This window comes from Halotolerantifilum yawarlongkerapense (genome assembly GCF_054506745.1).
Genome location: NZ_CP199719.1, coordinates 173,015 through 230,685 on the forward strand (window position 1 = coordinate 173,015; position 57,671 = coordinate 230,685).

General features: G+C 52.9%; 57 protein-coding genes and 1 riboswitch (2 of these 58 running past the window's edge). Of the genes, 33 read left to right on the forward strand and 24 right to left on the reverse strand.

Annotation, left to right across the window (positions count from 1 at the left end):
* The 28 genes from nusA to ACULM0_RS01015 all read left to right on the forward strand — a co-directional run.
* Positions 1-919: the 3' portion of a transcription termination factor NusA gene (gene nusA, locus ACULM0_RS00880; RefSeq protein WP_463678572.1), read on the forward strand. It extends 200 nt beyond the left edge of the window; the window shows 919 of its 1,119 coding nt (coding positions 201-1,119); its start codon lies beyond the left edge, outside the window; its stop codon occupies positions 917-919.
* Positions 906-1,187: an RNase P modulator RnpM gene (gene rnpM / locus ACULM0_RS00885; RefSeq protein ID WP_463678573.1), complete on the forward strand. Its 282-nt coding sequence runs from the start codon at positions 906-908 to the stop codon at positions 1,185-1,187. Before nusA ends, rnpM begins: the two co-directional genes overlap by 14 nt.
* Entirely contained in the window at positions 1,165-1,503 is a 339-nt protein-coding gene (locus ACULM0_RS00890) for a L7Ae/L30e/S12e/Gadd45 family ribosomal protein (RefSeq protein ID WP_463678574.1), read from the forward strand. Before rnpM ends, ACULM0_RS00890 begins: the two co-directional genes overlap by 23 nt.
* On the forward strand, positions 1,491-3,650 hold the full coding sequence (infB, locus tag ACULM0_RS00895) for a translation initiation factor IF-2 (RefSeq protein WP_463678575.1): 2,160 nt from the start codon (positions 1,491-1,493) through the stop codon (positions 3,648-3,650). Before ACULM0_RS00890 ends, infB begins: the two co-directional genes overlap by 13 nt.
* A 17-nt stretch (positions 3,651-3,667) precedes the next feature.
* Positions 3,668-4,060, forward strand: coding sequence for a 30S ribosome-binding factor RbfA (gene rbfA, locus ACULM0_RS00900; protein WP_463678576.1), 393 nt, complete (start codon positions 3,668-3,670; stop codon positions 4,058-4,060).
* On the forward strand, positions 4,032-4,979 hold the full coding sequence (locus tag ACULM0_RS00905) for a DHH family phosphoesterase (protein ID WP_463679835.1): 948 nt from the start codon (positions 4,032-4,034) through the stop codon (positions 4,977-4,979). The genes rbfA and ACULM0_RS00905 overlap by 29 nt, the downstream gene beginning before the upstream one ends.
* Positions 4,976-5,854, forward strand: coding sequence for a tRNA pseudouridine(55) synthase TruB (gene truB, locus ACULM0_RS00910; protein ID WP_463678577.1), 879 nt, complete (start codon positions 4,976-4,978; stop codon positions 5,852-5,854). Before ACULM0_RS00905 ends, truB begins: the two co-directional genes overlap by 4 nt.
* Positions 5,855-5,859: 5 nt before the next feature.
* On the forward strand, positions 5,860-6,819 hold the full coding sequence (locus ACULM0_RS00915) for a bifunctional riboflavin kinase/FAD synthetase (RefSeq protein ID WP_463678578.1): 960 nt from the start codon (positions 5,860-5,862) through the stop codon (positions 6,817-6,819).
* An 87-nt stretch (positions 6,820-6,906) separates the two neighbouring features.
* Complete coding sequence (rpsO, locus tag ACULM0_RS00920) at positions 6,907-7,170, forward strand: 30S ribosomal protein S15 (RefSeq protein WP_463679836.1); 264 nt, start codon at positions 6,907-6,909, stop codon at positions 7,168-7,170.
* A 253-nt stretch (positions 7,171-7,423) separates the two neighbouring features.
* A complete protein-coding gene (pnp, locus tag ACULM0_RS00925) occupies positions 7,424-9,547 on the forward strand; it encodes a polyribonucleotide nucleotidyltransferase (RefSeq protein WP_463678579.1) in 2,124 nt (707 codons plus the stop codon).
* 48 nt (positions 9,548-9,595) lie between these two features.
* Positions 9,596-10,873, forward strand: a complete 1,278-nt coding sequence (locus tag ACULM0_RS00930) for a M16 family metallopeptidase (RefSeq protein WP_463678580.1) — start codon at positions 9,596-9,598, stop codon at positions 10,871-10,873.
* Complete coding sequence (dut, locus tag ACULM0_RS00935; RefSeq protein WP_463678581.1) at positions 10,870-11,322, forward strand: dUTP diphosphatase; 453 nt, start codon at positions 10,870-10,872, stop codon at positions 11,320-11,322. The genes ACULM0_RS00930 and dut overlap by 4 nt, the downstream gene beginning before the upstream one ends.
* Positions 11,322-12,536 carry an aspartate kinase gene (locus ACULM0_RS00940; RefSeq protein ID WP_463678582.1) on the forward strand — a complete coding sequence of 405 codons (1,215 nt, stop codon included), beginning with the start codon at positions 11,322-11,324 and terminating at the stop codon, positions 12,534-12,536. Before dut ends, ACULM0_RS00940 begins: the two co-directional genes overlap by 1 nt.
* A complete protein-coding gene (locus ACULM0_RS00945) occupies positions 12,505-14,844 on the forward strand; it encodes a DNA translocase FtsK (RefSeq protein ID WP_463678583.1) in 2,340 nt (779 codons plus the stop codon). Before ACULM0_RS00940 ends, ACULM0_RS00945 begins: the two co-directional genes overlap by 32 nt.
* Before the next feature lie 3 nt (positions 14,845-14,847).
* On the forward strand, positions 14,848-16,182 hold the full coding sequence (gene rimO, locus ACULM0_RS00950) for a 30S ribosomal protein S12 methylthiotransferase RimO (protein WP_463678584.1): 1,335 nt from the start codon (positions 14,848-14,850) through the stop codon (positions 16,180-16,182).
* Complete coding sequence (pgsA, locus tag ACULM0_RS00955) at positions 16,166-16,687, forward strand: CDP-diacylglycerol--glycerol-3-phosphate 3-phosphatidyltransferase (RefSeq protein WP_463678585.1); 522 nt, start codon at positions 16,166-16,168, stop codon at positions 16,685-16,687. Before rimO ends, pgsA begins: the two co-directional genes overlap by 17 nt.
* Positions 16,651-17,940, forward strand: a complete 1,290-nt coding sequence (locus ACULM0_RS00960; RefSeq protein ID WP_463678586.1) for a competence/damage-inducible protein A — start codon at positions 16,651-16,653, stop codon at positions 17,938-17,940. Before pgsA ends, ACULM0_RS00960 begins: the two co-directional genes overlap by 37 nt.
* 74 nt (positions 17,941-18,014) lie before the next feature.
* Positions 18,015-19,040 (forward strand): recombinase RecA, encoded by a 1,026-nt coding sequence (recA, locus tag ACULM0_RS00965; RefSeq protein WP_463678587.1) that lies wholly within the window; start codon positions 18,015-18,017, stop codon positions 19,038-19,040.
* A 125-nt stretch (positions 19,041-19,165) separates the two neighbouring features.
* Positions 19,166-20,716 carry a ribonuclease Y gene (gene rny / locus ACULM0_RS00970; protein ID WP_463678588.1) on the forward strand — a complete coding sequence of 517 codons (1,551 nt, stop codon included), beginning with the start codon at positions 19,166-19,168 and terminating at the stop codon, positions 20,714-20,716.
* Between the two features lie 122 nt (positions 20,717-20,838).
* Positions 20,839-21,099: a stage V sporulation protein S gene (locus tag ACULM0_RS00975; RefSeq protein ID WP_463678589.1), complete on the forward strand. Its 261-nt coding sequence runs from the start codon at positions 20,839-20,841 to the stop codon at positions 21,097-21,099.
* A 25-nt stretch (positions 21,100-21,124) separates the two neighbouring features.
* A complete protein-coding gene (locus ACULM0_RS00980; protein WP_463678590.1) occupies positions 21,125-21,385 on the forward strand; it encodes a stage V sporulation protein S in 261 nt (86 codons plus the stop codon).
* An 81-nt stretch (positions 21,386-21,466) separates the two neighbouring features.
* A complete protein-coding gene (locus tag ACULM0_RS00985) occupies positions 21,467-22,132 on the forward strand; it encodes a methyltransferase (protein ID WP_463678591.1) in 666 nt (221 codons plus the stop codon).
* A gap of 80 nt (positions 22,133-22,212) precedes the next feature.
* A complete protein-coding gene (locus tag ACULM0_RS00990; RefSeq protein ID WP_463678592.1) occupies positions 22,213-22,542 on the forward strand; it encodes a hypothetical protein in 330 nt (109 codons plus the stop codon).
* A gap of 8 nt (positions 22,543-22,550) precedes the next feature.
* Positions 22,551-22,745 carry a helix-turn-helix transcriptional regulator gene (locus ACULM0_RS00995; protein WP_463678593.1) on the forward strand — a complete coding sequence of 65 codons (195 nt, stop codon included), beginning with the start codon at positions 22,551-22,553 and terminating at the stop codon, positions 22,743-22,745.
* Between the two features lie 68 nt (positions 22,746-22,813).
* A riboswitch (cyclic di-GMP riboswitch) is annotated at positions 22,814-22,890 on the forward strand.
* Between the two features lie 76 nt (positions 22,891-22,966).
* Entirely contained in the window at positions 22,967-23,266 is a 300-nt protein-coding gene (locus ACULM0_RS01000; protein WP_463678594.1) for a hypothetical protein, read from the forward strand.
* 111 nt (positions 23,267-23,377) lie between these two features.
* Positions 23,378-25,198 (forward strand): BCCT family transporter, encoded by a 1,821-nt coding sequence (locus ACULM0_RS01005; protein ID WP_463678595.1) that lies wholly within the window; start codon positions 23,378-23,380, stop codon positions 25,196-25,198.
* A gap of 164 nt (positions 25,199-25,362) precedes the next feature.
* Positions 25,363-26,790 (forward strand): adenylosuccinate lyase, encoded by a 1,428-nt coding sequence (gene purB / locus ACULM0_RS01010; protein WP_463678596.1) that lies wholly within the window; start codon positions 25,363-25,365, stop codon positions 26,788-26,790.
* 118 nt (positions 26,791-26,908) lie between these two features.
* Positions 26,909-28,006 (forward strand): tyrosine-type recombinase/integrase, encoded by a 1,098-nt coding sequence (locus ACULM0_RS01015; RefSeq protein ID WP_463678597.1) that lies wholly within the window; start codon positions 26,909-26,911, stop codon positions 28,004-28,006.
* 160 nt (positions 28,007-28,166) lie between these two features.
* Here ACULM0_RS01015 and yneA read toward each other — a convergent pair whose 3' ends face one another.
* Complete coding sequence (yneA, locus tag ACULM0_RS01020) at positions 28,167-28,475, reverse strand: cell division suppressor protein YneA (protein WP_463678598.1); 309 nt, start codon at positions 28,473-28,475, stop codon at positions 28,167-28,169.
* A 142-nt stretch (positions 28,476-28,617) separates the two neighbouring features.
* Between yneA and lexA the strand changes: the two genes are divergently transcribed.
* Together lexA and gdhA are read left to right on the forward strand one after the other, a co-directional pair.
* The gene (lexA, locus tag ACULM0_RS01025; protein ID WP_463678599.1) at positions 28,618-29,238 is read left to right on the forward strand and encodes a transcriptional repressor LexA; all 621 of its coding nucleotides are present in this window, start codon (positions 28,618-28,620) and stop codon (positions 29,236-29,238) included.
* Between the two features lie 1,027 nt (positions 29,239-30,265).
* A complete protein-coding gene (gdhA, locus tag ACULM0_RS01030; RefSeq protein ID WP_463678600.1) occupies positions 30,266-31,603 on the forward strand; it encodes an NADP-specific glutamate dehydrogenase in 1,338 nt (445 codons plus the stop codon).
* Between the two features lie 69 nt (positions 31,604-31,672).
* Here the strand turns inward: gdhA and ACULM0_RS01035 are convergent, their stop codons facing one another.
* From ACULM0_RS01035 to ACULM0_RS01050, 4 genes are all read right to left on the reverse strand, one after another.
* Positions 31,673-32,278: a GerMN domain-containing protein gene (locus ACULM0_RS01035; protein WP_463678601.1), complete on the reverse strand. Its 606-nt coding sequence runs from the start codon at positions 32,276-32,278 to the stop codon at positions 31,673-31,675.
* Between the two features lie 82 nt (positions 32,279-32,360).
* Positions 32,361-32,936, reverse strand: coding sequence for a protein-L-isoaspartate(D-aspartate) O-methyltransferase (locus ACULM0_RS01040; protein WP_463678602.1), 576 nt, complete (start codon positions 32,934-32,936; stop codon positions 32,361-32,363).
* A gap of 36 nt (positions 32,937-32,972) precedes the next feature.
* Entirely contained in the window at positions 32,973-33,854 is an 882-nt protein-coding gene (locus tag ACULM0_RS01045; protein ID WP_463678603.1) for a DUF4392 domain-containing protein, read from the reverse strand.
* The gene (locus tag ACULM0_RS01050) at positions 33,835-34,629 is read right to left on the reverse strand and encodes a putative hydro-lyase (RefSeq protein WP_463678604.1); all 795 of its coding nucleotides are present in this window, start codon (positions 34,627-34,629) and stop codon (positions 33,835-33,837) included. Before ACULM0_RS01050 ends, ACULM0_RS01045 begins: the two co-directional genes overlap by 20 nt.
* Positions 34,630-34,891: 262 nt before the next feature.
* Here ACULM0_RS01050 and ACULM0_RS01055 point away from each other — a divergent pair, with 262 nt between their 5' ends.
* The 3 genes from ACULM0_RS01055 (at position 34,892) to ACULM0_RS01065 (ending at position 38,328) form a co-directional block, all read left to right on the forward strand.
* On the forward strand, positions 34,892-35,851 hold the full coding sequence (locus ACULM0_RS01055; RefSeq protein ID WP_463678605.1) for a TAXI family TRAP transporter solute-binding subunit: 960 nt from the start codon (positions 34,892-34,894) through the stop codon (positions 35,849-35,851).
* Between the two features lie 133 nt (positions 35,852-35,984).
* The gene (locus tag ACULM0_RS01060) at positions 35,985-36,374 is read left to right on the forward strand and encodes a DUF1850 domain-containing protein (RefSeq protein ID WP_463678606.1); all 390 of its coding nucleotides are present in this window, start codon (positions 35,985-35,987) and stop codon (positions 36,372-36,374) included.
* Positions 36,358-38,328, forward strand: a complete 1,971-nt coding sequence (locus ACULM0_RS01065) for a TRAP transporter permease (protein WP_463678607.1) — start codon at positions 36,358-36,360, stop codon at positions 38,326-38,328. The genes ACULM0_RS01060 and ACULM0_RS01065 overlap by 17 nt, the downstream gene beginning before the upstream one ends.
* Positions 38,329-38,394: 66 nt before the next feature.
* Here the strand turns inward: ACULM0_RS01065 and ACULM0_RS01070 are convergent, their stop codons facing one another.
* The 19 genes from ACULM0_RS01070 to ACULM0_RS01160 all read right to left on the reverse strand — a co-directional run.
* Positions 38,395-39,822 carry a PP2C family protein-serine/threonine phosphatase gene (locus ACULM0_RS01070; RefSeq protein ID WP_463678608.1) on the reverse strand — a complete coding sequence of 476 codons (1,428 nt, stop codon included), beginning with the start codon at positions 39,820-39,822 and terminating at the stop codon, positions 38,395-38,397.
* A gap of 95 nt (positions 39,823-39,917) precedes the next feature.
* Complete coding sequence (locus tag ACULM0_RS01075) at positions 39,918-40,229, reverse strand: STAS domain-containing protein (RefSeq protein WP_463678609.1); 312 nt, start codon at positions 40,227-40,229, stop codon at positions 39,918-39,920.
* Between the two features lie 11 nt (positions 40,230-40,240).
* Positions 40,241-41,938: a methyl-accepting chemotaxis protein gene (locus ACULM0_RS01080; RefSeq protein ID WP_463678610.1), complete on the reverse strand. Its 1,698-nt coding sequence runs from the start codon at positions 41,936-41,938 to the stop codon at positions 40,241-40,243.
* A gap of 11 nt (positions 41,939-41,949) precedes the next feature.
* Positions 41,950-42,357, reverse strand: coding sequence for an ATP-binding protein (locus ACULM0_RS01085; protein ID WP_463678611.1), 408 nt, complete (start codon positions 42,355-42,357; stop codon positions 41,950-41,952).
* Between the two features lie 80 nt (positions 42,358-42,437).
* On the reverse strand, positions 42,438-43,328 hold the full coding sequence (locus ACULM0_RS01090; RefSeq protein WP_463678612.1) for a DMT family transporter: 891 nt from the start codon (positions 43,326-43,328) through the stop codon (positions 42,438-42,440).
* Between the two features lie 47 nt (positions 43,329-43,375).
* Positions 43,376-43,579 (reverse strand): hypothetical protein, encoded by a 204-nt coding sequence (locus tag ACULM0_RS01095; protein WP_463678613.1) that lies wholly within the window; start codon positions 43,577-43,579, stop codon positions 43,376-43,378.
* Between the two features lie 25 nt (positions 43,580-43,604).
* Complete coding sequence (locus tag ACULM0_RS01100) at positions 43,605-44,183, reverse strand: NUDIX hydrolase (protein WP_463678614.1); 579 nt, start codon at positions 44,181-44,183, stop codon at positions 43,605-43,607.
* Between the two features lie 59 nt (positions 44,184-44,242).
* Positions 44,243-45,739: a hypothetical protein gene (locus ACULM0_RS01105; RefSeq protein WP_463678615.1), complete on the reverse strand. Its 1,497-nt coding sequence runs from the start codon at positions 45,737-45,739 to the stop codon at positions 44,243-44,245.
* Positions 45,720-46,661: a PstS family phosphate ABC transporter substrate-binding protein gene (locus ACULM0_RS01110; RefSeq protein WP_463678616.1), complete on the reverse strand. Its 942-nt coding sequence runs from the start codon at positions 46,659-46,661 to the stop codon at positions 45,720-45,722. Before ACULM0_RS01110 ends, ACULM0_RS01105 begins: the two co-directional genes overlap by 20 nt.
* A gap of 96 nt (positions 46,662-46,757) precedes the next feature.
* Positions 46,758-46,961 carry a hypothetical protein gene (locus ACULM0_RS01115; protein WP_463678617.1) on the reverse strand — a complete coding sequence of 68 codons (204 nt, stop codon included), beginning with the start codon at positions 46,959-46,961 and terminating at the stop codon, positions 46,758-46,760.
* A 290-nt stretch (positions 46,962-47,251) separates the two neighbouring features.
* Positions 47,252-48,223, reverse strand: a complete 972-nt coding sequence (locus ACULM0_RS01120; RefSeq protein ID WP_463678618.1) for an IS91 family transposase — start codon at positions 48,221-48,223, stop codon at positions 47,252-47,254.
* 135 nt (positions 48,224-48,358) lie between these two features.
* Positions 48,359-50,236: a molecular chaperone HtpG gene (gene htpG / locus ACULM0_RS01125; protein ID WP_463678619.1), complete on the reverse strand. Its 1,878-nt coding sequence runs from the start codon at positions 50,234-50,236 to the stop codon at positions 48,359-48,361.
* 122 nt (positions 50,237-50,358) lie between these two features.
* Complete coding sequence (locus tag ACULM0_RS01130) at positions 50,359-51,519, reverse strand: CHAD domain-containing protein (RefSeq protein WP_463678620.1); 1,161 nt, start codon at positions 51,517-51,519, stop codon at positions 50,359-50,361.
* Between the two features lie 155 nt (positions 51,520-51,674).
* Positions 51,675-53,162 carry an alanine/glycine:cation symporter family protein gene (locus ACULM0_RS01135; RefSeq protein WP_463678621.1) on the reverse strand — a complete coding sequence of 496 codons (1,488 nt, stop codon included), beginning with the start codon at positions 53,160-53,162 and terminating at the stop codon, positions 51,675-51,677.
* 119 nt (positions 53,163-53,281) lie between these two features.
* A complete protein-coding gene (locus ACULM0_RS01140) occupies positions 53,282-54,052 on the reverse strand; it encodes a dimethylarginine dimethylaminohydrolase family protein (protein WP_463678622.1) in 771 nt (256 codons plus the stop codon).
* A gap of 28 nt (positions 54,053-54,080) precedes the next feature.
* The gene (locus tag ACULM0_RS01145; RefSeq protein WP_463678623.1) at positions 54,081-55,760 is read right to left on the reverse strand and encodes a M20/M25/M40 family metallo-hydrolase; all 1,680 of its coding nucleotides are present in this window, start codon (positions 55,758-55,760) and stop codon (positions 54,081-54,083) included.
* 15 nt (positions 55,761-55,775) lie between these two features.
* Positions 55,776-56,648, reverse strand: coding sequence for a dimethylarginine dimethylaminohydrolase family protein (locus ACULM0_RS01150; protein WP_463678624.1), 873 nt, complete (start codon positions 56,646-56,648; stop codon positions 55,776-55,778).
* Between the two features lie 168 nt (positions 56,649-56,816).
* Positions 56,817-57,467: a GntR family transcriptional regulator gene (locus tag ACULM0_RS01155; protein WP_463678625.1), complete on the reverse strand. Its 651-nt coding sequence runs from the start codon at positions 57,465-57,467 to the stop codon at positions 56,817-56,819.
* A 196-nt stretch (positions 57,468-57,663) separates the two neighbouring features.
* A protein-coding gene (locus ACULM0_RS01160) for a family 10 glycosylhydrolase (protein WP_463678626.1) crosses the window boundary here: on the reverse strand, positions 57,664-57,671 show its 3' end. Its footprint extends 2,869 nt past the window's final position; the window shows 8 of its 2,877 coding nt (coding positions 2,870-2,877); the start codon falls outside the window, past its right edge — the gene reads right to left on this strand; it ends in the stop codon at positions 57,664-57,666.

Consider the following 57,671-nt stretch of genomic DNA (forward strand, 5'->3'; position numbering starts at 1 on the left):
GGTCTACGATCCTCAAGAAGAGATTACCGTGGAAGATGCGAAGAAGATCGATCCGAACTTCGAACTCGGCGATGTGGTCGAAGAAGAGGTTACACCGAAGAATTTCGGACGTATCGCCGCCCAAACAGCGAAGCAACTTTTGGTGCAGCGCATCAAAGAGGCCGAGCGTCAGATCATCTACGATGCCTACAAGGACCGCGAAACGGATATCGTCAACGGTTCCGTACAGCGTTTCTCCAAGGGCATCGTTTTCGTGAACCTGGGCCGTACCGAGGGTGTGCTCCTGCCGCATGAACAGCTGAAAAACGAGAGTTACGATCAGGGCAAACGCCTCAAGTGTTACATCATAGAGGTCTCTGAGTCTACGAAGGGGCCCCAGATTCTACTTTCGCGCACACACCCGGGCCTCGTGAAACGTCTCTTCGAGCTCGAGGTACCTGAGATTCACGATGGCGAGGTCGAGATCCGCTCGATCAGTCGTGAGGCCGGTAGCCGGACCAAGATCGCAGTTTTTGCCCCGGACCGGCACATCGATGCCGTGGGGGCCTGCGTTGGCCAGCGTGGATCTCGCGTACAAGCCGTGGTAGACGATCTCAACGGTGAGAAGATCGACATCATCGAGTGGCACGAAGACCCGAGGGTCTTCATCTCCAACGCGTTGAGCCCATCAGAGGTCATCGAGGTCATCCTGGATGAACCGAACAAGGGCGCGCTCGTGGTGGTCCCCGATTACCAGTTATCCCTGGCCATCGGCAAAGAAGGACAGAACGCCCGCCTGGCAGCCAAGCTGACGGGGTGGAAGGTAGACATCAAATCCGAAAGCCAGTATGCTGATTTGTACGAACAAGAAGCGCTGGCGCGTGAAGCGGCTGCGGCCGCAGCAGTGACGGAGGATGAGGAGACCAGTGAAGAAGCGTAAGATACCCATGAGAAAATGCACGGGATGCGGTGAGATGAAGCCCAAGAAGGAGCTCATCCGAATCGTGAAAAGTCCCGAGGGGACTTTTTCCGTCGATCTGACGGGTCGCGCCAACGGGCGCGGGGCCTATCTGTGTCCTGATCTCGCGTGTTTCGACCTTCTGAAGAAGAACAAGGGACTCAACCGGTCCTACAAGGAAAATGTACCAGAGTCGGTTTACGATGAATTGAGAAAGGTCCTAGAGAATGCACTCGAAGACCGGTCGTGACTTTTTAAACCTGCTCGGGTTTTGTATGAAAGCAGGCAAATTACTAACGGGTGCCGATGGCGTCATGCGCGGGATGAAAGGTGGAAAGGTCCATCTGGTCCTCCTCGCATCTGACACGGCGGTGCACACCGATAAAAAGGTGCGCGCTCTCGCCAGAGCCCTCGACGTTCCCCTTATCGCTACCTTCTCTCGCGAGGAGATGTCCCAGGCTATCGGTCGTACGAATCGAACGGTGCTCGGGGTCACGGATGAGGGTTTCGCCGGGCGGTTTTCGGCCCTGGAGAAACAGCTGGAGGTGGAGCAATGTCAAAAATGAGAGTCTATAGATTGGCTAAAGAACTGGGCATGTCGTCCAAACGATTGATCGAACAATTACACGCCGAGGGGATCGTCGTGTCGAACCACATGGCCACTCTCGACGACGATGAAGCCGATAAGATCCGTTCGATTATCAAGAACGGTGGTGTCGAGGCCGATGACGACGAACCCAAGACCAAGAAGAAACCGGCCCCTAAAAAGGTGAAGAAGGCCGCTCCCAAGGCTTCGGATGACGAAGACGAGGAAGAGAACACCACGGAGAAGAAAAAGAGCGATAAGAAGAAGTCCAGTGCGGGCAGACTACAGAAGAAAGAACGCGGTAAAGTGAACCGCCGCAAGGTCCGCGAAGAGAAGCACAAGCAACAGGAAATGAGAAAAATCGAAGTGGAGCAGGGGCGTCTCGAAGTTTCAGAGGCGTTGACCGTGGGCGATTTCGCCGAGAAAATCGGGAAATCACCCAACGAACTGATCCGCAAACTCATGAACCTGGGGATCATGGCGACGATCAACCAGGACTTGGATTTCGATACCATGGAAGTCCTGGCCTCCGACTACGAGGTTGAACTGATCCGTGAAGTGCCGGAGGAAGTGGATCTGCTGGCGGCCATGGACTACAAAGACGAGCCGGAAGAGCTGAAGAAAAGAGCACCCATCGTGACGGTCATGGGTCACGTTGACCACGGAAAAACATCGCTGCTCGATGCGATTCGCGAGACTAAGATCACCGATACAGAGGCCGGCGGTATCACCCAGCACATCGGTGCCTCCGAGATCTTCCTGCGCGGCGAGAAGATCGTCTTCCTGGATACACCGGGACACGAAGCCTTCACATCGCTCCGCGCACGGGGTGCTAAGGTCACAGACGTGGCTATCCTGGTGGTCGCTGCCGACGATGGCGTGATGCCGCAGACAGTGGAAGCTATCGACCACGCCAAGGCTGCCGGCGTACCGATCATCGTTGCGATCAACAAAATCGATAAAGCCAATGCGAATCCGGACCGCGTGAAACAAGAGCTTTCCGAGCACAACGTGCTCGTTGAGGAGTGGGGCGGCGATACGATTTCCGTTCCTTGTTCCGCGCTCAAGCGCGAGGGGATCGATGAAATCTTGGATATGGTACTTCTCGTAGCCGAGATGCAGGAACTCAAGGCCAATCCCGACCGCCCAGGGATCGGGACGGTTATCGAGAGCCGCGTGGAAAAGGGCCGCGGTACCGTGGCCACACTGCTCATTGAGAAGGGAACTGTGCACGCAGGCGATACGATCTTTGCAGGCGTAGCCTCAGGTCGCGTCCGCGCGATGTACAACCATCTCGGAAAAGAAATCCAGGTAGCCGGCCCCGCTACGCCCGTGGAGATCATCGGACTCTCCGATCTTCCCCAGGCTGGCGATCGCTTCTACATCACAGAAGACGATAAGACGGCTAGAGAACTCGCAGAGACCTTTGCAGCCAAGCGCCGCGAAGAAAATCTCCACGAGACGAACAAAATCACCCTCGAGGACCTCTTCAGCAAGATGAAGGAGGGCAAGGTGAAGGATCTGAACATCATCATCAAGGCCGACGTACACGGTTCTGTGGAAGCGCTCAAGCTCTCCCTCCTCCGCCTGTCGAACGATGAGATCAAGATCAACATCCTGCACGCCAACGTGGGAACGGTCACAGAATCCGATATCTCCCTGGCCGCAGCATCCAACGCTATCATTATCGGCTTCAACGTCAGCCCGAACGCTGTGGTACGACGATTGGCCGATGAAGAGGGTGTCGACCTGAGAACCTACCGCATCATCTACAATGCCATCCAAGACGTGGAACAGGCGATGACCGGTATGCTCGACCCCGAGTTCAAAGAAGTGATCCAAGGTCAAATCGAAGTGCGCGCGACCTTCAAGGTTCCCAACGCAGGGACCATTGCCGGTGGTTACGTCCAGAACGGTAAGGTGACACGCAACTCGAAGATCCGCCTGGTGCGCGACGGCATCATCATTTTCGAAGGGGAGATCGATTCTCTCAAGCGCTTCAAAGATGACGTCAAAGAAGTGAACCAGGGATACGAATGTGGTATCGGGATCGCAGGATTCAACGATCTGAAAGAGGGCGACATCATCGAGGCATACGACTTCGAAGAAATCAAGAGAACGCTTTAGAAAGAGAGGCGATCGACATGGCCCGATCGAGAGAAAAACGCATATCAGAAGAAATCAAGAAAATCGTCAGTAGCATGATCATGAACGGACTGAAGGATCCCCGCGTATCACGTCTGGCCAGCATCACCGATGTTGAGACCACGCGTGATTTGCGCTACACGACCATCTACGTGAGCGTATACGGCAAAGATGACAGCCTCGAGGAAACCCTCGCGGGTCTCAATAGCGCCAAGGGATACATCCGCAAGAAAATCGGCGACGAGCTCAAGATGCACCATACACCCGAGCCCGTTTTCAAAGCGGATAACGCTATCAAGCACGGCATGCATATCAACGAGATGATCAATAAACTCCATGAAGAAGAGGGCGACGGTGAGACTCATGACACCGACGAAGACGACGAGATTTAGCGGTTTTCAAACCGTTTGTCTCTTGCCTCACAGGATGCCCGATGGCGATGCCATCGGGTCTTCCATCGCCCTGAAGGAGTTACTTGTCAAACTGGGTAAAGAGGTGGATCTTTTCGTGGAAGAACCACTGCCGGGTCACCTGGGCTTTCTCTCCACCCATGTGACGGTTTACGAGGCGCCCCTTGCAAAACCCCACTACGATCTCGTGGTGGCTCTCGATAGCTCCACGCGCGACCGCGTGTCCGATCGGCTCGACCGCTTGGTATACGATCGTCTCTTGGCGATCGACCATCACGTCACCCATGTGCCCTTCGCCGACGAAACGCTACTCGTCGACGCAGCCAGCACCGGTGAGATCGTCCACTCCCTTTTCGCAGAGGAGGGGGCGATTCCCGAGGGCTTGGCCGCAGAGGCGCTCTACGTGGCCATGAGCACGGACACCGGGAGCTTTCGCTACAGCAACACCACCGCTGAAACCCATCGATTGGTGGCAGCCCTTTACGATCATGGGCTCGATCCCACCGAAATCAATGCCCACCTCTACGAGTCCGAATCCCTGGGGAAGGTACAGTTGAGAAGCCGTGTGCTCGCCAGGATGGAGCTTTTTCACGGTGGCCAAGTATCTGCCGCCAGGGTGACCCAGGCGGACATCGCAGCATGGGGGATCACTGATCCCGACTACGATGGGATCGTCGAGGCCCTTCGGGCCATCGAGGGGGTCGAGGTTGCCTTCTTCCTCCGGGAAAATGCACCGGGGCAATTCAAGGCCAGCCTACGTTCGAAGTTCCGCGTGGACCTGACGGCTATCGCCCTCGCCTACGGTGGCGGGGGACATGCTCGCGCCGCGGGCTTCGGTCGACCGGATGACGGCGAGACGCTCTACCGAGAGGTGATCGCTACGGTGGGTGATTTGCTTTGAACGGTTATATCAACATCGACAAACCCCAGGGGATGACCTCCTTTGCCGTTGTTCACCGCGTGCGAAAGCTCCTCGGCGTCAAACGCGTGGGACATGCCGGTACGCTCGATCCCAACGCGACAGGTGTTCTGCCTGTGCTCGTGGGCAAGGGGACCAAGGCCATGGCCTATCTCGACGATGAGATGAAAACCTACCGCGCTGAAATGGTCTTTGGAAAGGCCTACGACACGGAGGATATCTGGGGTAAAGTGGTCGACCGCGCACCCTATACCTTTGATCCGGAAGCCATCGAAAGGGTCTTGAAAGCATCGGTGGGCGAAATCTGGCAGGTGCCCCCCATGTACTCTGCCCTTAAGAAAAACGGGCAGAAGCTCGTGGACTTGGCTCGCCAGGGGATCGAGGTGGAACGAGAACCCCGTCGTCGTGAGATTTATGCCATCGAAGAGATTCGCTTCGATGAGCGGGCCGAAAGCGTGACCTTCGATGTCACCTGTTCCCGCGGCACCTATATCCGCACGCTTTGTGCCGATATGGGGCGCCAACTGGGGACCTTAGCGGCCATGAGCAGCCTACGCAGGCTCCAGAGTCACGTCTGCCGTCTAGAGGACGCCTGGCGGCTGGCGCCTATCGAGGAAGCCATCTGCTCGGGTGAGCAAAACTTTCTCCGTCCTCTAGAGGAGCTCTTTTCTCATCTCGATGCGATCGAGACGCCTGAGGCGCTGGACAAGCCGCTCACAAACGGTGTCAAGATCGATCTGACGCCCTACGCAAAAACGACCAAGCAGCTCTACCGCCTCTACAGCGGCCGCCGGTTTCTGGGACTCGCGGCACCGAAAAAGGACGGTATCTATATCGAGAAACTGATGATCGGGTGATCTGAGTGGAACTATACAGAGAACTGAAAGCATACCAATCCAATGCGCCTAGTGCCGTGGCGCTGGGAACCTTCGATGGTCTGCACATCGGGCATATCGAGGTGATCAGCGAGCTCAACTACTGGGCGCGCAAAAAGAACCTCAAGAGTCTGGTCTATACCTTCGAGAACCACCCTATGAGCTTGACGGCCCCGGAACGGGAGCCCGACAAGCTGATGACGGTGCCCCAGAAGATCGATGCCTTCAAGAAGGAGCATATCGACGGTCTCTTGCTGTTGCCCTTCGACAACTACCAGCGGGATATCGATCCCGAGCGTTTCATCAAGGAGGTCCTCGTCGACCACCTCTCCATGAAACACCTGGTTGTGGGTCACGATTACCGTTTCGGCAAAGGCGCCGAGGGCGACGTGCGCCTCATCGAGCAACTGGCGCCGGTGTACGGTTATGATTTCACCATCCTATCGGCTATCAAGAAGGGCGAGATCCGGATCTCGAGCACCTTGATCCGCGCCCTGCTCAGGCAGGGGAAGATCCGCGAGGCCAATCTCTTCCTCGGACGCTATTACAGCATCATCGGAGAGGTGGTCCGTGGCAAGGAGATCGGACGCAAAATTGGTTTTCCCACGGCGAATCTTAAGATCACCTCGAACATGACCCTCCTCAAGCCCGGTGTATACATCACGCGGACGAACGTGGATGGGATCTTGTATCCAAGCGTGACGAACGTGGGCTACAACCCCACCTTCCGTCAGAATCAGTTCAACCTCGAGACGCATATCCTCCAGTTTGAGGAGGATCTCTACGGTCGCACGATCGAGGTGATCTTTATCGCCCGTCTACGGGACGAGCATAAGCTCGATAGCGTGGACGAGCTCATCCGCTACATCGCATCGGATGTGGAAAAAACCCTGGAATACTTCAATCTTCCGTTTACAAGGGCGGAAGAATCTGATAAAATACTTTAGAACCTCAGGCTCGGCGATCCGTAACTCCGACGGTCTGCTTGGCCAGCAGGGGATACTAAGCATACACTTGGAGGTGTAAGGAACATGATGACAAAAGAGAAAAAGCAAGCGATCATGACTGAGTACCAAACGAAAGAAGGGGACACAGGTTCTCCGCAGGTACAAATCGCGGTGCTCACGTACCACATCAACGATCTCAACGAGCACTTGAAGATCCACAAGAAGGATCACCACTCGCGACGTGGTCTCCTCAAGATGGTCGGTAAGCGCCGTCGACTTCTCAACTACCTCAAGCGAAAAGACCTTGAGATGTACAGAGAACTGATCGTGAAGTTAGGTCTTCGTAAATAGACACATTCATCAGAGAAACCAGCGGGGTGTACAGGATACTGTGCACCCCGTTTTCTCATGGTGGAAGCGCGTGGATTTCGCTTTCAACTTGAGGAAAAGTTAGGTATAATAGGAGTGAGGCGAGCCACAGGAATGGGATTTATTACCTTTTTCCGATTCATCCTACTTGCCGAGCTATCGAAGTTCTTCGATGGTTGGATAAGTAGGAAAAATTCCATGGGCTCGCCATCCTGAAGAATCTATGGAGGTTATTATGGTAAGAGAGATCAAGCAATTCAAAACAGAACTGGCCGGTAGACCCCTCGAGATCGAGATCGGCAAGGTCGCCAACCTGGCGAACGGCGCCTGCACCGTCCGCTACGGTGATACGGTGGTACTGGTAACCGCCGTGGCCTCGGGCGTACGCGAGGGCATCGATTTCTTCCCCCTCAGCGTGGAGTTCGAAGAGAAGATGTACGCTGTAGGCAAGATTCCCGGTGGATTCATCAAGCGGGAGGGGAGACCCAGCGAGAAGGCCGTCCTCACGGCGCGTCTGATCGACCGTCCCATCCGTCCGCTCTTTCCCGATAATTACTTTAACGAAGTCCAGATCGTCGCCACGGTCATGAGCGTCGATCAAGACTGTCCTCCCGACATCCCGGCGATGATCGGTACATCTGTGGCATTATCGATCTCAGATATTCCCTTCAACGGTCCCATCGCGGCCGTATCCGTGGGTTATGTAGACGATCAGCTTGTGATCAATCCCGATGCCGAGACACGCGAGAAGTCCATACTAGACCTCGTCGTAGCCGGTACAGAAGAAGCCGTGATGATGGTTGAAGCCGGTGCCGAGTTCGTTCCCGAGGACACGGTCCTCGAGGCGATCATGACAGGGCACGGGGAGATCAAGAACCTCTGTCGTTTCATCGACTCGATCCAAGCGGAAGTGGGCAAAGAGAAGATGCCCGTGCCCGTGCCCGAGGTAGACGAAGCCTTTGAGAAGGAAGTGATCGACTTCTTGACAGAAGGTATGCAGCCGCTGCTTGGTATCACGACAAAGCAGGAGCGTTCCGCTGCTTTCAATACGCTCAGAAGCGAGATGATGGAGGCATTCCTCAACGAGGAGAAATCCAACGGTAAGTACCTCGGTGGCCTCTTCAAGAAGACGGAGAAGAAAGAGGTGCGCCGACTGATCACGCGCGATGGCTTCCGGCCCGATGGACGGGACTACACGGAAATCCGCCCGATCACCTGTGAAGTGGGACTCCTGCCGCGGACCCACGGTTCCGGACTCTTTTCAAGAGGACTCACCCAGGCCCTTACGATCACGACGCTGGGCGCGCTCGGCGAGGGACAGCGCATCGACGGCCTTGATCTAGAAGAGTTCAAGCGCTACATGCACCACTACAATTTCCCGCACTTCTCGGTAGGAGAGACCGGCTTTATGCGCACCAAGCGCCGCGAGATCGGCCACGGAGCCCTGGGCGAACGCGCCCTCGTGCCGGTGCTACCCGCTGAAGAAGACTTCCCCTATGCCATCCGACTGGTATCAGAAGTGCTTACCTCCAACGGGAGTACCTCCCAGGCCAGTATCTGTGGCTCGACCCTCTCCATGCTCGACGCCGGTGTTCCGCTCAAGGACTCCGTGGCCGGTATTGCCATGGGTCTGATCAAAGAGGGCGATGACATTGCCATTCTTTCCGATATCCAGGGTCTCGAGGACTTCCTCGGCGACATGGACTTCAAAGTGGCCGGTACGCGCGATGGCGTGACCGCCCTGCAGATGGATATCAAGATCGACGGACTCTCTCGTGAGATACTGGAGACGGCACTCGAACAGGCGCGGGTCGGTCGACTGCACATCTTGGATAAAATGAACGCTGTGATCGATCAGCCGCGCGAGGAAATGAGCCCTTACGCTCCACGCGTGCTCAGCCTGCGCATCCACCCCGATAAGATCCGCGAGGTCATCGGTGCAGGTGGTAAGGTCATCACGAAGATCACCACAGACTACAACTGTAAGATCGACATCGAAGATGACGGTTTCGTGCTCATCACGGCAGAGAATGGACCCAGCGGTGAGGCGGCCAAAAAGGCCATCGAAAACATCGTCAAGGACATTGAAGTCGGCGAGATTTACAAGGGTAAGATCGTCCGCATCCTGAAGTTCGGTGCCTTTGTAGAGCTTCTTCCGGGCAAAGAGGGTCTCGTGCGGATCGGCAACATGACCAATGATCATCTGCCGGCAATCGAAGACCGCTATAACGTCGGCGATGAACTCTTCGTGAAGGTCATCGAGGTCGACAGCAAGGGACGGATCAACTTATCCCGCAAGGCGCTGCTCGACGATGAGGGCAATGTGAAGGCAGAGTACACAACAGTTGAACAACAATAAATGGAGCATGCCGAAAGGCATGCTTTCCTTCAGTATAGGGGGCACTTTGTGATCAGAGAAAGAATATCTAACAATGGACTCAGACTCGTCACCGAAAGGCTTGAGGGCGTGCGCTCTGTGGCCATCGGTGTATGGATCAAAGTGGGTTCGCTCTATGAAGAGGAAGAGGAGAGTGGCATGAGCCACTTCATCGAGCACATGCTCTTCAAGGGCACAGAAAACCGCACGGGCCGAGAAATCACCCACCGGATGGATGGGCTCGGCGCCGAACTCAATGCCTATACCTCCAAGGAGTGTACGGTGGTCTACGCCAAGGTGCTCGACGAACATATCGATACGGCGCTCGACATCCTGAGCGACATGGTCTTCCACAGCGCCTTCGATGAGAAGGAGATCGAAAAGGAGAAGTCCGTGATTTTGGACGAGTTGAAAATGTACGAGGATTCTCCGGAGGATCGGATCTACGATCTGCTCAGCGAAAAGATTTTCGGCGGCCATTCCCTGGCCCGACCGATCTTGGGCCTCGAATCCAGCATGATGGCCTTTGGCCGCGAGGCACTGGTCGATTTTTACCGGCGTTTCTACCATCCCGATAACATGGTGATCTCCATAGCGGGCAGCTTCGATGAAGAGACCATCGCAGACCACGTGGACCGCTACTTTGAAAAAGAGATCCAGCACACCTTTCGACCGCCGCATGTCACCGCTCCGGGTTACGAGTGGGGGATGGTCCACCAGGAGCGCGACCTAGAACAGGTGCATGTTTCCCTTGGCTTCGAAGGTGTTCCCTTCGATGCACAGGAAGTCTACGCCCTAGTGGTCCTCGATAATATCTTGGGTGGCAACGCCTCCTCCCGATTGTTCCAACGTCTGCGTGAAGACGAGGCGCTCACCTACACCATCTACTCCCAACCTTCTTTTTACCATGAGATCGGCATCTACAGCCTCTATTTCAGTGTGTTACCCGACAAACTGCACATCGCAACCGATGTGCTCGTGGATGTGCTCCGCGAAATCGCCTCTGGAGATTTCAACGAAGAGGAGATCCACCGTTCCAAGGAACAGCTCAAGGGCAGTTATATCCTGAGTCTGGAGGGAACGGAAGAGATCATGAACATGATCGGCAAGAACTACCTGCTCGAGGGGCGGATCAAGACCCCGGACGAGATCGTGGATAAAATCGATGCCGTGACCATTGAAACCGTACGATCCATCGCACAAAAGGTCCTAGACCACGAGCGATTCGTCCTCAGTCTCGTAGGCCCGCTCGATGCACAAGAAGCCAAAGCACTACACGAACGCATCAAAGGAGGAATGAAACGATGAGCCTCTCGATCAAGATCATCAATCGCTCGCACCATCCCCTGCCGAACTATGGCACCAGCGGTTCTGCCGGCATGGACCTGAGGGCCTATCTGGAAGAACCCCTTCACTTGAAACCCATGGAGCGCCGGCTGATCCCAACGGGGCTTTATCTTGAGATTCCTATGGGGTACGAGGGCCAGGTGCGGCCGCGTAGCGGCCTCTCCATCAAGCACGGGATCACCCTGGTCAACTGCGTGGGGACCATCGACTCAGATTACCGGGGTGAGTTGAAGATTCCCCTGATCAACCTGAGCGATAAGGAGTTTGTGATCGAAGATGGCGATCGGATCGCACAGCTCGTGGTGGCGGCCCATGGCCATGTGGCCTGGCAACCGGTGAAAAGTCTGGAGACTTCGGACCGTGGTGCCGGCGGTTTCGGTCACACGGGACACAAGGACGACGAGGCCTAATGCTCCTGGTTAAAAAATTCGGAGGAACCTCTGTGGCGACGCCCGAAGGTCGAGCGGCCGTGCTCAGGCATCTGCTCGTGGCTCGGGAGGCCGGACACCAGGTGGTGGCCGTGGTGAGCGCCATGGGAAGAAGGGGCGATCCCTACGCCACTGACACCCTGCTCGACCTGGTCGCTTCCGGCGGCGTTCCCTCCGCCAGAACCCGCGACCTCGTCATGAGCTGTGGGGAGGTGCTCACGGCGGGACTCATCACCTCCGGGCTCTCGGTAGCCGGCTGTGCCGCCGAGGCCCTCACGGGCTTCCAGGCGGGTATCTTGACCGATGAGCGTCATGGGGATGCCACTGTGGAGAGTGTGCAGACCGATCGCTTGCGCGAACTGCTCGACGCGGGCATTCTCCCCGTGGTCGCAGGCTTCCAGGGAATCAACGAAAAAGGCGATATCACGACCTTAGGACGTGGGGGCTCGGATACCACCGCGACCGTCCTCGGCGCGGCCCTATCGGCGGATCGTGTTGAGATCTTCACTGATGTGGACGGGATTATGACCACGGATCCCCGCCTCTACGCTGGAGCGCGCATGATCGATCGTATCGCTTACGATGAGATCTTCCAGATGGCCGTCGATGGTGCGCGGGTGCTCGACCACAGGGCGGTGGCCGTGGCCAAACGTTCTGGGCGTCCCCTGGTGATACGCAATACCTTTGGAGATGGTCCCGGCACGACCATCTGCGCTGAAACCGACGGGGGAATCTTGACCGCGATTGCGACCAAAACCGCCATCGTTCAGGTGAAGCTTTTCATCCGCTCGTCAACGGCTGCAGCCGGTCTGCTCGATGACCTGGAAGAAGGGGGGATCAGTCTCGATATGATCAATTTTTCTGAAGACCAGCAGACCTTCACCGTCGCGGCGAGTGCCCTCGGGTCGCTTCTCGATATCTTGAACGACGAAGGGCTACGCTACCATATCCGAGAGGATGTGGCCAAGGTCACCGTCGTGGGCCACAGGATCCACGGGATCCCTGGCGTCATGAGGCGGGTGGTGGAGTCCCTCACGGCGGAATCCATCGATCTCTTGCAGACGTCGGACTCGAACATGACCATCGCCTGTCTGATCCACGAAAATGAACTTCAAAATGCCGTCCGTACATTACACCGCACGTTCTTCGAGGGAGGTGAGGAGAGTGGCGAAACAATCATCGAAGAAAAAGACTGAGAAATCCGGTAAGAGAAAGAAAAAGACCGGTAACTTTCCATCGCGTCGCGATCTGGTGATCTACGAAGTGAAACTCGTGGCACTGGGTCTCTTCACCCTGGCCAGCCTCATTTCCCTGTTGACCGGGGGCATGGGGATCGTGGGCACGGGATTTCGTCTTGCCTACGGTGCCCTTTTCGGACGATTTGCCATCGTGGTGCCCTTCTGGCTTCTGGTGGGACTCTTTCTCTGGATGAACCCACGCTTTCGTGCCGAACGCACGCGTTTGATCGCGGCCTTCAGTTTCTTTTTCCTCGCCCTCCACCACGGCCTGGTGCTCTACGTTGAAAACCGGGTGCTCTCCACCATCGAGGGGACCGATCGTCTTTTCTTCAGCCTCGAGACCATGGGTGACTTCATACGCCTCGGTCGAGAGGGACTGGGCCTCGGGCTCATCGGCGATAGTCTGGGCTTTTTCATCCTCAGTCTCGTGGGCCGCGTGGGCATGATGCTCCTCATCGTGACGTTCCTGGTCCTGGCGCTTCTGCTCGGCACCAAGTTCTCGCTCACAGAGACCCTTAAAAAACGCAGTGAAGCGACCTTGAGCGGAATCGGTCAGGTGAAAAAGTCGATCGAACACTCTACCAAGGAGCGACGTAAGCTTAGGGCCGACCACCACAAGCAGGAGGAGAAGAAGAAGGAACTTCTCTCCATGGAATTTAACGGGGTGGAAGAAGACGCGACCGAGACCACCGATACGAAGGTCCCGGCCCCAGCTCTTCCACCTGAGGAACCGGCGCCAGAGCCCGAGCGGCCAAAGCCTAAGAAAAAGGCGGAGCCCGTCGATGAAAAGACGGAAAAAGAAGTATCGGCCGCGATTTCCGAGGGGACCAAGAAAGCATACCCCGCCTACAAGAAGCCACCGCTTTCCCTGCTCAACCGGGCGGAGAAGGGGGCGGCCATCGATAAATCCAAGTACTTCGAGCGGGCCCGTGTGCTCGAGAAGACCCTGAAGGACTTCGGTGTGGAGGCCAAGATCACGTCGATCAACCGTGGACCGACCATCACCATGTACGAGGTCCAGCCTTCGGCCGGTGTCAAGGTGTCGAAGATTGTCAATCTCTCCGATGACATCGCGCTAAACCTGGCCGCCAGCCAAGTTCGGATCGTGGCTCCGATACCGGGCAAGGCCGCCGTGGGCATCGAGGTGCCCAACGAGGAAACCTCCCTCGTCACCCTTCGCGAGGTGATCGATGCCAGTGATTTTACCAAGTCGAAGAACCACCTCAAGATCTTGCTCGGCAAGGATATCCAGGGCCGACCCATCGTGGGTGATCTCGACAAAATGCCCCACCTGTTGATCGCCGGGGCGACGGGATCAGGAAAGAGCGTCTGCGTCAACACCATCATCACCAGCATCCTCTTCAATGCCACACCTGAGGAAGTGAAGTTCCTCATGATCGACCCCAAGGTCGTGGAGCTATCCAACTACAACGGGATCCCCCACCTGATCCTCCCCGTGGTCACAGACCCCAAGAAGGCCTCGGTCGCCTTGGGATGGGCTGTGGCCGAAATGGACAAGCGCTATGAACTCTTCGCCGCCGAGGCGGTGCGCGATGTGGACGCCTACAACAAAAAGGTCGTCCAGGGGGAGGCGCTCGAGGCGGAGAAGCTGCCGAAGATCGTCGTGATCATCGACGAGCTGGCCGATCTCATGATGGTAGCACCCGGACAGGTGGAGGATGCCATCTGCCGCTTGGCCCAGAAGGCCAGGGCATCGGGCATCCACCTGATCGTTGCCACGCAGCGTCCCTCGGTTGACGTTATCACGGGCCTGATCAAGGCCAACATTCCCTCGCGGATCGCTTTTTCCGTTTCGAGCTCAACGGACTCCCGCACCATCCTGGACATGGGGGGGGCCGAGAAGTTGCTCGGACGGGGGGATATGTTGTACTACCCTACGGGTATGCCCAAGCCCATGCGCGTCCAAGGTGCTTTTCTCAGCGATGAGGAGGTTGCATCCGTGGTGGGTTATGTGAAAAACCAGGTGGACGAAGTGTCGTACCAGACTGAAATCCTCGAGCGCACGTATAGCACGGCGCCCGAAGAGGAAGAGGATGAGTACCTACCCGAAGCCATTGAACTCGTTATCGAACAAGAACAGGCCTCAACCTCCATGTTGCAACGGCGCTTTCGCGTGGGCTACAACCGCGCTGCGCGAATGATCGACGCCATGGAAGACAGGGGAATCATCGGACCGTCCAATGGGTCGAAGCCGAGAGAGGTCCTCATGTCGCTGGCCGAACTAGATAGTTTGGAGGAAGAATAAGTTATGAAACTCTACATCGAAACACTGGGTTGCTCAAAGAACCTCGTGGACTCCGAGCTCATGCTCGGGATGGCCGGGGCTGCAGGGTACACCCTCGTGGGTGATGCCGGCGAAGCGGACATTGTGGTGGTGAACACCTGCAGTTTTATCCACGATGCCAAGGAAGAATCCGTCGAGGAGATCCTCCAGATGGCCGAGATGAAAAAAGCGGGGGAGATTCGTCATCTGATCGTGGCGGGCTGTCTCTCCGAACGGTACCCAGGGGAGCTCTTCGATGAGCTACCGGAGGTTGATGCCTTTATCGGAACGACCCACTTCGATGAAATCGTCCGGGTGATCGAACGCGTCAAGGCGGGCGAGAGGCTGGTCTCCACCGGGGACATCGACCGACCCTACGACGAGACGCTCCCGCGCCTGCAGACCACACCGGCACACTATGCCTACATCAAGATTGCCGAGGGGTGTGACAACCGGTGCACCTACTGCATCATCCCCAAGCTCCGCGGGGCCTACCGCTCGAGAACGGTGGAGGCCATCACAGTGGAAGCCCGGCGTCTTGTGGCCGACGGCGTCAAGGAAGTCATCCTGATCAGCCAGGATTCTTCACGCTACGGTCTTGACCTCTACGGAGCACCGTCCCTCGCCGAGCTCTTTGCGTCGCTCGATACCATCGAGGGCCTCGAGTGGGTTCGGGTACAGTACCTGTATCCGGATATCCTAGACGAAAAGATGATTGCTGCCTTCGCAGCGAGTGAAAAGGTGGTCCCATATTTTGATATTCCCATGCAGCATGCTTCCGACGATGTGCTCAAACGGATGAATCGCCACACAAACCGGGCGGATCTCGAGCGGATTGTCAAGACCATCCGGGAGAAAGTGCCGGGTGCTGCGATACGAACGACACTGATCGCCGGTTTTCCCGGCGAGACCCCGGCCGATCACGAAGTGCTCAAGGCTTTTCTAGCTGAACAGGCCCTCGATAAGGTGGGTGTCTTCAGTTACTCCGATGAGGAGGATACGCCGGCCTTCAAATTACCCGGCAAACTCGATGATGAGGTGAAGGACGCCCGTCGTGATGAGCTCATGGCCCTGCAGATGCAGATTAGCGAGGCTAAGCAGTATGAACAGGTGGGACACACAAAGCGTGTGCTCATCGAGGAACAGGCAGACGAAGGTGTTTTCGTGGGACGAACGGCCACAAACGCCCCGGATGTCGACGGAGTGGTGTACGTACATGCTGCGCGTCCCCTGGCGATCGGTTCCTTTTACGAGGTAAAGATCACCGACGCGCTGGAATACGACTTGATAGGAGCGATAGCAGATGAACATCGCGAATAAACTGACCCTCTTGCGGATTCTTTTGATCCCGGTTTTTCTCTATTTCCTTCTGAACGGACAATTTGCCGTGGCGGGCGTCCTGTTTATCATCGCGTCCCTGACGGATTTTCTCGATGGGTACCTTGCGCGCAAGCTCGACTTGATCACGAAGCTGGGAAAACTAATGGACCCGCTCGCGGACAAACTTCTTGTGCTCTCGGCTTTCATCGGTTTCGTTGAAATCGGTATGATCCCCTCGTGGATCGTGATCCTGATCACCTCGCGGGAGTTGATCGTCAGCATTTTCAGGGCAGTGGCGGCTTCCGAGGGCATCGTGATCGCTGCGAGCTGGTGGGGTAAGCTCAAGACGAACGCCCAGATGTTCGCCCTGATCTTCCTGATGTTCCCCATGCTGATCCCGTCGGTGATCGCGACGATCACCCTGTACATCGCCGCGCTGCTCACCCTGATCAGCGGGATCGACTACCTATGGCAGAATCGTGCCGTTCTCAGGGAGTCATCGTGAAGGCGGCCGTCCTGACCGTCGGTACGGAGCTTTTGATGGGCTACGTGGAGAACACGAACACCACCTATCTCGATGAACGGCTGAACGCTCTAGGGATCAGCGTCCTCTACAACATGAGCGTTGGTGACAATGCAGGGCGTCTCACACGTCTGCTGAGCTACCTCGAGGAGGAAGTTGACCTGGTGATCACCACGGGTGGCCTCGGTCCCACAGAGGACGATCTGACGCGGGAGACCGTGGCGGCTTTCACCGGTCGTTCCCTTGCGCAGGATGAAACTGTCCTGGCCCGCTTGATCGAGCGCTTCAGAAACAGCGGATACGAAATGACACCGAACAACCTCAAGCAGGCCCTGGTGCCCGCGGACACCGAGGTGCTACCGAATCCCAGGGGAACGGCGCCCGGTCTTTTCCTCGAGACAGACCAGTGCACCTTCGCCCTTTTGCCCGGTCCCCCTCGGGAGATGATCCCCCTTTTTGAAGAGGAGGTCGTGCCGCGGATCCGTGACCGTGTTCAGCAGGTGATCACATCGACCTACTTCCGTCTTTTCGGTATCGGCGAGTCGCAACTGGAGTCGCGGCTCGAGGATCTGATGAGCGGCCAGCACAATCCCTCTTTGGCCACATATGCCAAGCCCGATGCCCTTACCCTTCGGCTCACGGCCTCAGGCATTTCGGAACAAGAGAACCTCGTGCGCATGCAGTCGGTGCGCGAGGAGATCCTTGACCGAGTGGGTGATCACGTGTACTCAGAGCGAGATGAACACCTGGCAGAGGCCGTGGTCCGGCTCCTAAGTCGGGCGAAGCTGAGCCTTTCTGTTGCGGAAAGTTGCACTGGCGGCCTGCTCTCCGCCAGCATCGTGAACGTACCCGGCGCCAGTAGTGTCTACCTAGGTGGTGCCGTGACCTACTCGAATGAGGAGAAGATTCGGACGCTGGAAGTAGACGCTACCCTCATCGAAGACCAGGGGGCCGTGAGCGCCGAAGTGGCCGAAGCGATGGCGCGTGGTATCGCGGGTCGAACGGGATCCGATGTCTCCCTGGCGATCACCGGGGTTGCCGGACCCGACGGGGGAACGGAAGGCAAGCCCGTTGGACTTGTCTACGTTGCACTATCGATCCGCGGAAAAGTACAAGTAACAGAGCACCGGTTCGCAGGTGGGCGGTCGCGCATCCGTCACCGATCCTCTCAGCAGGCGCTCTTCCATCTCTTCCGCGCCTTGACAGATCCCGATAATTGGAATAATATGGGATAAACTCGCAGTTGACATCCCGGCTGGGTGCGGTATAATAGAAGGGAACAGTTGTTCTCTAGGAGGTTATAGTGAATATGGATAAGCGTGGAAAGGCCCTGGATCACGTCCTCGGCCAGATCGAAAAACAATTTGGAAAAGGATCGATCATGCGACTCGGAGACGAAGGCGCGAAGATTGATGTCGGCAGTATCCCCACAGGGAGCATCGAGCTCGATATCGCCCTGGGCATAGGCGGTGTTCCCCGAGGACGCGTGGTGGAAATCTACGGCCCCGAGTCCTCTGGAAAGACGACCATTTCCCTGCATATGATCGCAGAGGCCCAAAAAAGAGGCGGTGTAGCGGCCTTTATCGATGCAGAGCACGCCCTCGACCCGATATATGCGAAGAACATCGGTGTGGATACGGACAACCTGATTTTATCGCAGCCCGATACGGGTGAGCAGGCTCTCGAGATCGTCGATGCCCTCGTTCGTTCGGCAGCGATCGACGTGATCGTCATCGACTCTGTGGCAGCCTTGGTACCGAAAGCGGAGCTCACCGGTGAGATGGGCGATGCCCATATGGGCCTTCAGGCCCGCCTCATGAGCCAAGCCCTTCGAAAGCTGACGGGTGTGATCAAGAAATCGAACACCACCGTCATCTTCCTCAACCAGCTGCGAATGAAGATCGGGGTCATGTTTGGTAATCCCGAGACGACGACCGGCGGAAATGCCTTGAAGTTCTACGCTTCCGTGCGTCTCGATATCCGTAGGATCGACTCGATCAAAAAGGACGGGGAGCTAATCGGTAACCGCGTTCGTGTGAAGGTCGTTAAGAACAAGGTTTCACCACCCTTTAAAAAAGCGGAGTTCGATATCATGTACGGAACAGGGATCTCGAAGGTCGGTGGTATCCTAGATGCTGCGGCCACGGCGGACATCATCAACAAGGCCGGTTCCTGGTATTCTTATGGTGATGAGAAACTGGGGCAGGGAAGAGAGAACGCTAAAATTTTCTTAGAAGAGAATTTCGACCTTTTCGAAGAGATCGAAAAGAAAGTGCGGACCTTTTACGATTTGCCCGAAGAAATCGATGCACACCCGGATGAAGAAGCGTTGTAGAGCAATCTACAGCGCTTTTGCTGGCTTGACAGTGCTTCTTAAAAAGTTTAAAATTATAAGGAAGGTTCAAACGATTACAAATTCGTTTTGAGCCCGTGTCTTATGACAACTGCATAAAGGCGGAGGTGGACAACATTAGTAACCTGATATGGACCATAGTTATTATCATCATCGCGCCTTTAGCCTTCGGAGTTGGGTACGTGGTCAGAAAACGCTTAGCGGAGAAGACCATTTCGAGTGCTGAATTCCGTGCGCAGGAGATCATTGCCGAGGCCAATCGAGAAGCCGATTCCATTAAAAAGGAACGTGTGATCGAAGCCAAGGAAGAAGTGCATCAGCTGCGCAAAGAATTAGAGCGTGAAACACGCGAAAGACGAAACGAACTTCAGAGACTGGAACAGCGCAACCTACAGCGTGAAGAGACGCTGGAGAAAAAACTGAACCAGCTCGAGAAGAAAGAGGAGGACCTCACTTCCAAGCTCGAGGCGCAAGCGGCCAAAGAAGAAGAGATCGACCGCATGCACAACCAACAGCTCCATGAACTCGAACGGATCTCCGGGCTCACGTCCGAAGAAGCCAAGCGGCAGCTGCTCGAGGATATCGAGAAGGAAGTCAAACATGAATCGGTCATTTTGATCAAAGAGATCGAAAACCGTGCCAAGGAAGAAGCCGATAAAAAGGCGAAAGAGATCTTGGCCACCGCCATTCAAAAATGTGCGGCCGATTATGTGGCAGAATCCACAATTTCGCTCGTCAACCTACCGAACGATGACATGAAGGGCCGGATCATCGGCCGCGAGGGCCGGAACATCCGCGCGCTCGAGAGTCTCACGGGCGTCGATCTGATCATCGATGATACACCTGAGGCCGTACTTCTCTCATCCTTCGATCCTATTCGCCGCGAGATTGCTCGTGTCGCCCTCGAGAAACTGATCGTGGACGGACGTATTCATCCCGCGCGTATTGAGGAAATGGTTGAGAAATCGAAGCGTGAAGTAAACGCGATAATCAAACAAGAAGGCGAAAACGCGACGTTTGACGTCGGTATTCATAACCTTCATCCAGAACTAGTCAAATTACTCGGTCGTTTGAAGTTCCGTACGAGCTACGGACAGAACGTCTTGAAACATGCCATTGAAGTGGCCCATCTATCGGGTCTGATGGCCGCCGAACTCGGTGCAGACGTACGCGTTGCCAAGCGTGCCGGTCTGCTACACGATATCGGTAAGGCTGTGGACCACGAGGTAGAAGGGACGCACGTTGAGATCGGTATGCAATTGATGAAGAAATACCGCGAATCAGAAGCGGTTATTCATGCGATGAGCACACACCACGGCGACTACGAGCCACAGAGCATCGAGGCAGTTCTTGTAACAGCTGCAGACGCGCTCTCGGCCGCTAGACCGGGTGCACGCAGAGAGACGCTCGATACGTACATCAAGCGGCTCGAAACGCTCGAGAACATCGCAGATTCATACGAGGGTGTAGACAAGTCCTTCGCGATCCAAGCGGGTCGTGAAATCAGGGTGATGGTCGAACCGACGAGATTATCAGATGATGATATTGTATTGCTCGCTCGAGATATTAAAAAACGGGTTGAAAACGAACTCGATTATCCGGGCCAAATCAAAGTGCATATCATTCGAGAATTCAGAGTTTCTGAATACGCGAAATAAGAAGAAGGGCGATCCGATCAGGGTCGCTTTTTTTCGTGTGCCAATGGTTTTTTTTTCAAACACAGGGGTATACGTATAAAACCAGTGCATGACATAGCAAACGAAGCGATAGGAGGATTTCAATGGAAGTCTTAAAAGTGTCATCGAAATCAAATCCAAACTCAGTGGCTGGTGCCTTGGCAGGTGTGATCCGCGAACACGGGTACGCAGAGATTCAAGCTGTCGGTGCAGGTGCGATCAACCAGTCGATCAAAGCGATTGCCATCGCGCGCGGTTTTGTCGCGCCCAGCGGTATCGATCTCTTCTGTATCCCGGCCTTTACGGAAATCCAGATTCAAGGAGAAGACCGCACGGCGATCAAGCTCATCGTTCAAAAAAGATAACGGCAAGGTTAGGAGGTCACTCATCATGGAATGCTTGAAAGTATCCTCACACTCGAATCCGAACTCTGTGGCCGGAGCGCTTGCCGGAGTGATCCGGGAGCACGGGGAAGCGGAGATCCAAGCCGTCGGTGCCGGCGCGATCAACCAGTCGGTGAAGGCCATCGCCATCGCGCGGGGTTTTCTTTCACCGGGCGGAATCGATCTTGTTTTCGTTCCCGCTTTTACCGATATTGAAATCGACGGCGAGGAGCGAACGGCGATCAAAATGATCGTACGTCCTAGATAAACGAGGTTTCTTCATAAGCATAAGAAGTTCAACCGGTCATTGCGACCGGTTTTTTTCTCATTGTAGCCAAGGAGGTTTTCCATGCGTCAGAAGAGCAGAGAATTGACTTACCATACGGGGCAAATCATGCAGGTGACCCTGCTCACGGCTTTGTTCTTGCTCCTTCTCGCACTAGATGTTCATCCCACGGCAGCCACGGCGACCCTAATCACAGCCCTTCTACACCAGGGACTCGTGGTCATCGTCTGGCGTCGCGTTCTCTTTCATCCTCTAGACGACGAAGCGCGTCGCCGCCGGGTTGTATGGACCTTTGGATTTTTCTTCTTCCTCCTCTTTTCCTCCCGCCTTTATATCACGATAGCAGCGTCTAGATGGCATGCTGGATCCCTAGGCTGGAGCACCTGGATTCGCTATCCGGTGATCCTCACAATCCTTGTCTTGAGCCTCTGGACACTCTACAGTGTCTTTCGCTATTTCGGTGTGTACCGCGCCTTGGGTGCGGATCACTTTGATCCGTACTACCGCAAGCTCCCTTTCGAAAGACGGGGCATTTACAGGTACACCTCCAACGGCATGTATACCTTTGCCACGCTTCTGTTCCTCTTGCCCGGTCTGCTGCTCAATGCCTACGACGGTTTGTTGATCGGGCTATACCATTATGGGGCCACTTGGGTCCATTACCACGCGACAGAAAAGCCTGACCTCCTTTATATGCACGGAGAAAAGGAAGATCTCACGAAATTTTAAGAGAATGGAAATGGTATGGGCAGATAAAATGTGATATATTCATAACATATTGAGATGGATAACAATACAGAAAGGATGTTATGATGAACAAGATGGGTCTGCTTGGCTTGTTGGGATTACTCGGTTTGCTTGGTCTCGTGACCGCGAACCCGGGGTTTTACGGTTTCTTCGGCTTTTTCGGTTTCTTTGCCTTCTTTAAGATCGTTCCCGATGAGATGTTCCGGGCGCACATGGAAAAGGCGGCGCTGAACGCTTTTCTCGCGGGTGTGGTCCTTTATCCGATCTTTGCCACCCTTGGTGCCTTTACCTCCTTTCCGGTGGCCTATGCAGCGGGATTTGCCACCACCTTTGCCGTCCAGATGATTGTCTTCAGCTTATCGCTCGTCCGGTACGAGAACAGTGGCCCCTGAGCATGAGGATGACCAACCGAATCAAGGAGTTGCGTGCAAAACACCAGCTCACGCAAAGCGAGTTGGCCGAAAAAGTAGGGGTGCGTCGGGAGACTATCGTTCATCTCGAAAAAGATCGGTACAACCCTTCCCTACAGTTGGCCTATGGCATCTCCCGCGCCCTATCATCTACCATCGAAGAGATTTTTCAGTTCCATGAGTAATCGACAGAATCAAAGTGACCAAACCGATAAGGTATGTTAGAATGTAAAAGTGATCAGTCCGAACGATCCGTCGACACTGGCAAACCCGTGGAAACGCGGGGACGCAAAGCTATAGGGCCTGTAAAATGGCAGCCTGGCCACCGAAGGGTTCGTTTTTTTGTATGAAAAAACGACCATCGGCTTCATCGTACATGCAACAGTTACGGGGGGAGACGAGCACGATGCGTTACCATGTCATACGAATCGATAAGCACCATCCACTGGGTGCCTGGTACCACCACCACGATTTGAAAAGCGCCTTGGCACATCTGGAGACTTACAAGCAGTTCTACACCGAAAGTCACGATCACCAAAATCTTCGCGAAGAACCACAGCAAGGGAGGGACAAGATGACCTTTCAGGTGTCGGCCCACCTGCAGCTACAACTGGAGCGAATCTTATCCAAACGCGATTACCTGTGTCTGAGCACGGGCGAAACCGAAGTGATTCTGGTCTGTGAAGAGGCCAATCTTTGCCTTTGAGCCCGACGAAAGTCGGGTTTTTTCGTTGAACGAAGGGCTTGCATCTTTAGCGCAATAAGTTTCAGGGTATGAATCATATGAGAATAGTAAACTAAAGAAAGGGGAGGCAACATGGACAACGAACGAGAGAAAAAGAGACAATCGAAAAAGATACTAGCGAAAAAATTGAAGAAAGCCGAGATTGAAGCGAGAAAGAAAGCGATCAAGGAACGAAAGCGCTTCAAGGGTCTGCAGATCCGTCCGACGGTCTCTCTATTCGATGAGGAGGGAAAGCAAGAACCCGGTGAACAGAACTGGTCGGGTTTCGGGTTCGATATACACCCACAGGTGACAATATTCTCGGCAATCTTTCTGGTCTTCTTCATTTCCCTCACGCTGATTTTCCCAGAGGATTCCGAACGCATTTTCAAGTCGACGATGGACGCTATGACCAAAGAAGCTGGTTGGTTCTTTATCCTGTCGGCCAACCTTTTCATCGTTGCTGCACTCTATTTTGCACTTGGGAAATTCGGAAACATCAAGATCGGTGGCAGTGATGCCCAACCGGAGTTCAGTAAGTTCGGATGGTACGCTATGCTGCTCAGTGCGGGCATGGGGATCGGACTACTCTTTTGGAGCGTGGCCGAGCCCATCTTGCATCTGGGATCGCCTTCTCCGGTCTTCGGCGGCTTGACTCCCGGCTCAGCAGAGGCCGCCCAGGCGGCCATGGCCACGACCTTCTTCCACTGGGGGATACATCCTTGGGCGATCTATTCGATCGTGGGGCTCGGTCTGGCTTTTTTCGCTTACAACGAGGGGCTCCCCCTGACGATCCGATCAATCTTCTATCCGATTATCGGTAACAAGATTTATGGTTTCTGGGGGAACGTGATCGATGTACTATCCGTACTGGCCACGCTCACTGGACTGGCCACATCGCTCGGCCTCGGCGTTGCCCAGGTAAACGCCGGCCTCAACTATCTATTTGACATTTCGATCAGTACCAATATCCAGGTCTTTCTGATCATCGGGATCACCGGCTTGGCCACGGCCTCTGTGGTCATGGGCCTCGACGGAGGTGTGAAACGCCTCAGTGAGATCAATATGGTCTTGGCGGGCGTCTTCATGCTGTTCATTCTCTTCGTGGGCCCCACGGTCTTTATTTTAAGCGGATTCACACAAAACCTCGGATTCTATCTTTCGAACTTCACACAGTTGAGCCTTTGGACAGAAACCTTCCGTGATACCAATTGGCAGGGTGGATGGACCATCTTCTACTGGGCCTGGTGGATCTCCTGGTCACCTTTTGTGGGTATGTTCATCGCCCGCATCTCCAAAGGACGGACGGTTCGTGAGTTTATTCTCGGCGTCATGTTGATTCCCACCCTCTTGTCCTTCTTCTGGATGTCCGTTTTCGGTGGGACGGCTATTTTCCTCGAAACCACAGGCATCAGCCAATTGATCGCGTCGGTTGAGGTGGATGCTTCTATTGCGCTTTTCGCGATGCTCGAGCATCTCCCGTGGACGGGTTTTCTCTCGGTCGTCGGAATCACACTCGTGACGGTCTTCTTTGTCACCTCATCGGACTCTGGCTCCCTTGTGGTCGATCACCTCACCTCCGGTGGAAAACTCGACTCTCCAGTACCCCAGCGGGTCTTCTGGGCCGTCATGGAAGGTGTGGTTGCAGCCACGCTGCTCATCGGTGGGGGGCTGACAGCCCTACAGACGGCGTCGGTGATCACCGGACTACCCTTTGCCCTCATCCTTCTCCTCATGATCTACTCGCTCTACGCCGGTCTCAAGCAGGAGTTCGAAGTGGAGGAGATCGTTAGTCGTAAGCTCAGGGAAGTGGAGGATGAACATGTGATCAACGAGGTAATCAATGCTCTGGTACACGACGATGCTCTGGTGGCTGAAATCTCACGTAAAGCGAGCGAATCAAAAGGAAAGTAATCTCTAGTGAGTAAGAAGAGAGGGGGAGAGCAGACCGTGTTCTCCCTCACTTTTTCAGTGCAAGCACAGGTTGAATTTATCCTTTCATGGTAGGCGCAGATGGGGTATAATGTATACGAATGATATTGCTGATATAATTTTTAATATTCGTATAGGAGGGGACCATGCACGAGATTTATGAGAATCCACTGGCGGGACGCTACGCTTCACGAGCGATGCTCGAACTTTTCTCGCCGCAGAAGAAATTTTCCACCTGGAGAAAACTCTGGCTGGCGCTTGCTGAAGCCGAGCAGAAGCTGGGTCTGAACATCACCGACGAACAACTCGAAGAAATGAGAGCACATCTTTCGGACATCGATTTCGAGCGCGCAGCGGAGATCGAGCGCGAGGTACGGCACGATGTCATGGCACATGTGCACACCTTTGGGGAAGTTTGTCCCAAGGCCAAGCCGATTCTCCACTTGGGTGCGACCAGTGCCTTCGTGGGAGACAACACGGATATGATTCAGTTGAAAGAGGGACTAGAGCTCGTCGAAAAGAAGCTGGCCAAGCTACTCAAGCATCTAGCGAAATTCGCGGAGACCCACAAGAATCTGCCCACGCTAGGCTACACGCACTTCCAACCCGCACAGCTGACCACCGTGGGCAAACGGGCTACGCTCTGGATGCTGGACCTCCTATACGATCTACAGGATCTGCAGTACATCAAGGATAGTTTGAAGTTCAGGGGTGTGAAGGGGACCACTGGGACCCAGGCCAGCTATCTGAAGCTCTTTGATGGCGATCATGAGAAGGTGGAAGAACTGGACCAGATGGTCGCCAAGGCCATGGGCTTCAAGGCGGTGATGCCGGTCACAGGGCAAACCTACACGCGGAAGATGGATTCTCGTGCCCTCGCTGTCCTCAGTGGAATCGCCCAGAGTCTGCACAAGATGACCAATGACCTGAGATTACTCCAGAACCTGAAAGAAGTAGAAGAACCTTTCGGTAAAAAACAAATTGGTTCTTCTGCCATGGCCTACAAGAGAAATCCCATGCGTTCCGAGCGTATTGCCAGTCTTTCGAAACTCGTGATCAGCCATAGTATGAATCCTGCGCTCGTGGCGGCCACGCAGTGGTTCGAGAGAACTTTGGACGATTCTGCCAACCGTCGGATTGCCATCGCCGAAAGTTTTTTAGCTACCGATGCGATCCTCGACATCGCGATCAATGTGACCGACGGACTCGTGGTCTACGAAAAGGTAATCGAAAAGAACCTGATGAAAGAACTCCCTTTCATGGCCACAGAAAACATCATCATGGAGGCCGTGAAGGCAGGTGGCGATCGTCAATCGCTGCATGAAGTGATTCGTCAGCATGCTATGGACGCAGGTCGCGTGGTGAAGGAAGAGGGCGGTGACAATGATCTGATCGATCGGTTGAAGGGTGACCCACGGATCGGACTAGATCACCATACGATCGATGCGCTGCTTGATCCGGCCAGTTTCATCGGACGCGCCCCAGAGCAGGTCACAGCCTTTATCGCAAAGGAAGTGAATCCACTCATCGGTACAATCGACTACGATGACGAGGCTGTAGAACTGAAGGTTTAAAGTTTAGAATGACACAATATATTTATGTAAAACAAAGGAACGGTATGGCCACTCGGGTCATTCCGTTTCTTTTTCAGTCTGGGCTTTGGTATAATAGTAACAAGGGGGGAAACTGACGATGTCACTCAAAATACACAATAAATCGGATAAACCTGACAATGTAGTGGAAAAAGAGAATGCGACGATCGAGAAGTGCCTTGCTATTGAAAAAACGCTACCAGCCTACCTGCGCGATTATTTTATCTACTTGAAGAATGCTGTGGCGATTACCTCGCGACTGGCTTACCTGATCGACTTGAAGTTCTTCTTTGATTACCTCGTGGAGGAGTCCGGACTGACAGAAGCCACCGAGGCGCATGAGGTCCCACTCGAGTTGCTACAGCGAATGAAAGCCAGGGATGTGAATCGATTCCTGGGAGATTACTGTTCCCGTTATTACGTAGAGGGGAAGGCGGGCACCTTCGTGATGGAGAATCACAACCGCGCCCTGGCGAGAAAGAAGTCCTCCCTCAGTGTGTTTTTCAAATTCCTCTTTCGAGATGAATTGATCGAGCACAATATTTCAGAAGGCTTCAATCCCATCAAGTTGCCCAAGCCGCAACCGGACGCGATCAAGAAGCTCGAGATTGACGAAGTGCACAGAATGCTGGACGCCGTCACCACGGGTGAAGGCTTAACGGACAAGGAAAAGCAGTATTGGGAGAAGACCAAGTATCGCGACAAGTGTATTTTGATTCTGTTCACTACCTACGGACTTCGCCTCTCGGAACTGCAGCAGCTCAATCTGTCGAGCTTTCATTACAATCGAGGAACCTTTAGAATCTATCGAAAGCGGGGGAAGGAAGTGGACATGCCACTGAATCGCACCGCCGAGCAAGCAATACGCCAATACATTGATTTAGAACGTCCCAAGCGTGAAGGAGAAGATGCCCTGCTTCTCTCCTTGCAGAATAAGCGCATGACGATGAAAGCCATTCGCCAGCTGGTCAAAAAGTATACGGCCATCGGTATGGGCACCGCGCGAGAAAATGGTTACAGTCCCCACAAATTACGGGCTACGGCCGCAAGCTCATTGATCGAGTATGGATTCTCCGTTTATGACGTCCAGAACCTACTAGATCATGACAACGTGACAACTACCCAGCTTTACGCTGCTCACCGAAAGAACGTAAAACGCGAGATCGTAAAGAATTATGAGCTGATGGATGATGAATAGTTGGGTGAGTATCTCTGTTCTCATAAGCTAGATTCGTTCTGTAACACCTTGTGAAATGCAGATCATGGGAACAATTGCTTGTAGAAATTTAATTCCAACTCAAAAATAAAAAAAAGGCCTGCTCGTGAGATGACGAGCGGGCCTTAGCTATGATTTTCTATTAAAAAGCGGGGACGATGAGCTCTTGTCCGGGTTGAATGATGGAGGTTTCCAGTCGATTCGCTCGCTTGATTAGATACACCGTATCTCTTATGTCGATGTGATTGGGACTGATAGAACGTGCAATATGCCAGAGTGTATCACCGGCGTTGACCGTGTATTGATCATAAGAAGCCTCGTTGACATCACCTGCGATCGCTTCGCTGGGTAAAAGGGCGAAGAGGGTGACCACTAGAATGAGCAGTGTGAGCATGCTGGTGTAAAATTTCTTTGGATTGATGATGCGTAGTCGATAGTGCTTAGCTCTCATGTTCTCGCCTCCCGATACGTTTGTTCTATAATCATATTATAGTGGAACAGATGTGCTTTGTAAAGCCTTTCGAACAAAGTTTTTGATTTTTTCCAAACCTTGTGTTATACTTACAACAAAAGAAAAAAGGAAGGGTGAAGTCATGGGCTTGACAAAGAGAAAGAAACGCATCATGGATTTTATTATCGATCATCTCGAACAATACAGTTATCCACCGAGTATACGTGAGATCATGGAAGGTAGTGGCCTAAAATCCACTTCATCAGTCCATCGTTACTTAAAAATTCTCGACGAGATGGGCTACATCAAAAAATCAGACTCGAAGACCCGTGCGATTGAGATTCTAAAGGACTCCAGCGGAGCACCGTACGAGCCGAACGTTAACCTGAATGTCGCTAACGTACCGCTTGTAGGGCAGGTAACTGCAGGGACGCCGATACTGGCTATGGAAAACATCGAAGAGATGATGCCCGTACCTATGCAATTTGTTGGACCCGGCGAGCACTTTATGCTCCGTATCAAGGGTATGAGTATGGTGAACGCAGGCATCCACGACCGCGATTTCGTACTCATCCACCGTCAAGATCATGCAAAGAACGGCGATTTTGTTGTTGCTCTGATCGCTGAGTCCGCGACGGTTAAAACCTATTATAAAGAAGAAGATCGTATCCGTCTGCAACCGGAGAATGATAGCATGTCTCCTATCTATGTTGACGACGTGAAGATCCTTGGTATCGTAAAGGGTGTCTTCAGAAAACTATAGCAGGCATCGACAAAGACCATCCAATGACCCAAGTGAACACACGATGGGTAAGGGTGGTCTTTTTTTCTTTGTCTGTTAATAACCCCACCCAGAGGGTAAGCTAAGGAATAGCCATTTAAACCTTCAGGGTTAAGTCTAGGTCGCCTCCAGTAGAAACGGTCGAAAGAGCGTCCACTAGATGCTTTTGTCTTCCTACCCAGAAGGCCTAGAACAAGACTTTGATCCATCGGCTTCCCATCTCGCGAGAGAAGAACGGGTCAGTTCTACCACATAGGCGGGGAGGGCAATGGTGTCGACGGGCGCCATCAATCAGCTGAAAAGCACCGGATGAGTTCCTTATTGAAATCCACGTTAACTATTCCCTAAATATACATTTAAAGAATAGTTGAATTCAAGCGTATCAGATCCCCCTGAATTATTGGCCTTGACGATCATAACAGATGTCTTTTCCTTCCTCAATAAATTCTTGGTGTGATCATTATCTAGCACCACGTGTTCGCTCTCCGTCATAGGATGATCTTTCTATGTTCCGTCGAAGGCTTTCACGCTTGCTTCCACCGAGTGCGTTGATCCCAGAAGTTCTAGCGGCTGATCATCGTCCTTGCCGTATTCTTGAAAATACAGGCGCTCTATTATCGTCTCAGCTTTTTTCAGTCAATCAAACCATCATCCACTTCAGCTAATTTTAAAGCCTTTCTACATGATTGGCCTACCCGGTCTTCATTGATCGGCCGCACCGAAGTCTCAGCCTAAGAACGTTGTCAATCGTATCCAAAGACACACGTGCTATTGATTTGGTCCTTTCGATGAAAGAAAGATCCTTCATTCGAAGCCTATCGCGTGTTTATCTGGTCATAGGAAGTACTTCTCCTATCCGTGAGGATGCAATGTCCATCAATAAAACATAATATTATTATGTCAACCAACCTTCTGCTGATTGTCCTAGGTCTTGATCAGAGGACCCAGCACGATTGGCCCCCCACCCCACCAGTGTAAATTTATGGTAATCTAGAGAGGAGAATAATGGATGCATTATGTAGATCGAGTACTCGAAGAGATCCGCGAGAGAAATGCTTCGGAGCCTGAGTTCATTCAGGCAGTTGAAGAGGTCTATGACTCCTTGCGACCTGTGATCGACCAACATCCCGAATACGAAGCCGCTTCCCTGCTAGAGCGTTTGGCGGAACCAGAAAGACAGATTATTTTCAGGGTCCCTTGGGTCGACGATCAAGGACACATTCAGGTGAACCGTGGCTTTCGCGTCCAGTTCAACGGTGCCATCGGCCCCTACAAGGGAGGGCTTCGCTGGGATCCTTCTGTATACATCGGGATTGTGAAATTCCTTGGGTTCGAACAGACTTTCAAGAACGCACTTTCTGGAATGCCTATCGGGAGTGGAAAGGGAGGCTCGGATTTTGACCCCAAGGGTAGATCCGACGGCGAGATCATGCGATTTGCCCAGAGCTTCATGACGGAGCTCTACAGGCACATCGGACCCGATGTCGACGTCCCCGCCGGGGATATCGGAGTCGGCGGTCGAGAAATCGGCTACCTCTACGGCCAGTACCGTCGGATACGGGGCGCCTTCGAAAACGGCGTGCTCACAGGAAAAGGACCAAGCTACGGTGGATCTCTCGTCAGAACGGAAGCCACCGGTTACGGATTACTCTATATGGTAGATACGATGCTCCAGGCCAACAAACGCTCTATCGAGGGGAAACGCATCGTGATCAGCGGCTCCGGTAACGTTGCGACCTATGCTTGTGAAAAGGCCCAGGAACTAGGTGCACACGTTATCGCTATGTCCGACTCAGATGGTTACGTACTCGACGAATCGGGGATACATCTCGATACCCTCAAGGAGATCAAGCAAGTGCTGAGGGAAGACATTTCTGTATACACGAAGACCCACCCTGGAGCGACCTATGGCGAGGGCTATCGCAACATCTGGAAGATTCCCTGCGATATCGCCCTTCCCTGCGCGACACAAAACGACATCGATCTACCGTCGGCCAAAGCCCTGGTGGCGAACGGCTTGATCGCTTTGGGTGAAGGGGCCAATATGCCTACGGTCAACGAAGCGCTCCACTACTTCAAGGACCATGGAATCCTCATCGCTCCCGCTAAGGCTGCCAATGCCGGTGGCGTATCCACATCGGCGCTTGAGATGACACAAAACAGCATCCGGTACAACTGGAGTTTCGAACAGGTGGATGAGAAGTTGAAGGAAATCATGTACGAAATCCATGAAGCTGCAGTGGCGGCAGCAAAAAAGTATGGCTACGGCTATGATCTTGTGGCCGGAGCCAACATCGCCGGGTTTGAGAAGGTCGCTGCGGCCATGCTGGCCCAGGGTAACTACTGAGAAGGAAACACACAAAAAACAGCCTTGTGAGAAGTGCTGACTTCTCACAAGGCGGTTTTTTCGATTATGCTACCAGTCCAAATCTGAAGGTGCGAGGGGTTGGTCGATTGTAATATGTCCCATGAGTGTTTCTTGGATGCCCCCTCCCACGGTGATCTGAACGGCTTCGATGCCCTCGAGAGCAGCGCCCGTTCTCACCAGCTGATTGAGGACCAAGGTCTCGGATAACGAGCCTCCGCTAAGACCTTCTGGTGCCAGGTCAATCACGAGCACACCACCGTCCCGCGTTACGCTCAATATTACGATATCCGCCAGAGCGGTGGTCATCCCCACCTCGGTGGGCACGATTCCCAACTGTTCGATGATGAGCTCTTCCTCAGCGCGGTCGGGGTTCTTCACAATCTCACGCTCGACAGAAACCACTTTGTCGAGATCCTCATCACCAGTAGCCACATACTCACCGTTCACCAGGTACAAGGTCGCTGTGATGGTCATCTCTGGTTCTTCAGGTTCCTCGATCGGAGTAGCAGGTGCTTCTGGATCGGAGACTTCCGCCTCTGTCTGAGGAGGCGTTTCCGTTTCTGGCTCAACGATCTCCGGATCGCTCGCGGTACATCCCGCAAAAACAACCAGAAGCGTGAGCACCATGAAAAATGCACTTATTTTACGTAGCATAGGATCCTCCCTTTCTTTCCTTGTTCAGTCCTATTCTACTGAACGTCTATGCACTTTGGGTGTCGAAAACCTTAAAATACCTTTACTCCTGTGTCCCGACAAAAGGTACGAATCGTACACCCATCAGATCTTCCTCATCATAGGATTCTTCATCGGTCTTGACGATTCTGATCAATCGGTTGCCGAGCGGTAAGATCATGATGCCGCCAATTTGCAACTGATCGAGAAGCGCCTTGGGCATAACACCAGCAGAAGCCGTGACAATGATGCGATCAAAGGGAGCCTCTTCCGGCCATCCCTCGATGCCATCGCCACTTCGAAAAATAACATTCTCGATGCCCAGCTCTTCGAGACGATGACGAGTAGCATCCAGCAAGGGTTCAACCCTTTCGATCGTATACACCTTTGCAGCGAAAGCGGCGAGAAGGGCCGTTTGATAACCCGATCCTGTACCGATCTCCAGTATCCTGCTGATTCCCCTTTGAATCCTCAGGGCAGCCGTCATATAGACCACCAATGAGGGTTGTGAGATGGTCTGGCCATATCCGATGGGAAATGGCGCATCGATCTCCGCCATTTCTTCACTCCCGGGCATGAAACGTTTCCGATCAATATCTTTACGATAAGCTTCGATTTCTTCTTGACTGACAAAGGACATCTCTCAAACCTCCTTCAAATACATAATAATATTATGTTAGCTTACTTGCGCCGCAGCTCCAATGATCCCATGCATCTGGCGTATGATCTCGCGATGAACCACCATGTCGAGACCATCGACACTTACAATGGCTTCTTTCCGCTTCCCATCAATGCCTCCAGCGTCGATCATAGCCTCCACCATGTCGACCTCTTGATCAGCTGTATGCAAGAGGTTCTCTCCACAGAGACAGCTGAGGCCGGCCACCAGAGCGGCACCACCCCAATTGGACACACCGGCAACAATCAAATGGTCACAACCTGTGACGGCAGCGATCTCGTCTCCGTGCAGTACATTCGAGAGGGCTTCTGGAGGCAGGCTTCCCATCCCCAGTTCGTTGGCCCCATCACCGATGGCTATGGTCGGGATGCCCGCTCGAAAGGCCAATCGAAAGAGCGGATCGAAACACGGAACATAGGCACTGAGGTCCACACGGGACATCGATAGGCATTTTCCCTCTCGATTCATACCAGGACGCTCAATCGAGATCACAACATCCGGTTCAAAGGTGTCCATTACCCGTTGATAGACTGGAAGGGAGGTATCTTGTGGTAATGAACGAAGGGTCAACTCGCCATCGACAGCCAGGACCTCGGCGCAGGAGCGAAGGAGCGGTTCGCTGTAGTCGTCCGTCAGTACCATGACTGTTTTTCCCAAGCGCACCAGGGCGCGGGCCAGTGTCATGGTCCCCGGTGGACCGTCGGTTTCCCCGCGTAGCGCATCGGCGATAAAGAAGCCCGTCATCATGAGCACTCGGTCGGCCTTGATGAGCTGATTGATCGCCTCTGAAAAAGACTCGGGGCCGATCACACCACCGAGTCCCCTTCCCCCTGCGTCCTGGGTGAAGACAGCGTAAAGATCATCGATCCAAGAAGGCATGTTGTCCCTCCAGTTCCCGATCCCTTACATCGGTGACAAACATATGTCCTGGTGCATGGGTGATCACCTGTGGGAGCGCGGCAGCTTTGAGGGCCGCCTGGCTTGTGACACCACAGGCCCAGAAAACCGGGATCTCCCCTTCTTTGATGGTCACAGCATCCCCATAATCAGGAGATGAGATATCCAAGATACCGATAGCCGCAGGATCACCGATGTGAACAGGTTCGCCGTGTGCCAAAGGGAATTTGCCAGTGATCGCCACCGCTTCAGCTATGCGCTCGGCTGCTATCGGACGCATACTCACGACGAGTGGTCCCGCGAAGGGGCCGACGGGCTCACAGTCGATGGACGTTCTAAACATGGGAACGTTCACGCCTTCTGTGATGTGACGGACTTCGATCCCAGCCTGTTCAAGTGCCGTTTCGAAGGTAAAACTACACCCCAAGTAAAAGGCCACAGAATCATCATTGAAAGCATGCTGGATATCGTCGGTCTCTCCACTCAAAGTACCCTCTTCATAGAACCGGTACAGCGGTACGTCGGTTCGCACATCGGCTACATTGGCGATCGCGCGCGCGGAAAAATCACCAGGTTCGCTTACTCCAATCAGTGGCAAAGGTTTGGGGTTTTTCAAACAAAAAAGTAAAAATTCAAAAGCAAACTGTCGATCCAGTATGACCAGATTTGTCTGTACGTAACCGGGTGCTCGTCCCGCCGTTGGTGCAGCGAACTCTCCTTTTCTGATGATCGCTCGTAATGCCTGCGCAGTCTCCATGATGGCTTCCCCCTTATCGGTATATGACCTATCCCTTCCCCTAAGCAGGGCTCACGTGCAGACCCATGCAAGGAGAGAATGGACATTATTAAAGGTTTGTAATATAATTGGGTTAGAATATTTTGAAGATTCACCAATAGTATAACGTATTTAAAGGGGGTTCACCATAACGATTCATGGAATAGTTGTAAGGACTGTTCCATTTGATCATAGAGTGGTTGAGTTGAGTAAACAATCTAATACTATAACAAGGGGGATTCACATGTTTAAAAAGTCATTCGCAATGATCCTGATGCTAACACTCATATTATCCTTAGCTCTTACAGGTTGTGCAGGCGGACAGGAAGACGCTCGTCTAGCCATCGCCACCGGCGGTACCTCTGGTACGTACTTCCCACTCGGCGGCGCAATCGCTAACGTGATCACTGAGAAAGTAGATGGAGCTTCAGCAAATGCGGAGTCTACAGGTGCATCTGTAGAGAACGTTAACCTCCTGAACAACGGCGACGTTGACTTCGCTATGGTTCAGAACGACGTTTCCTACTATGCTTACAATGCTATCGAAATGTTTGAAGGCGAAGCTGCTATGGAAAACCTCCGTGGACTCGCTTCTCTCTATCCAGAAACCATCCAGATCGTTGCCAACGCCGATGAAGAAATCATGAGCGTTGCCGATCTCGCAGGCAAGCGTGTCGCGGTAGGTGCTCCCGGTAGTGGTACAGAAGCCAACGCTCGTCAGATCCTCGCAGCCTACGGTCTGACTTACGACGACATTCAGCCTGACTACCTCTCTTTCGGTGAAGCTTCTGATAACCTCAAAGACGGTCACGTGGCAGCGGCCTTCGTTACCGCCGGCACACCTACTGCTGCGATCACTGACCTCGCCACCACCAAGAACATCAACATCGTTCCAATCGCTTCAGCAGATGCTCAGGGTCTGATCGCAGAGTACCCTTACTACGCTGAGGTAACCATTCCGGCTGGCACCTACCCCAAGCAAGATGAAGACGTGAACACAGTTGCCGTAATGGCCATGTTGACTGTACGCGCTGGTCTCGACGAAGACATGGTGTACAACATCACGAAAGCGATCTTTGAGAGCTTGTCTGACCTTGAAGCTGCTCACGCCCGTGGCGGCGATGTCAGCCTAGACACTGCATTGGCAGGTATGTCACTTGAGATTCACCCTGGTGCTCAGCGTTACTTTGATGAGGTTCAATAAAAAAAATGAGCGGAACGGGTATCGATTCTTTCGATACCCGCCGCTTTTATTCTTACTTCTTCTGCTCTTGGCATACGCTCTCTGGCCTATTCCCACCGTTGCGATCGCACATGGTGAAAGGGTCTTTTATCGCGTGCCCGTTGAGAGAGGAGAACGGTTTTCGATCACCTATGTTCATTCGGTGATGAAAACCCCGGTGACCGATGTGTTTCGTTATGATCAAGTGGGTCAGTTCATGTTAGAACGTACGGAGTATCAATCCTTCGGGGCTGGACTCCCCACCGAAAACTTCGGTGAGTTCGAACACGTGAACGGGATCTACATTAACGGCGGAATCAACCGCCCGCTAGAAGTGATCCGACAGCGAGTCGGGCGCTTTGCGAACCATCGCGTAATCTTCGAGAACGGAGTTGTTGTCACCCTGGACGAATACGTCCCCGGCGGCGACCTCGTCACGCTTTCACCATCCTATCAGCTCAGAATTCTGACTTACTTCTCAAAAGGGGATGAAACGATTGACTGAAACGCCAAAAGATCAAACACCTGATGTGGTGGAAAATGAAAATATCGATATTGACGAGAAACTAGCGGAATTCGAAACCGCATCGAACATCCGAAGGTTCACGGGACTCTTCGCGACGATCGTGGCCGGTATAGCCATGGCCATGAGTATCTTCCACTTGTGGACAGCAGGATTTGGAACCCTGCTCGCGATGAAACAACGTACGATTCACTTGATGTTCGTCTTCGTTCTCGGCTTTATCCTCTATCCTATGACGAAAAAAGGCAGCAAAACCAAGATTCCCATCTACGACTGGATCTTTCTGGTCGGTGGGGTGACGGTTACGACCTACATCTTGGTCTTCTTTGAAGATCTCGTTCGACGCGGGGGCATCCCGACCCAGTTGGATATTGTTATGGGCATCATCGCCATCCTCCTGGTGCTCGAGGTGACGCGACGCAGCATCGGTCCTGAACTGCCGACCATCGCCATCGTCTTTCTTGCCTACGTATTTCTAGGTCCCTATATCCCTGGAATCCTTGGTCACAGGGGCTACAGCCTCGACCGGATTGTGAACCAGCTCTACATGACGACCGAAGGGATCTTTGGAACACCCCTAGGGGTTTCCTCCACTTTCGTCTTCATGTTCATCTTGTTCGGTTCCTTCCTGGAGATCACGGGTGTCGGCCAGTTCTTTATCGACGTGGCCTTCGCTACGGCAGGACATCGAAAAGGCGGACCTGCTAAAGCGGCTGTCATCGCATCCGGTTTCATGGGATCGATCTCAGGAAGTTCGATTGCGAACACCGTGACAACGGGTGCCTTCACCATCCCATTGATGAAAAAAGTGGGGTATCACCCGAACTTTGCCGGTGCCGTCGAGGCGGCAGCCTCCACAGGAGGCCAGATCCTGCCCCCGATCATGGGCGCAGCAGCCTTCATCATGTCGGAGTTTACCGGTATTCCCTATGTCAAGATCATCGTCAGCGCAGCGATTCCAGCGCTCCTCTATTACCTGGGTGTCATCATCATGGTACACCTGCAGGCATCGAAGAAGAACCTCGTGGGCCTTCCCAAAGAAGAGCTCCCGCAGTTCATCCCGACCTTCAAACGTGGTTTTCATCTCTTGGCACCGCTGATTGGTGTCATTGCCTTCTTGGTCTTCTACTCCCCTCTGAAAGCAGCCTTCTATAGTATTCTTGTGGCACTTTTCGTGGGTATCCTACGTAAGGCCACGCGCTACAAACCCAAGGACATTCTGTACGCCTTAGAAGACGGCGCCAAAAAGGCCGTCAGTGTGGCAGCAGCCTGTGCTTGCGCAGGAATCATCGTGGGGATCGTGACATTGACGGGTCTCGGACTGACCTTTGCCAATTTGATCATCAACCTGGCCGGCGGTCTTCTGATCCCAACGCTCTTCCTTACAATGATCGCTTCGATCATTCTCGGGATGGGACTACCGACAACGGCTAAGTACATCGTGCTCGCGACCATGGCGGCTCCCGCCCTGGTGGAGCTCGGCGTTCCACTGATCGCGGCCCACCTGTTCATCCTTTACTTCGGCGTTATCGCAGACGTGACCCCACCGGTTGCACTGGCCGCCTATGCTGGCGCTGGCATCGCGGGAGGCGACTCTTTCAAGACCGGTATGAATGCCTTGAAACTGGGTTCGGCCGGATTCCTGATTCCCTTTATCTTTGCTACAAGTCCGGAGTTATTGCTCCTCGACGTGACCTTCGTTCAGGCAACCTTGGCCGTCCTGTCGGCTTCACTGGGAATCGTGGCCTTTGCTAGTGCCGTTCAGGGATACTTTATCTCTGAAACCAAGATCCACGAGAGAATTCTCTTCCTGGTGGCTGCCCTTTCCCTGATCAATCCGAATGTCACGCTTGATATCATCGGATACGGATCTCTGGCCGTTGCAGTGTTCTTACAATACTCACGCTCGAAAAAAGCAAAGGCTCTTGTCTCCTGATCGAAATCTAAACTTGCTAAAATTGGCAAAGACGCGTCGACTCCCCAGGGAGTTAACGCGTCTTTGCTACGTTTTTAGAAAGCTCAACAGACACATGGCAATGTCATCGTTCATCTCGTTAGAACCGGTCATATGCGCTAGGATGCGCTGGAGGTAGGCCCTCCCCTTCGGAGGCTCCATCATCATAAGCTTTTCCAACCGCGCCTCCATCTCATCGTATCCACGTACTGCATTTTCGACCAAGCCATCGGTGTATAGCAGGAGGTGCTTGTAGGTATCCATCCGATAGCGTTCATAGGTGTAGGGAAAGCTAGACTGCACACCGAGCAGGAGGTTGTTTGACGCGAGGCTGCCCACCTGGTCTTCTGTATCGATGTACTTTACATCGGGATGACCTGCGTTAATATAGTCGATCCTTCCCTCCTGCGTGTTGATCTCGAGAAAAACACCCGTGACAAACTTGCTACCCACAGCATCCTCACGATTAAAGTCCACCACCATCTGATTGACCTCTTTCACGGATTGAGAAAGATCGTAGAACCGGGAATAGTCCTGGAACATCGTGATCAGCTTCAACCCGATCATCGTCGAAGAGGCCCCGTGACCCATCACATCGATCAGCGCCAAACGGTAGACGCCTTCACTGTGTTTTTCGAAACTAATAAAGTCACCGCCCAGGTAGTTGTAGGCCTTGATTTCCGAAACGAAGGCAACCGTATCGTCACCATAGGGCGCCGGTTGCATGCTCAAGACAATATCTTTGGCCAGGCGAACTTCATCTCCCAGCTGATGCATATGCAGGCGCTCACGCTCCACGGAACGACCGATTTTCAAAAAACTAATGATCTGCTGTTGTTCGTCCACCACAGGTGTGATCGTCGACTCCTCGTAGATCAGTTGTCCATCCCGTCTCTTGTTGATAAAAACCCCTTCCCACACTTTGCCGCTCTCGATAGTCTCCCAAAGTTCCCGGTAGAAATCATCTCCGTGGGCACCACTGCGGATCAACTGGGGACTAGCACCTACCAATTCGAAAAAATTGTATCCCGTGATGCGCTCGAAGTAATCATTGGCATAAAGAATCGACCCCTCGAGGTCGGTGATGACGATGGAATTCTGGGCTTTCGAAAATATATTTTGTAACATGGTGTTCTCGATCCTGTGTTTGTGCTCGTTGATGACCACGTTCAGCGCACGGAGCAATTCCTTGAGCGTACTATCGTGGCGAAGAACGAAACTAGCACCGGCGTTTAGGTACACGTCGACCGCTTCACCCGGTGTCGACTGGATGAGGATGATCCGTTGGAAACGCCCGCTATAGCGAGAGAGATCCTCTTCGACAAGATCAGTCTCCGTAAGAAAAAAGGTCCCTCGCTCTTCTCCGGTATAGGGTCTGAGCGGTTCTTCCATGCTGATTTCCGAAACCAAAGAAAGAAAATGCGGGTTGTTTAAATGGTAGTACAAGCTCGTTTTGCTCGGCTGAAAGGCGCTCATGATCGACTCCTTTAGATACGTTCTATGTTCACTTAGTATACCATATCGAGCAAATCTCCTGCACAAAAAAAATCCACCGCGAGGTGGATTCTGCACTAATGCATTTGATGCGCTACGGTCAAGATTGTGTCGAGTTTCGTGATGGTCATCACCCTTTGCACCGCCTCGTTTGGGTTGGCCACGGTCATCTCTAGCTTCCGTTCTTTTAGAAATTTGTAGATGGAAATCAGTACGCCGATGCCCGTACTATCTAGAAACTCTACCTTCTTCAGATCGATTCGCACAGGTTGTCTGTTCGTCTCGAGTGCTCTTTTGATGGCGTTTTTCACTTCATCGGAATTGCTCATGATCAGGCGACCCTCGAGATGGATCACCAGCACATCATCCGTTTGTTCAGTACGTACCATTTTGAGCCTCCTTATCCTTCTACCTTGAATACTTTCACCATCTCGGCAAGGGCCTTGACGTCGTCCACCAAGGCTTCGTTCAGATCGTTCACCGAGATGAGCGTTGCGTGCTGCTCCTCTGTTGCGGCCGTGACCTCTTGAGAACTCGCAGCATTGCCCTGAAGTGCTCCGTCCGTCTGTAAGATGGCGGCGCGTATGCCAGTGGTTCTCTCGCGAATGATCTCGGCCATCTTCTCCAGATTCTGGCTGAGTCTCTTCGTGATCGCCGACTGTTCCACGATCGTGGCGAGTGCCGTTTCTGCCCCCTTGATATTCTTTACCTGGTGGAGGACCTCTTCTTCGTTGAATGCCATGGAGTTGACGGTAGCAGTGGTTTCTGATTCGATGTTCTCAATCAGGCTAACGATTCTGGCCGCTGCACCACTCGAGTCTTCCGCAAGTTTCCGGATTTCCTCTGCCACCACGGCAAAACCGCGTCCAGCTTCCCCGGCCCTGGCCGATTCAATCGAAGCGTTGAGCGCAAGCAGATTGGTCTGGGATGAGATATCCTCGATCACTTTCACCATTTGTCCAATCTGCTGGGACCGCTCGATGAGCTTGTTGATTGCATCCGTGGCAAACTGTACGGTTTTCGAGATTTCATCGAGGCTCCGCACAGCAGCTTCCATAGAGGTTCTTCCTGTGATCGCCGATGCGTGCGAAGCATCGATTGCCGAAGTGGTCTCCCGGACCATCTCCTGCAAATCGTCACCCACGCCTGAAAGATCCTCCGAGGCGCTGTTGATTGCATGCATCTCGTGGGTAATGCCATCGGTGTTCATGGCAATTTCCTCTACTGTGCCCGTGATCTCCTCGGAGGCGATGGAGACTTCATTGAGCGACTGCTTCACTATATCCGAGCGCTGGGTAACAGCTTCGGATTTATCATTGATACTCTTGATGATCCGCTGTACCTCGGCGGTCATGTCATTGACCGCCACGGTGAGCAAACCCAGTTCATCCTGGCTCTCGTGAGCAACACGCGGGGTGAGATCGCCGGCAGAGACAAGGTTCATCACATCGACAATCTGATAGATGGGCCTGACGATAATCCTGTTCAACACGTAGAAGACCAAGAGCAAGATCACGAGCGTCAGTCCATTCACGATGTTATTGATCAACGCGATCTGATCTTCGATTTCCTGCAGTTGTTGGTTCAAAGTCTCCACGTGTGCACGTTCGATTTCCGCCAGTTCGAAAAGACCTGACTTCACCAGGCTGACCGCTGGCATGGTTTCCTCTATGAAAAGTCTTTCCGCTCTGTCGATTTCACCGGCTTTGAACAGATCCAGTACCTCGTGAGCCGTTTCGTGTACTTCGATATGCGGGGCCTCGATACGCTGGTAAAGCGCTCGGTTGCGTTCCTCCGGTGTATAGGCATAGTACCAGGTGCCCAGTCCGCAGGTTTCGTATGTAGAAAGCTCTTCTAATGCCACGCCGCTATCGAACATCTCGTAGATCGAGAGCACGTACTCCTCGTGGTCGACAATTTTTTCTGTCAAGAACACTTCGAACTCGTAGGCTTCGATGACCTCGTGACTGATTTGGTCTCTCTGTGTTTCCAGGTAATGGGCCACTAGGATATTGGCAATCATCATGACGGCAATTACGGTAAAGGCCAAGAAAAATTTAAACTTCAATGATTTGGTGAAAGCTATCTTTCTCTCCATAGGATTCCTCCCTATATGTGTTTTCTGATGACGTAGGCTTTGCAACCATCGTCTTCTGTCCGCGTGGCAAAATAATCAGTGAGCAACTCAACCATCATCAGCCCCCTGCCCTCTTCAAGCAACAAATCGTTGGGATCGTCGCCAGGTCGTTTGTCACGGTCGATTCCCCGCCCGCGGTCGACCACTACTGCCTCGAGATACGCAGGTGCCTCGTGTACCGTGACGTGAATGGCCTTTGTACAGACCCCGGGGTTGTTTTCCATCTCCGCGATGCTGTTGATCAAAAGCTCGTGGGTGGCGATGAACAGGTCCATGCCGGCCTCCGCCGGTTTTAAGCTTCGACAAAAGGCTTCGAGTCTCCGATCGAAGGTTTCTAGTGAATCGCGACCCGGAATGAACATCGCATCAAAGGCTGGCATCGCATACCTCCTCCCTTTTCTGGTGGCTCAAACAATGAATACCCCTTTGTACTCATTTCACACGCAAAGTATCGTGAACATCATTTTTCTTCGAGGGTGAGTGCTGCCCCCATCAGGCGTTCGATGGGTCTGAGCTCCGTGATCACCGTGGCTGTCAGGATCAGGATGGCCCCGAGCACACCGCGATCGCTCAATCGCTCGCCCAAGATCAAGTAGGTGATTCCCGCACCGAAAACAGGCTCCAGTATGAAGATCAGCGCTGTGTGCGTAGGTGACGTGATCTGCTGAGCATAGCTCTGCCCCACGAAACCACCGGCCGTGCAAAAGATGGCAAGGAACAAGACAACTCCCCATCCCGTGAAGGAGACGGGGAAAGCTGCTGTTTCCACCATTAGTCCGATCCCTAGACTGTAGAGACCGGCGAAAAACAGCTGCCAACTACCCAGTACGATGGGGTCGTGTCCCCTGGCCACTGTTCCCATCATCAGCATGTGGACGGAGAAGGTCAGGGCGCACATCATGGCGAGCATGTCGCCTAGGTTGAAGGAGAGGCTGGTGACTCCCGTCAAGAGGACCACGCCGGTCATCGCGATCACCGCGCCCAACCAAGCGCTCTTCTCGGGTGGCTGCCTCGTGATAAAGACCGAGAGCATCGGTACGAAGATCACCGTCAGGTTGATCAGAAAACTGGCCGCGGAAACCGATGTGTAGAGGAGGCTGAAGGTCTGCAGGGCAAAAGTGGCGGCAAGGAGCAAGCCGAAGATGGCAGACAGTTTGAGCGTCGCGGGATCTGGACGCTTCAGGCGCTTGCCAAAAACGAACCAGAGGGAGAAAAAGCCGATACCGAAGCGCAACACCGATAGCATCATGGGGCTCACTTCACCGAGCCCGATCTTGGTGAAGACATAGGACGCCCCCCAGAAAAAGGTCATCATCACCAGGAGAAGATCCGCTTTCAACTGTTTATTCATTCCCAACACCCCTTCAAGTAATCATGACGGTCCAAAGACCGCCATGATTAATCTTCTCGCTTTTCCTTCGCCCGATCGATCCACTGCTTGGCCTTTCTCGTTCCCCTGGCAGCTAGGACCGCCACTAGCCGGGCCTTGTGATAGGCGCTCTTCGCCTCGTGTATGGCGATGGGTTTCAATAGTTCCTTGATGGACTCATCACCTGTAGGTTCCTTTTCGCCGTCTTTGACCGGCGGTTTGCGATCCGTCATGGGTGGCCTTCCTTTCTATTACTCATCATTTTTGACGCGCGTTGCTGAGCCCTCGAGCCCTGCCGATCATCTTGTGATAAATCTTGAGGATCTCAGGTTCGTTGCTATAGAGGTCGAGAGCCTCGATGGGGATCCACTGCACCCCATGGGTCTCCTCATGGTTGACCGTCAGCGGCTCATCTGGATCGGCCAGCAGTAGGTAGGCCGCGTTCAAGTGCAGGTGGGCCGGTACGTATCGGCCCTTTTTGTGGTGGGGTGGTACGGGTAGAATATCGAGGGAGGCGATCTCCTCCGTGAGAACATCGATACGCAGGGCACCCGTCTCTTCCCTGGCCTCTTGGATCGCTAGGCCCAGAAGATCCGTCTGACCATCGGTGTGTCCTCCGGTCCAGGTCCAGGTATCGTAAATCCGGTGGTGGATCATCAAAAGGTGCTCGAGCGCCGGATCGAAAATCAGGCCAGAAGACGTCAAATGGTAGAGATGGTGCTTGCGGTCCAAACACCGATCGCCCAGGGTCTCCAGATGCTCCAGAATGACCTCTTTTTCGACAGCTTCCTCCGCCGTCGATGGCCGGTAGCCACGGATTTGCTCAAGATAGTGCATCCACTCCACTCCTTCCATTGCCACCAGTCTATCAGAAAGGGGCAGCGTTGAAAAGGTTGTCACTGGGAGAGGAACTTCAACTGATCGACCCCCACCTCTTGAAAAGTCACGTGAAACCTCAGGCTCGTTCTACCGCCACCTTGTACTTCCACGGCTTCGGTGGCCACATTGATCTCGCTTCCGCCCAGACCCAGGCTCATACCGTGCACCAGATCCTGTGCCGTCACCTCCTCCGTAACGCGCGCCATTTCCATCTCTCTCTCGAGCGCAGGTAGGAGGTGGTCGCGGATCACGAGGTCCGGATCGACAAAGAGGTCTTCGATGAGCAGGCGTTCCCCCTGTTCATCGTAAATCCTGTAAAGGGCATGGGACTCCCAGGTGGTCCCATCGTAGAGGTCGATGTTGCGGTTCAAGCTCAGGAAGGGCCCCCAGTAATTCATCCACAGGTAGTGGTGGTAGGAGGCTTCACCTGAGACCGAAGGCGCACGGTCGATCAGCCGGGCCAACAGCGCCTCATCCAGTTCGAGGAGTTCTTCAACCTCCTGTGCCACAGGAGACGGCAGGGGTTCAGGATAGCGCGCCTCAACATACAGGGTGACACCCTCCCGGGTTTCACTCCGCACAGCACCCCCCATCTCGCCTGAGTCCCGAACGATGAGCTCGGGGACCAGGGGTGATTCCGCACTGAAAAGAGAGGGTCTTGGGGAGAAAAAGGCATCGATCAAGGTCAGCTCTCGCGAGATCTCGTCATAGGGAATCTGCAGGTAAGCCGGATGAAAGCCGGTGGCATAGTCGGGGTGATAGCCCGTGGCAAAGGCCGGTGTGCGGTGATCGAAGACCAGCGTCAACCCCGTCCTTCCGAGGTAGAAGGTTTGATCTGGCGCGATGCCATCGAAGCGTCCGGCCAGTCGCAGACGATCACCATACCAGTAGAAACCATCGCCGGCCTTCTCTTCGTAAGCTGCGTCTTCTTTCAGACGTTCGTTGATCCGCTGGTTGAAGTAGGCAAGCACCCTTTCAAGATCGTTCTCAAATAGGTCGACTAACTGCAACAACTCACCCGAAGACATATCAAAGGTCTCGGCGATGAGTTCGCTCACGTAGCGATCCCCCTCGAATCCCATCTCATGATTGAAAATCAGAGACATAAGCCCATTGTGGTTGAAACTCTCGTTCATGTACAGGTTTTCACTGACGGGCTCTTCTCCTTCTCCAACAAAGACACGGATCCCGCGGTAGGCGGGTACACCCGCTTCTCCTAGCGCATCGTAGGTCGCGTCGATCCTTTGCCGGATCTGAGAAGTCATCTCCTTAGATGCCAGCCCCTCCATGCCCTCCATGCGGGAGCGATAACCGTTTTCCGTGGGTTGTTCGTTGTAAACGAAGGTCACGGGATTGGGGTATAAAATCTCTAGGGTCTGAGGGGCGTCTACCGCTGGTGTCTCGACGGAGGGAAGCGGCGGGATCTCTTCTGCTGGCGGCCTCTGTCCTGTGCTACAACCGGCGAGCAAGAGGATCAGTAGAAGGCCCAAGCCTCTAAGGTGTGACGCGTACATAACCGGCCTCCTCCACCAGGTTCTGTCCTCCTTCGGTCAAGAGCCAGTTCACGATCTGCCGGACAGGCGAATCACTCGTTTCTTCTGCCCTGAAGACAGCGTAGTAGTGGGTAGTAAATGGATAGGCTCCAGAGGTAAAATGGTCCGGCGAAGGAATCACCCCGTCTACCGCGAGTAGCTTGACCTCGTCACGCTGCCACATATCCGTGGCAAAGTAATAGTAAGAGTATCCGAGGGCGCCGCTCTCAGGTCGGAAGGTCGCCACGGCATCGATCAACATCCCCATCTCGGCCACGATCTGGTCGAGCGGTGGCTCCTCTGGTGTTTCGCCCCTCATCACGAGATCAAGAAAACCGGTCTGACTTCCCGAGTTCTCCGGTCGCTGGAAAGCCACGATCGGTAGATCCTGTCCACCCACCTCGGACCAATTGGTGATCGCGCCTGTGTAGATACCGCGAATCTCTTCTTGGCTCAGGCTGTCGATGGCTAGATCGGAGCGTGCGAGGAAGATAAAGCCTTCGGCTGTGATGGGGACGATCTCCAAAGTCACGTCATTGGCCTCGGCCAGTTGTCTTTCCTCATCAGAGGGGGATGTGACGAAGATCAGGTCCCGTTCTCCTTCGATCAGGTTCACATAGGCTCCGTGGGTCTTGGCGTGCAGGACGTACTGACGCGCTTCCTCGATCTCCATATCGAGGAGGGTGGCGGTCAACCGTTCGTTCAGTGGGATCGTGACTGTTGAGCCGTCGATCCGCGGATAGGTCTCCACAGTAAAGGAAGGATGTACTGCAGGAAGCGGCTCCTCTGCTTGCCCGGCTGGTTCTTCCGCCGGTTCTTTTGGTTCCGCAGGCCCGCCCGCACAAGCGGTCGACAGCAGCGTCATGACAAGTAAAAACAGGATTACGATACGTCTTGTGTTCAAGTCAAACACCTCCACACCATATGTACCCCTTCCCTCAGAACAAAACCGCCTTCGGCGGCAATAAATCAAAACCTACACGGTGATTAGACTATTCATTTAGTCTATGGGTACCATAAGCCCATTGCACTTGACACACAGTGCAGTGGGTTTCCCCTTTTCATCGCAGTTTTCTGGTGTAGACATTTCGTAGACGATATCTGCATCGATTCCTTCTTCATAGCCACAACGTTTGCATCGAAACTGAACATACTCAACTGGTGCATCTGCTCCGAATGGGATGGTGTATTCTCGTTCATCCATTTCTCTTCACTCCTCGATGGTATAGTAAGACAATTCTCTGTTACATCATAAATCAATCCATACTTCGGATGCCATATCTCCCATAATTCCATCACATGCTTACATTTCTTACAACGCATCGGATCTTTTGAAAAGTTTTGAATGAGTCTTTGGCGATAACTCATTTTCGATGCTCTTTTATTCCACCAGCTTTTGTTTGTATAATAGGTCCGCTGGTAGCCACTTTTGATATATTGCTGTAAACCATACATCCTTTTCCTCGTCAAAGCAGTTCTACCTGAATAGATTCCCTAGCGCCTGACTAACTTCTGATTTTTCATTGGGATATGTTGAACGAGTTTGCCCATGAATGTATGGATGCTTTCTGTGACCTCTTCTCGTTTTTCGCTCTTATGATCAATATACCAATACCTGATTTCTCTCTCAGTGACCCCCATGATGCGGTGTTCTGCCATGGCTGGTCGTGCCAAGTAGCGCCCAATATACTGGGCGCTCTTCTTGGCACTTTTCATTTTCCCCTCTGCATAAACATAAAATCCGTCTTTGTATCGTTTGAAATAGCCATTGTACTCTCGACTTTTATGGGGATTTTTCTTGATCATGTATTGGATAAGCTTATATTGCCAGATCTTTCGAAAACTCGTGTAGTTGAAATAGTTCAGTTCACCTATTTCATCGCCTTTCATCTTTATCTCAGGGATCAATGCATGTACATGTGGATTGTATTTTAAATCACGACCAAAGGTATGAACCACGCTGATCATACCAGTTTGCCACAGTAAACCTTTTTGCTTACGTCGTTTTCTTCTGTCATATGCTTCGCGATTTTTTCCATTCACCCTGTTGATGGTTTCCTCAACGACTTCCCACGCCAAGACTTGCAAATCCTTTAAGCAGTCCTTGTTATAGAAAAAGTGCGCTCTGAATTCCTCAGGTATGGTGAATACACAATGGCGATGGATCACATCTAGCAGTTTAGACTGCTGCCTATCGCTCCATTCATCACTATATCTCTTTCCACAACTATTACAAAACCTACTTTTACAGGTGAATCCAATTATCTTTTCTTCGGCGCAATGGGTACACTTATATTTGATATACCCTCCTTTTGGATCTCCACATTCGATCATCTTCTTCACTTGAGATTGAATCTGCTCTCGTTGCGACTCTGGAAACTTATGGGCATTTTCTTTCCAGAAGTCTGCAAAGTGATCCCTGAAGATATCTTTTATTCTGTATTTGGCATCAACAGTTGTTTTCATAGTATCAGTTTATCTTTCCTCTCTACTGATGCCAACTACTTATTCTCATTTCATCCACATCTCTTTGCGCATGCTATTTCCTAAGCTATGAAAAAAGCCGCCCGAAGGCGGCTGTAAGACAATTTTAATTTCGGATCAGACCATGACTTCACAGATGGCATTGGCAAAGGCCACCGGATCTTCGACGGGAAGTCCCTCGATCATCAGGGACTGGTTGTAGAGAAGCATCGTGTAGCGCTCGAATTTCCCCTCATCCTCTCCGTGGGCTTTCTCGAGAGCCGTGAAGATCGGGTGCTTGGTGTTGAGTTCCAGCACCTTATCCGCTGTCACACCGCCGCCGTCAGGCATCTGCTTGAGGATTTTTTCCATCTCGATGGAAAGGTCGCCCTCGTTTGTCAGACAGACGGGGTGGCTTTTCAGGCGTTTGGAGACGCGGACGTCTTTGACCTTGTCGCCGAGGATTGCCTTCATGGCCTCGAAAAGGTCTTCATGCGCTGCCTTTTCCTCTTCGGTGACTTCTTCTTCGAAGGGTTCACCCAGATCACCGCTGGATACAGAGCGGAACTCCTTGTCCATGAAGGTACCGAGCATCTTGATGGAGAACTCGTCTACCTCGTCGGTGAAGTAGAGGATCTCGTATCCCTTGTCCTTGACCTTTTCTGTCTGCGGCATACGATCGATGCGTCCGATCTCTTCACCGGAGGCATAGTAGATGTAGGGCTGATCGTCGGCCATGCGATCGACGTACTCTGCGAGGGTGACCAGTGCTTCCTCTGAGGAGGAATAGAAGAGCAGGAGATCCTTGAGGAAATCGCCGTGCTGTCCGAAATCGCTGTAGACGCCGTACTTCAGCTGACGACCGAAGGACTCGTAGAAGGTCTTGTATTTGTCGCGGTCCTTCTCAAGCATCCGCTCGAGCTCGTTTTTGATCTTGGTCTTGAGGTTCTTTGCGATGAACTTCAGCTGACGATCGTGCTGTAGCATCTCACGGGAGATGTTGAGCGACAGATCTTCTGAATCCACCATTCCCTTGACGAAACTGAAGTAATCGGGCAGGAGGTCGCCGCATTTTTCCATGATCATGACGCCGGCCGAGTAAAGTTCCAGCCCCTTCTCGTACTCCTTGGTGTAGTAATCGTAGGGCGTGCGCGAGGGAACGTACAGGATGGAGTTGTAGCGCACCGATCCGTCCACCTTGATGTGCATGTGGGCGAGCGGATCGTCAAAACCATAGTGCTTCTCGTGGTAAAAGTTGACGTAATCTTCATCTTTCAGCTCGTTCTTGTTCTTGCGCCAGAGGGGCACCATACTGTTGAGGACCTCGGTTTCTCTGTAGGCCTCTGTGGCCCCCTCTTCATCGCCCTCCACAGGGCGATGCTTCTCTACCTCCATACGGATGGGGTAGCGGACGAAGTCTGAGTACTTCTTGACGATGCGCTTCAGCTCATGTTCCTGGAGGAACTGGTCGTAGGTAACCTCGTCAGCGTTTTCCTTCAGATGCAGGGTGATCGTGGTCCCCACGTCTTCCTTCTCGTGGGGTTCTATGGTATAGCCCTCGGCTCCCTCCGACTCCCACTTGTAGGCCTGGTCGCTCCCGTGGGCTCTAGAGATCACCGTCACGCGGTCGGCCACCATGAAGGCGGAGTAAAATCCTACGCCAAACTGACCGATGATGTCATAACCGTCCTTGGCCAGGTTGTCCTTTTTGAAATTGAGCGAACCACTCTTGGCGATAACGCCCAGGTTCTCCTCGAGCTCTTCTGCGTTCATGCCGATGCCCGTGTCGGAAATCGTCAGCGTCCGCGTCTCATTATCTACGGTGATGTCGATGTGGTAATCTTCTTGGTTGAACTGGATCGACGCATCCGTGAGCGCTTTGTAGTACATTTTATCGATTGCATCGCTCGCATTGGAGATCAGCTCTCGCAAGAAAATCTCAGGGTGCGTGTAGATGCTGTTGATCATCAGATCCAGCAGACGCTTGGATTCCGTCTGAAATGCCTTCTTTGTCATCCTCATCTCTCCCTTTTCTCGTTACTGTTCACGTTTCTTATTAGCACTCATCAATATTGAGTGCTAAACCACTACTATGATACGACATCTGCGGTGGTCCTGTCAATGGAAAATCCGCTATCCTACAGATGATAGCGGACCCAAAACAATCCGAAGGTCGTTTCGATTTCGATGTTCTTTCTCGCGCTCTTGAGTGCATCCCTGATCGTCCTCCGCTCCTTTTTCTTTAGTTGAGCCGTGGCGAGAAACTGCTGGAGGTCATGCCACTCGCCGTAGAGATCCTGCAGACCTTTCAAAACCTCTATCATCTTAGCCCGGTGGCGGCTGCGGACGAGCGATGACTCGACGGCGTAGCGTAGGTGCTTGATCATCACGCGGCGCTCATGCCAGGATTCTTCCGCCAGGATCGCTTTCGGATCGAGACGCTCAAGTGCTTGTGCCAAGGGGATCAGTTGTGCCTGTTCGATCGCCTCTCTTAGGTCCTTCTCTGAAATTCTGAGTTCCTGAAGAAGCTTGGAGGCTCTCTTCTCCTCCTTCCTTTTGTTTTTTTTCATGCCGGCCAGTCGCTTTGGTCCGAGGTAGGCACGGGCTAAGGCGAGATTTACCGCGGCCTCCCGCGCAGGTTCGAGTGCTCTGGACAGCCTTTTGAGGGGACGGATTATCTCTCCATCGCACTTGGTGGCCCCGAGAACGGCGCGCAAGCGACGGCAGGCCACGCGTAGATCGTGGACCCGGTCACCATCTAGTGTTGAGCCTTGCATCTGAGCCAAGCCCTCCAAGGTATCGTTCAAGTACTGCCGGCACCGACGGGGATCCCCAAGAACAGGTCCTTCTAGGAACAGAGCTCTCTCCGCCCGAAGGAGCCGGTAGGGATTGTGGTCATCGAGGGTGCCTGCCTCCCGCTGCGCAAGGCAATCGGCATCTTTCAAGGCCTCGTCCATCTCAGCATGGAGGCGGTCTTTCTTGGTGTGATATCGGATGGCCGAAGCAATGGCATCGATTGTTTCTTGTTCAAGGCCAAGGGCACTCAGTTGATGGCGAGCGATCTTTGCACTGCGTTGACTGTGTCCTTGGTCCTCCCCGCTGTAACGTCCCATGTCGTGAAGCCATGCGGCCATCTGTAACTGGTCGCGATCGAGGTGACGACGGACGGCAAGGATATCGCAAAATCGCACGACGGCCAGTACATGTGCTCTTTCTTCCGCCATTAGATCGGAGGGTAATTTTCTAATTTCAGCCATGGCGGTTATCGCCACGTCTTCGATGATCTTCTTATCGATCATAGGATCACCTCTCTCCATTTGTTCATATTTACCCCGAAACGGCCGGTTCAAAGCGTCTCATCGCGCCAAGCGGCAAGAGACATGATTCTTCTCGCCAACGACAGAAGACCAGGCATCCCCACCAAGAGACACCTGATCTTTGCTTTTTTTGTTTATTACGATTCCACGGGCTCCGCCTCACTGCGAAGGGTGTTCTTTTTTTCAGGACGCTCTTCATAGAAGACTTCAAAGTCCGGATCCACCGTTCCGATGCCCATGTACCTGGCTTTATAATCCTTGAGCAGATCGGAGAACTTCGGACTGAGGATGGCCAGGGCCACGACATTGGCGAAAATCGGAAGCGCCGTCGACATGTCGGAAAAGAGCCAGACCGTTGTCCCGGGGAAGGCGAAGTATACGGCGATCATCACGAGCGCTAAACCCGGTAAGGGATAAGTCCATTTGTAGATGGAGAGAATACGTTCCTTGGCCTTTGACTCACCGATCAAATAGCGGACCACGACTTCCATCTGGGCATAAAGGCCGCTGGCAGTCGTGATACCAAAGAAGAAGGTACCGATGGCCAGAATGATTCTTCCGAAAGAGCCGATGCCTGTTTCGAAAGCCGTCAAGGTCAGTTCTGCTCCTGATAGACCGGAGTTCCATTCTCCCGTGACGATGATGACAAGCGCTGTGATCGTACAAATGAACAGGGTGTCAACGGTCACTTCGAATATGCCCAAGATCCCCTGTTTCACTGGGTGGGCTACTTTAGCAGAGGCGTGGACCATAGGGGCGGAGCCCCAACCGGCTTCGTTTGAGAAAACGGAGCGCGCCATCCCTGTTTTAATCGCGTGACTGAAGGCAGCCCCACCAAAACCACCGATTGCTGCAGTGCCCGTAAAAGCGCTCCCGAAGATCAGTCCGAAGCTCTCTGGAACCAGCTGGATGTTCTTTGCGATGATAAAGAGTCCGGCTCCAAGGTAGAAAACAATCATAAAGGGGACGACAAATTCCGCGATACGTCCTAGTCCTTTCAAACCACCTGAGATCAGTAGGTAGAGAATGATCGTAAAGGCAATGGCCACGGGAATCATGTTGAAATCAAAGGTAGTGGCGATGGCTTCGGAAACGGTATAGATCTGAATGTTGATGAAAAAACCCACTAGGAAGCCGAAGGCAAAAAGGGCGCTGAGGGCTTTGAAAACACCGTGCATTTTTTTCTGTAGACCGATGCCTTTTTTCATGTAGTAGTTAGGTCCACCGTAGGCTGAACCGTCCTTATTATGCGATCGGTAGTGCACAGCCAATGAAATCTCGCTCATCTTGATGATCGTGCCGAGAAGACCGGCTACCCACATCCAGAAGATTGCACCGGGACCTCCAATGGCGATGGCCGCGGCGACACCCCCGATGTTCCCGACCCCTACGGTTGTCCCCAGGGCAATGCTCATCGCTTGAAAAGACGAAATCACACCCGCATCTGTATTTTTTCCTGAGGGCATAATGGCCTTGGTCGCTTCACCAAATGCGTGTTTCACAAATCGAAACTGAAAGAATCCATTTTTCACGGTGAGAAAAATTCCGATTGCCAAGATCGTGACGACCAAGGGAGTCCCCCAAAGAATTTCCCAAACGATAAATTCTACTGTTGCTTGAGTCATGATATCCTCCTTTTGCTTGTCTCCACCCTAAGGACCCCTCTTTGGGTCATCGGTGGATGCGTAAGCTGACGCAGTTGCTTGATCCCTTTCTTGCACGCCCCCACGTGCACACCCACTTGCTAGAATCTCAAGGACAGACAACTGAGTCCGCCATCGAGTTTGCGATACTCCGATGTATCCACTACGACCACATCGTATCCAAGCGCTCTGATCTTCTCCTCGGTTTTCGGATAACCAGCGGGAACGATCACATGATCATTGACCCAAATGCAATTGCAGGCATAAGCCTCGTCTTCCGGCACCACTATCTTATGGAAGCTCTCGAACTGATCGGCTGTGATGAATTCTCCACCGACAAGGAGATGGTTGTTCTCCAGATAGGCAAGACCCGTTTTAAGGTGTAGCATCTCCTTCATCTCCACCGCTTCACCGGTCATGCCGAACGTCTCGAGAATCTTGATGAACTGGTCGATGCCCTCTTGGTTGGTTCTCTCCGAAAGTCCAATGTAGAAATGGTCACCCACCATCATCACGTCGCCCCCGTCTAGGGTACCGGGTGACTCAATGCTTGCGATCTTCTCTTTTGAGTAGAAGCCTTCGATCGCCGTGCGGATGTACTCCTTCTCTTCGTTTCTCGATGCTGCCCCTGGATTCGTTATGATCGCACAGTGGTCCGTACACACGGCTACATCCTCTACAAAGCAGGAATCTGGATAGGACGTAAGTGCCTCGAGGACAAGCACCTCTACGCCACATTGTTTCAAAGCCTCGATGTATCGATCGTGTTGAGCCAAGGCTAGCTCGTAGTCGGGTTTACCGAGTTCAGGGGCCGATGTGATTCCTTCGATCATGGACTTGGCCGGACGTCTGACGATGGTCTGTTTAAACATAGTTTCCTCCTTCATTCTCGCCTCCCCTTCAATGGGGGGCCTTGTCGAGTAGTTTTTCTATCGCTAACAGAACAAGTGACGGTGTTCGATGAAAGGCATCTTCTTTCAAGACACGCTCGCTGATCTTGTGAAAATCCTTTCCCCAGGGACCGATGTTGATACAGGGCATGGCGTTCTTTGCGATGCTGGCAAAGGGAAGGAAATACTGTCCACCGTACAAAGGCATCTGCTGTGCCACGTTTTTCTCAAGAAGATCCACCTGAGGTGTTTCGAGAGAGGCGTAGCTTAGATCGGAGATGCCCGTGAAGTAAGCCTCTAGTTCGTAGGACTGTTGAAAGTGGTCCCTTGCATAGGCGTCGATCTTTTTGTACAGGCTTTCGATTCCCTGGCGATCATCCTGTCGATCCAAGTAGGAGACGCTCGGGTAGTAGGGTGGCTGGACCCCGATCACAACCAAGGGGATTTGCACACCGATTGCATCGACCAGCGTATCGACCAGTGTCCACGTGGCCTTTGCATAGTCTGTGTCTCCCGCGATCAATCCTCGCTCGGCCTCACGCAAGGCCTCTTCATAGACATGGACAAAGGCCCCACCGTGCAGCTGCTCACCCTCACAGAGCAAGCCGGAAAAAGTCATCACACGAGGGGACCACTTTTCGTAAGGAAGCACCCGCCCTGTCTTCTTCGCATAAAGACCGATCGCAGCATGGACCGCTTTGCCTTTCGTCTCTGTGGCCTGCTTGGCTATGTCCACCAGCTGTTGCAGGAGTTGACCGGGCTCATTGGTCAGTGACAAAACAGAGAGGCATCCATAGGCCGACAGCGGCATGGAGACATCGTACTGGCCTTTGCTATCGCGAAGCATCAACCAAGTGGGTGGTGGCGCCATTTCGCCGACCTCCGGTCGTTCGTCGCTAAGCGCGGGGTTCATCTCGGTTCGCGTGACGATTTCAGAGAGTATTTGAAGGGGATTAAAACCTTCCGGACTTTTTCCCGCGTGCGCGAGAACACCCCTGACATAGACAAAGGGTAAGGTCTTGCCGACAGATCCACCGGACACAATGCCGATGCCCTCATTTTTTCGCTGGTGCGGTTCTGTGTTCAACAGGCATTTGAATCGTAATCCATGCTTCTCTTTCAATTGATCGAGCAAGAGAATGGCCGAGCGCATGCCGGCCGACGTATTCTCCTCATCGGGAACAGCGATCATGATCACATTACCTGTGAAGTGAGCCAGTTCAGCGATCTTCTTCATGAGCACCATTTGAATGGCCCCACCGGCTTTCATGTCCGCCGTACCTCGACCGAACAGCCATTGACCGCTTTCGAGGTCTTCCCTGGCCTCAGGACTCAATACCTGTGGGCTACGAGCGAGTTGGGACATCAGAGCTTTCGGTTCAAAGGCAAGGGCTTTGTACTCGAGAAAGTCCTCGACGCCGACCACGTCGTAATGGTGAACCATCACGACAGTATCGGGGCCGTCCCCCTTGATCATTGCCCATGCTACCTTCCGCTCTAATGGATCTCCTGAGACCTCGAACAATCCTAGCAGGTCGGGATTCGCCTGAAAATAGGACTGGGATCGTAAGTACTCATGGACGAACTGAGCCGCAGCACTTTCCCTACGGGTTCCTGTTTGAGAGGGAATCGCTACGTAGGCAAGGAGTAACGTTTCGATCTCCAGGGCATCGATTTGAATCCCATCCATATCGTTATCCTTCTTTCATAGGCGGAGCAAGGGTGCGCTTAGACAGGTCGGACCACCTGTACCTCGATAGGAAACCTCTTTTCCGGGATAGGTGTATACTTTGCACCCGGCTTCCTCGAGACCTCTCTTGACGGTGTCGTTTCCTTCGATCATCAGGGCCACTCGGGGGCCCAAAGCGAGTACGTTGGTGCCGAGAGAGTCGTACTCCCCATCGGGGGTTTCGATCAGCTCCATCCCACGATCGATCAAGTACTCCCTGAAAAAAACTGGCATATACTTGGAGTATACGACTGCCAAATCTTGATCGACCATGGAAAGCACGCTCATCAGATGAAGACAAGCTTCTTCTCCGTCGGCGTGGGGCATGGGCACCACGATGATCTCCTTGACGATGCCTTCCGTCAGCTTCCTGAAGGCCGCGATTCCAGCGTCGTTCGTACGGTATCCTCGGCCGATGGCCACGGTCTCATGATCAAGCCAAACCACATCGCCGCCTTCGATCTTTGCAGGCGCTTCGATCGTACCCAGCGTTGGGATGCCTAGGTCCTCGAGGTAGGCTCTTGTCTCTCCCGCTTCCGCAGAACGCCTCACTTTTCCCATAGGAAAGTAGATCGCACCCTTGCTCGTCATCTTCAGTGGATCGTGTGCGTAAATGGAGTCCAGTCCCACACGATCGCTTTCAGGTAGATAGAAACACGCTACTTGTTCCTTGTGAAGGATCTCTTCAAAGATCCTGTACTCCTTTAGCACCTCATCGAAGTTCGGGGTGCCTATGAATCCATACTCGGGAGACTGTTCATCGAGAACAGTTTGACTCTTAAACGCGTCTTTCGGGTGCTTGATCAATACTTTTTTCAACTGACCTGTCATCGATTGACTGCCGTACATGCCACCACTCCTTATGTATACAATATTTTATATATAATATATAACTCACTTACAGTTTACGTCCATTCCGATTGCCATGTCAAGCGATTGAGTGAATTTTCTGTAAATACACAAAATACAATATACATAAAGCCGCAAAAAAAGAACTGATCCCAAGACCAGTTCTGTTCATATTAAGATTTCCATCTCCGCATAGCGTACATTCCAGTGGATGTCCCTTACGAATCGTCTCAGTGCCTCGCGGTCCCCTGCTTCGAATAGAGTGAGAATCTGCCTGTGCTCTTCATTGGTGAGCTTGAGCGCTTCACGGTAGCTGGCTTCGTCTTGCGTTCCATTGTAGGATTGCTTGATCAAAGTTCTTTTCAGGCTACCCAAGATACGAATCAGATCTTCATTTTCACTCGCCTGAATAAAGACATCGTGAAATACGTTTTGAAGCTGGTAATACTCATCGTACTGACCCTTCATAATACGGGCATCCATCCGATCGACTAGCTCGCCTAAGAATGGCAGATCGACAGCTTCTTTTTTATCCAGACACTGAATAAAGGCCAGGGCTTCAAGCGCTCCGATGATTTCGTAGATATTGTTCGCCCGTTCTACCTTGATTTCTCTGACGACAAATCCGCGCCTCGGAATTTGCTCAATACACCCTTCATTGCTCAGTTGGATCAGTGCTTCTCTGACCGGTGTTCTAGAAATTTCCAACGCATCGCAAATCTGATTCTCATTGATTTTTTCTCCCGGCTTCAACTTTTGCGTACGAATCTGGACAGAAATATAATCATATACGATATCTTTCAAAGATCGATATTTCAATGCAGGTTCCCCCCATATCCTTTTCTAGCTCATATTTTATCATATTTTACCATAGTAGCAAAGCCCGCTTCGAGCAGGTAGGTGCCACAAAAAAGGTTTTCGTTGTAGCACTGGTCCGGACAATACCGCAGTCGCTCTACACCAGAGGGTCAGTACACAACAAGAAAGATACCCTCGCGAGAGGGTATCCTTGTTGTCATTCGA

Bases quoted from the DNA above. Each gene is read 5' to 3' on its own strand.
- ACULM0_RS00890 (WP_463678574.1), top strand. From the start codon at position 1,165: ATGCACTCGAAGACCGGTCGTGACTTTTTAAACCTGCTCGGGTTTTGT.
- infB (WP_463678575.1), top strand. From the start codon at position 1,491: ATGTCAAAAATGAGAGTCTATAGATTGGCTAAAGAACTGGGCATGTCG.
- rbfA (WP_463678576.1), top strand. From the start codon at position 3,668: ATGGCCCGATCGAGAGAAAAACGCATATCAGAAGAAATCAAGAAAATC.
- ACULM0_RS00905 (WP_463679835.1), top strand. From the start codon at position 4,032: ATGACACCGACGAAGACGACGAGATTTAGCGGTTTTCAAACCGTTTGT.
- rpsO (WP_463679836.1), top strand. From the start codon at position 6,907: ATGACAAAAGAGAAAAAGCAAGCGATCATGACTGAGTACCAAACGAAA.
- pnp (WP_463678579.1), top strand. From the start codon at position 7,424: ATGGTAAGAGAGATCAAGCAATTCAAAACAGAACTGGCCGGTAGACCC.
- dut (WP_463678581.1), top strand. From the start codon at position 10,870: ATGAGCCTCTCGATCAAGATCATCAATCGCTCGCACCATCCCCTGCCG.
- ACULM0_RS00940 (WP_463678582.1), top strand. From the start codon at position 11,322: ATGCTCCTGGTTAAAAAATTCGGAGGAACCTCTGTGGCGACGCCCGAA.
- rimO (WP_463678584.1), top strand. From the start codon at position 14,848: ATGAAACTCTACATCGAAACACTGGGTTGCTCAAAGAACCTCGTGGAC.
- pgsA (WP_463678585.1), top strand. From the start codon at position 16,166: ATGAACATCGCGAATAAACTGACCCTCTTGCGGATTCTTTTGATCCCG.
- ACULM0_RS00960 (WP_463678586.1), top strand. From the start codon at position 16,651: ATGGCAGAATCGTGCCGTTCTCAGGGAGTCATCGTGAAGGCGGCCGTC.
- recA (WP_463678587.1), top strand. From the start codon at position 18,015: ATGGATAAGCGTGGAAAGGCCCTGGATCACGTCCTCGGCCAGATCGAA.
- ACULM0_RS00975 (WP_463678589.1), top strand. From the start codon at position 20,839: ATGGAAGTCTTAAAAGTGTCATCGAAATCAAATCCAAACTCAGTGGCT.
- ACULM0_RS00980 (WP_463678590.1), top strand. From the start codon at position 21,125: ATGGAATGCTTGAAAGTATCCTCACACTCGAATCCGAACTCTGTGGCC.
- ACULM0_RS00985 (WP_463678591.1), top strand. From the start codon at position 21,467: ATGCGTCAGAAGAGCAGAGAATTGACTTACCATACGGGGCAAATCATG.
- ACULM0_RS00990 (WP_463678592.1), top strand. From the start codon at position 22,213: ATGATGAACAAGATGGGTCTGCTTGGCTTGTTGGGATTACTCGGTTTG.
- ACULM0_RS00995 (WP_463678593.1), top strand. From the start codon at position 22,551: ATGACCAACCGAATCAAGGAGTTGCGTGCAAAACACCAGCTCACGCAA.
- ACULM0_RS01000 (WP_463678594.1), top strand. From the start codon at position 22,967: ATGCGTTACCATGTCATACGAATCGATAAGCACCATCCACTGGGTGCC.
- ACULM0_RS01005 (WP_463678595.1), top strand. From the start codon at position 23,378: ATGGACAACGAACGAGAGAAAAAGAGACAATCGAAAAAGATACTAGCG.
- purB (WP_463678596.1), top strand. From the start codon at position 25,363: ATGCACGAGATTTATGAGAATCCACTGGCGGGACGCTACGCTTCACGA.
- ACULM0_RS01015 (WP_463678597.1), top strand. From the start codon at position 26,909: ATGTCACTCAAAATACACAATAAATCGGATAAACCTGACAATGTAGTG.
- yneA (WP_463678598.1), bottom strand. From the start codon at position 28,475: ATGAGAGCTAAGCACTATCGACTACGCATCATCAATCCAAAGAAATTT.
- lexA (WP_463678599.1), top strand. From the start codon at position 28,618: ATGGGCTTGACAAAGAGAAAGAAACGCATCATGGATTTTATTATCGAT.
- gdhA (WP_463678600.1), top strand. From the start codon at position 30,266: ATGCATTATGTAGATCGAGTACTCGAAGAGATCCGCGAGAGAAATGCT.
- ACULM0_RS01035 (WP_463678601.1), bottom strand. From the start codon at position 32,278: ATGCTACGTAAAATAAGTGCATTTTTCATGGTGCTCACGCTTCTGGTT.
- ACULM0_RS01040 (WP_463678602.1), bottom strand. From the start codon at position 32,936: ATGTCCTTTGTCAGTCAAGAAGAAATCGAAGCTTATCGTAAAGATATT.
- ACULM0_RS01045 (WP_463678603.1), bottom strand. From the start codon at position 33,854: ATGCCTTCTTGGATCGATGATCTTTACGCTGTCTTCACCCAGGACGCA.
- ACULM0_RS01050 (WP_463678604.1), bottom strand. From the start codon at position 34,629: ATGGAGACTGCGCAGGCATTACGAGCGATCATCAGAAAAGGAGAGTTC.
- ACULM0_RS01055 (WP_463678605.1), top strand. From the start codon at position 34,892: ATGTTTAAAAAGTCATTCGCAATGATCCTGATGCTAACACTCATATTA.
- ACULM0_RS01065 (WP_463678607.1), top strand. From the start codon at position 36,358: ATGAAACGATTGACTGAAACGCCAAAAGATCAAACACCTGATGTGGTG.
- ACULM0_RS01070 (WP_463678608.1), bottom strand. From the start codon at position 39,822: ATGAGCGCCTTTCAGCCGAGCAAAACGAGCTTGTACTACCATTTAAAC.
- ACULM0_RS01075 (WP_463678609.1), bottom strand. From the start codon at position 40,229: ATGGTACGTACTGAACAAACGGATGATGTGCTGGTGATCCATCTCGAG.
- ACULM0_RS01080 (WP_463678610.1), bottom strand. From the start codon at position 41,938: ATGGAGAGAAAGATAGCTTTCACCAAATCATTGAAGTTTAAATTTTTC.
- ACULM0_RS01085 (WP_463678611.1), bottom strand. From the start codon at position 42,357: ATGCCAGCCTTTGATGCGATGTTCATTCCGGGTCGCGATTCACTAGAA.
- ACULM0_RS01090 (WP_463678612.1), bottom strand. From the start codon at position 43,328: ATGAATAAACAGTTGAAAGCGGATCTTCTCCTGGTGATGATGACCTTT.
- ACULM0_RS01095 (WP_463678613.1), bottom strand. From the start codon at position 43,579: ATGACGGATCGCAAACCGCCGGTCAAAGACGGCGAAAAGGAACCTACA.
- ACULM0_RS01100 (WP_463678614.1), bottom strand. From the start codon at position 44,183: ATGCACTATCTTGAGCAAATCCGTGGCTACCGGCCATCGACGGCGGAG.
- ACULM0_RS01105 (WP_463678615.1), bottom strand. From the start codon at position 45,739: ATGTACGCGTCACACCTTAGAGGCTTGGGCCTTCTACTGATCCTCTTG.
- ACULM0_RS01115 (WP_463678617.1), bottom strand. From the start codon at position 46,961: ATGGATGAACGAGAATACACCATCCCATTCGGAGCAGATGCACCAGTT.
- ACULM0_RS01120 (WP_463678618.1), bottom strand. From the start codon at position 48,223: ATGAAAACAACTGTTGATGCCAAATACAGAATAAAAGATATCTTCAGG.
- htpG (WP_463678619.1), bottom strand. From the start codon at position 50,236: ATGACAAAGAAGGCATTTCAGACGGAATCCAAGCGTCTGCTGGATCTG.
- ACULM0_RS01130 (WP_463678620.1), bottom strand. From the start codon at position 51,519: ATGATCGATAAGAAGATCATCGAAGACGTGGCGATAACCGCCATGGCT.
- ACULM0_RS01135 (WP_463678621.1), bottom strand. From the start codon at position 53,162: ATGACTCAAGCAACAGTAGAATTTATCGTTTGGGAAATTCTTTGGGGG.
- ACULM0_RS01140 (WP_463678622.1), bottom strand. From the start codon at position 54,052: ATGTTTAAACAGACCATCGTCAGACGTCCGGCCAAGTCCATGATCGAA.
- ACULM0_RS01145 (WP_463678623.1), bottom strand. From the start codon at position 55,760: ATGGATGGGATTCAAATCGATGCCCTGGAGATCGAAACGTTACTCCTT.
- ACULM0_RS01150 (WP_463678624.1), bottom strand. From the start codon at position 56,648: ATGTACGGCAGTCAATCGATGACAGGTCAGTTGAAAAAAGTATTGATC.